Source organism: Nocardia sp. NPDC058705 (assembly GCF_042749305.1).
GTDB lineage: Bacteria > Actinomycetota > Actinomycetes > Mycobacteriales > Mycobacteriaceae > Nocardia.
Genome location: NZ_JBHYRN010000010.1, coordinates 55,331 through 113,001 on the forward strand (window position 1 = coordinate 55,331; position 57,671 = coordinate 113,001).

50 protein-coding genes (2 of these 50 running past the window's edge) are annotated in these 57,671 nt (G+C 68.2%); 33 read left to right on the top strand and 17 right to left on the bottom strand.

Annotation, left to right across the window (positions count from 1 at the left end; all coding sequences use genetic code 11):
• The 8 genes from ACFW6D_RS14605 to proB all read left to right on the top strand — a co-directional run.
• Window positions 1–652: the 3' end of a bifunctional folylpolyglutamate synthase/dihydrofolate synthase gene (locus ACFW6D_RS14605; protein ID WP_379328491.1), read on the top strand. The gene continues 719 nt to the left of window position 1, outside the view; 652 of the gene's 1,371 nt are visible here — the last part of the coding sequence; its start codon lies beyond the left edge, outside the window; it ends in the stop codon at window positions 650–652.
• A 71-nt stretch (window positions 653–723) separates the two neighbouring features.
• Window positions 724–1,119, top strand: coding sequence for a DUF4233 domain-containing protein (locus ACFW6D_RS14610; RefSeq protein WP_379239177.1), 396 nt, complete (start codon window positions 724–726; stop codon window positions 1,117–1,119).
• A 95-nt stretch (window positions 1,120–1,214) separates the two neighbouring features.
• Window positions 1,215–1,631, top strand: coding sequence for a nucleoside-diphosphate kinase (gene ndk, locus ACFW6D_RS14615; RefSeq protein WP_379239176.1), 417 nt, complete (start codon window positions 1,215–1,217; stop codon window positions 1,629–1,631).
• A gap of 537 nt (window positions 1,632–2,168) precedes the next feature.
• A complete protein-coding gene (locus ACFW6D_RS14620; RefSeq protein WP_379328295.1) occupies window positions 2,169–5,291 on the top strand; it encodes a translation initiation factor IF-2 N-terminal domain-containing protein in 3,123 nt (1,040 codons plus the stop codon).
• A gap of 233 nt (window positions 5,292–5,524) precedes the next feature.
• Complete coding sequence (rplU, locus tag ACFW6D_RS14625) at window positions 5,525–5,836, top strand: 50S ribosomal protein L21 (RefSeq protein ID WP_056821499.1); 312 nt, start codon at window positions 5,525–5,527, stop codon at window positions 5,834–5,836.
• A gap of 24 nt (window positions 5,837–5,860) precedes the next feature.
• Window positions 5,861–6,127 carry a 50S ribosomal protein L27 gene (rpmA, locus tag ACFW6D_RS14630; RefSeq protein ID WP_056821498.1) on the top strand — a complete coding sequence of 89 codons (267 nt, stop codon included), beginning with the start codon at window positions 5,861–5,863 and terminating at the stop codon, window positions 6,125–6,127.
• 119 nt (window positions 6,128–6,246) lie between these two features.
• Complete coding sequence (obgE, locus tag ACFW6D_RS14635; RefSeq protein ID WP_379328297.1) at window positions 6,247–7,710, top strand: GTPase ObgE; 1,464 nt, start codon at window positions 6,247–6,249, stop codon at window positions 7,708–7,710.
• 104 nt (window positions 7,711–7,814) lie between these two features.
• A complete protein-coding gene (proB, locus tag ACFW6D_RS14640) occupies window positions 7,815–8,945 on the top strand; it encodes a glutamate 5-kinase (RefSeq protein WP_379328299.1) in 1,131 nt (376 codons plus the stop codon).
• A gap of 490 nt (window positions 8,946–9,435) precedes the next feature.
• Here proB and ACFW6D_RS14645 read toward each other — a convergent pair whose 3' ends face one another.
• Genes ACFW6D_RS14645 through ACFW6D_RS14655 form a run of 3 tightly spaced genes read right to left on the bottom strand, consistent with a single transcriptional unit; the run spans window position 9,436 to window position 11,921 of the window.
• Window positions 9,436–10,782, bottom strand: a complete 1,347-nt coding sequence (locus tag ACFW6D_RS14645; protein ID WP_379328301.1) for a hypothetical protein — start codon at window positions 10,780–10,782, stop codon at window positions 9,436–9,438.
• A complete protein-coding gene (locus tag ACFW6D_RS14650) occupies window positions 10,779–11,153 on the bottom strand; it encodes a hypothetical protein (protein ID WP_379328303.1) in 375 nt (124 codons plus the stop codon). The genes ACFW6D_RS14645 and ACFW6D_RS14650 overlap by 4 nt, the downstream gene beginning before the upstream one ends.
• 36 nt (window positions 11,154–11,189) lie before the next feature.
• The gene (locus tag ACFW6D_RS14655) at window positions 11,190–11,921 is read right to left on the bottom strand and encodes an ESX secretion-associated protein EspG (RefSeq protein WP_379328304.1); all 732 of its coding nucleotides are present in this window, start codon (window positions 11,919–11,921) and stop codon (window positions 11,190–11,192) included.
• Between the two features lie 195 nt (window positions 11,922–12,116).
• On the opposite strand from ACFW6D_RS14655, the gene ACFW6D_RS14660 reads away from it, so the two are divergent.
• A complete protein-coding gene (locus ACFW6D_RS14660) occupies window positions 12,117–12,938 on the top strand; it encodes a DUF5602 domain-containing protein (RefSeq protein ID WP_379328306.1) in 822 nt (273 codons plus the stop codon).
• A gap of 52 nt (window positions 12,939–12,990) precedes the next feature.
• Window positions 12,991–15,921, top strand: coding sequence for an AAA family ATPase (locus ACFW6D_RS14665; RefSeq protein ID WP_379328308.1), 2,931 nt, complete (start codon window positions 12,991–12,993; stop codon window positions 15,919–15,921).
• Here the strand turns inward: ACFW6D_RS14665 and ACFW6D_RS14670 are convergent.
• The 6 genes from ACFW6D_RS14670 to ACFW6D_RS14695 form a co-directional block, all read right to left on the bottom strand.
• Window positions 15,915–16,865, bottom strand: a complete 951-nt coding sequence (locus ACFW6D_RS14670; protein WP_379328310.1) for a D-isomer specific 2-hydroxyacid dehydrogenase family protein — start codon at window positions 16,863–16,865, stop codon at window positions 15,915–15,917. The genes ACFW6D_RS14665 and ACFW6D_RS14670 overlap by 7 nt on opposite strands.
• 292 nt (window positions 16,866–17,157) lie before the next feature.
• The gene (gene ligD / locus ACFW6D_RS14675) at window positions 17,158–18,117 is read right to left on the bottom strand and encodes a non-homologous end-joining DNA ligase (protein WP_379328312.1); all 960 of its coding nucleotides are present in this window, start codon (window positions 18,115–18,117) and stop codon (window positions 17,158–17,160) included.
• A 67-nt stretch (window positions 18,118–18,184) separates the two neighbouring features.
• Window positions 18,185–18,574 (bottom strand): hypothetical protein, encoded by a 390-nt coding sequence (locus ACFW6D_RS14680; RefSeq protein ID WP_379328314.1) that lies wholly within the window; start codon window positions 18,572–18,574, stop codon window positions 18,185–18,187.
• Between the two features lie 127 nt (window positions 18,575–18,701).
• Complete coding sequence (locus ACFW6D_RS14685) at window positions 18,702–20,825, bottom strand: RecQ family ATP-dependent DNA helicase (protein WP_379328316.1); 2,124 nt, start codon at window positions 20,823–20,825, stop codon at window positions 18,702–18,704.
• A 58-nt stretch (window positions 20,826–20,883) separates the two neighbouring features.
• Window positions 20,884–22,032: an LAGLIDADG family homing endonuclease gene (locus tag ACFW6D_RS14690; RefSeq protein WP_379328318.1), complete on the bottom strand. Its 1,149-nt coding sequence runs from the start codon at window positions 22,030–22,032 to the stop codon at window positions 20,884–20,886.
• A 116-nt stretch (window positions 22,033–22,148) separates the two neighbouring features.
• Complete coding sequence (locus ACFW6D_RS14695; RefSeq protein ID WP_379328320.1) at window positions 22,149–23,027, bottom strand: ribokinase; 879 nt, start codon at window positions 23,025–23,027, stop codon at window positions 22,149–22,151.
• A gap of 129 nt (window positions 23,028–23,156) precedes the next feature.
• Between ACFW6D_RS14695 and ACFW6D_RS14700 the strand changes: the two genes are divergently transcribed.
• The 12 genes from ACFW6D_RS14700 (at window position 23,157) to lexA (ending at window position 33,796) form a co-directional block, all read left to right on the top strand.
• Entirely contained in the window at window positions 23,157–24,422 is a 1,266-nt protein-coding gene (locus ACFW6D_RS14700) for a glutamate-5-semialdehyde dehydrogenase (RefSeq protein WP_379328322.1), read from the top strand.
• A complete protein-coding gene (locus ACFW6D_RS14705) occupies window positions 24,419–25,297 on the top strand; it encodes an AAA family ATPase (protein ID WP_379237458.1) in 879 nt (292 codons plus the stop codon). The genes ACFW6D_RS14700 and ACFW6D_RS14705 overlap by 4 nt, the downstream gene beginning before the upstream one ends.
• Window positions 25,298–25,299: 2 nt before the next feature.
• Window positions 25,300–26,691, top strand: a complete 1,392-nt coding sequence (locus ACFW6D_RS14710; protein WP_379328324.1) for a VWA domain-containing protein — start codon at window positions 25,300–25,302, stop codon at window positions 26,689–26,691.
• Between the two features lie 6 nt (window positions 26,692–26,697).
• Window positions 26,698–27,039, top strand: a complete 342-nt coding sequence (locus ACFW6D_RS14715) for an MmcQ/YjbR family DNA-binding protein (protein ID WP_379328326.1) — start codon at window positions 26,698–26,700, stop codon at window positions 27,037–27,039.
• A gap of 160 nt (window positions 27,040–27,199) precedes the next feature.
• On the top strand, window positions 27,200–28,174 hold the full coding sequence (locus ACFW6D_RS14720; RefSeq protein ID WP_379328328.1) for a hypothetical protein: 975 nt from the start codon (window positions 27,200–27,202) through the stop codon (window positions 28,172–28,174).
• 44 nt (window positions 28,175–28,218) lie between these two features.
• On the top strand, window positions 28,219–28,860 hold the full coding sequence (nadD, locus tag ACFW6D_RS14725; RefSeq protein WP_084473077.1) for a nicotinate-nucleotide adenylyltransferase: 642 nt from the start codon (window positions 28,219–28,221) through the stop codon (window positions 28,858–28,860).
• Window positions 28,861–28,975: 115 nt separating this feature from the next.
• Window positions 28,976–29,392, top strand: coding sequence for a ribosome silencing factor (rsfS, locus tag ACFW6D_RS14730; protein WP_379328330.1), 417 nt, complete (start codon window positions 28,976–28,978; stop codon window positions 29,390–29,392).
• A complete protein-coding gene (locus ACFW6D_RS14735) occupies window positions 29,389–30,048 on the top strand; it encodes a histidine phosphatase family protein (protein ID WP_379237466.1) in 660 nt (219 codons plus the stop codon). The genes rsfS and ACFW6D_RS14735 overlap by 4 nt, the downstream gene beginning before the upstream one ends.
• 925 nt (window positions 30,049–30,973) lie before the next feature.
• Window positions 30,974–31,693, top strand: coding sequence for a diglucosylglycerate octanoyltransferase (octT, locus tag ACFW6D_RS14740; protein WP_379328493.1), 720 nt, complete (start codon window positions 30,974–30,976; stop codon window positions 31,691–31,693).
• A 3-nt stretch (window positions 31,694–31,696) separates the two neighbouring features.
• Entirely contained in the window at window positions 31,697–32,539 is an 843-nt protein-coding gene (locus tag ACFW6D_RS14745; protein WP_379328332.1) for a DegV family protein, read from the top strand.
• Window positions 32,540–32,611: 72 nt separating this feature from the next.
• Window positions 32,612–33,112, top strand: a complete 501-nt coding sequence (locus ACFW6D_RS14750) for a GNAT family N-acetyltransferase (RefSeq protein ID WP_379328334.1) — start codon at window positions 32,612–32,614, stop codon at window positions 33,110–33,112.
• Between the two features lie 33 nt (window positions 33,113–33,145).
• Complete coding sequence (gene lexA, locus ACFW6D_RS14755) at window positions 33,146–33,796, top strand: transcriptional repressor LexA (protein ID WP_379328336.1); 651 nt, start codon at window positions 33,146–33,148, stop codon at window positions 33,794–33,796.
• A gap of 5 nt (window positions 33,797–33,801) precedes the next feature.
• Here lexA and ACFW6D_RS14760 read toward each other — a convergent pair whose 3' ends face one another.
• A complete protein-coding gene (locus tag ACFW6D_RS14760; protein ID WP_379328338.1) occupies window positions 33,802–34,764 on the bottom strand; it encodes a DUF2332 domain-containing protein in 963 nt (320 codons plus the stop codon).
• Between the two features lie 179 nt (window positions 34,765–34,943).
• Here ACFW6D_RS14760 and ACFW6D_RS14765 point away from each other — a divergent pair, with 179 nt between their 5' ends.
• From ACFW6D_RS14765 to ACFW6D_RS14780, 4 genes are all read left to right on the top strand, one after another.
• Window positions 34,944–35,963, top strand: a complete 1,020-nt coding sequence (locus ACFW6D_RS14765; RefSeq protein WP_379328340.1) for a ComEA family DNA-binding protein — start codon at window positions 34,944–34,946, stop codon at window positions 35,961–35,963.
• Window positions 35,964–36,405: 442 nt separating this feature from the next.
• Complete coding sequence (locus ACFW6D_RS14770; RefSeq protein WP_379328342.1) at window positions 36,406–39,384, top strand: ComEC/Rec2 family competence protein; 2,979 nt, start codon at window positions 36,406–36,408, stop codon at window positions 39,382–39,384.
• A 9-nt stretch (window positions 39,385–39,393) separates the two neighbouring features.
• The gene (gene holA, locus ACFW6D_RS14775; protein ID WP_379328343.1) at window positions 39,394–40,365 is read left to right on the top strand and encodes a DNA polymerase III subunit delta; all 972 of its coding nucleotides are present in this window, start codon (window positions 39,394–39,396) and stop codon (window positions 40,363–40,365) included.
• A 221-nt stretch (window positions 40,366–40,586) separates the two neighbouring features.
• Entirely contained in the window at window positions 40,587–41,789 is a 1,203-nt protein-coding gene (locus tag ACFW6D_RS14780; RefSeq protein ID WP_379328345.1) for an LCP family protein, read from the top strand.
• Here the strand turns inward: ACFW6D_RS14780 and ACFW6D_RS14785 are convergent, their stop codons facing one another.
• Together ACFW6D_RS14785 and rpsT are read right to left on the bottom strand one after the other, a co-directional pair.
• Window positions 41,790–42,044 carry a hypothetical protein gene (locus ACFW6D_RS14785; RefSeq protein ID WP_379237484.1) on the bottom strand — a complete coding sequence of 85 codons (255 nt, stop codon included), beginning with the start codon at window positions 42,042–42,044 and terminating at the stop codon, window positions 41,790–41,792.
• Between the two features lie 111 nt (window positions 42,045–42,155).
• A complete protein-coding gene (gene rpsT, locus ACFW6D_RS14790) occupies window positions 42,156–42,416 on the bottom strand; it encodes a 30S ribosomal protein S20 (protein WP_379237486.1) in 261 nt (86 codons plus the stop codon).
• Window positions 42,417–42,726: 310 nt separating this feature from the next.
• On the opposite strand from rpsT, the gene ACFW6D_RS14795 reads away from it, so the two are divergent.
• From ACFW6D_RS14795 to ACFW6D_RS14810, 4 genes are all read left to right on the top strand, one after another.
• Window positions 42,727–44,352, top strand: coding sequence for a circularly permuted type 2 ATP-grasp protein (locus tag ACFW6D_RS14795; RefSeq protein WP_379328495.1), 1,626 nt, complete (start codon window positions 42,727–42,729; stop codon window positions 44,350–44,352).
• Between the two features lie 5 nt (window positions 44,353–44,357).
• A complete protein-coding gene (locus ACFW6D_RS14800; protein ID WP_379328347.1) occupies window positions 44,358–45,335 on the top strand; it encodes an alpha-E domain-containing protein in 978 nt (325 codons plus the stop codon).
• Entirely contained in the window at window positions 45,332–46,174 is an 843-nt protein-coding gene (locus ACFW6D_RS14805) for a transglutaminase domain-containing protein (protein WP_379328349.1), read from the top strand. Before ACFW6D_RS14800 ends, ACFW6D_RS14805 begins: the two co-directional genes overlap by 4 nt.
• Before the next feature lie 63 nt (window positions 46,175–46,237).
• A complete protein-coding gene (locus ACFW6D_RS14810) occupies window positions 46,238–47,014 on the top strand; it encodes an aquaporin (protein WP_379328351.1) in 777 nt (258 codons plus the stop codon).
• 48 nt (window positions 47,015–47,062) lie between these two features.
• Here the strand turns inward: ACFW6D_RS14810 and ACFW6D_RS14815 are convergent, their stop codons facing one another.
• Window positions 47,063–47,614 carry a type II toxin-antitoxin system PemK/MazF family toxin gene (locus tag ACFW6D_RS14815; protein ID WP_379237494.1) on the bottom strand — a complete coding sequence of 184 codons (552 nt, stop codon included), beginning with the start codon at window positions 47,612–47,614 and terminating at the stop codon, window positions 47,063–47,065.
• Window positions 47,615–47,730: 116 nt separating this feature from the next.
• On the opposite strand from ACFW6D_RS14815, the gene lepA reads away from it, so the two are divergent.
• A complete protein-coding gene (lepA, locus tag ACFW6D_RS14820) occupies window positions 47,731–49,605 on the top strand; it encodes a translation elongation factor 4 (RefSeq protein ID WP_379328353.1) in 1,875 nt (624 codons plus the stop codon).
• An 11-nt stretch (window positions 49,606–49,616) separates the two neighbouring features.
• On the opposite strand, the gene ACFW6D_RS14825 is transcribed toward lepA, so the two are convergent.
• The 3 genes from ACFW6D_RS14825 to ACFW6D_RS14835 are packed head-to-tail and all read right to left on the bottom strand — an operon-like array spanning window position 49,617 to window position 52,044.
• Window positions 49,617–50,897 carry a sensor histidine kinase gene (locus ACFW6D_RS14825; protein ID WP_379328355.1) on the bottom strand — a complete coding sequence of 427 codons (1,281 nt, stop codon included), beginning with the start codon at window positions 50,895–50,897 and terminating at the stop codon, window positions 49,617–49,619.
• Complete coding sequence (locus ACFW6D_RS14830; protein ID WP_379328357.1) at window positions 50,894–51,586, bottom strand: response regulator transcription factor; 693 nt, start codon at window positions 51,584–51,586, stop codon at window positions 50,894–50,896. Before ACFW6D_RS14830 ends, ACFW6D_RS14825 begins: the two co-directional genes overlap by 4 nt.
• Before the next feature lie 35 nt (window positions 51,587–51,621).
• Window positions 51,622–52,044, bottom strand: coding sequence for a hypothetical protein (locus ACFW6D_RS14835; RefSeq protein WP_379328359.1), 423 nt, complete (start codon window positions 52,042–52,044; stop codon window positions 51,622–51,624).
• Between the two features lie 279 nt (window positions 52,045–52,323).
• On the opposite strand from ACFW6D_RS14835, the gene ACFW6D_RS14840 reads away from it, so the two are divergent.
• Together ACFW6D_RS14840 and ACFW6D_RS14845 are read left to right on the top strand one after the other, a co-directional pair.
• Window positions 52,324–54,327: a hypothetical protein gene (locus ACFW6D_RS14840; protein WP_379328361.1), complete on the top strand. Its 2,004-nt coding sequence runs from the start codon at window positions 52,324–52,326 to the stop codon at window positions 54,325–54,327.
• Window positions 54,328–54,380: 53 nt separating this feature from the next.
• Entirely contained in the window at window positions 54,381–56,183 is a 1,803-nt protein-coding gene (locus tag ACFW6D_RS14845) for a hypothetical protein (RefSeq protein WP_379328363.1), read from the top strand.
• Between the two features lie 3 nt (window positions 56,184–56,186).
• Here the strand turns inward: ACFW6D_RS14845 and ACFW6D_RS14850 are convergent, their stop codons facing one another.
• A protein-coding gene (locus tag ACFW6D_RS14850; protein ID WP_379328364.1) for a glycoside hydrolase family 15 protein crosses the window boundary here: on the bottom strand, window positions 56,187–57,671 show its 3' portion. Its footprint extends 483 nt past the window's final position; 1,485 of the gene's 1,968 nt are visible here — the last part of the coding sequence; the start codon falls outside the window, past its right edge — the gene reads right to left on this strand; the stop codon is at window positions 56,187–56,189.

Sequence of the window (57,671 nt, forward strand, 5' to 3'; positions counted from 1 at the left end):
ACGCGCCGTCGCCGTCGGCGGACAGTTGCTGACGCTGCAGGGGCTCGGCGGGGTCTACGACGAGATCTTCCTGCCGCTGCACGGTGAGCACCAGGCCCGCAATGCCTCGCTCGCCTTGGCCGCGGTGGAGGCGTTCTTCGGTGCGGGCGCGGAACGTCAGCTCGATATCGACGCTGTGCGAACCGGTTTCGCGAGTGTGGCCAGCCCGGGGCGGATGGAACGGATGCGTAACGCGCCCACCATCTTCGTCGACGCCGCCCACAATCCGGCGGGTGCGCAGGCACTGGCCAAGACGCTCACCGGCGAGTTCGACTTCCGCAAGCTGGTCGGGGTGGTTGCGGTGCTCGCCGACAAGGACGCGGCCGGGATTCTCGACGCGCTCGAACCGGTCTTCGACGAAATCGTCGTCACCAGCAACGGTTCCCCGCGGGCCATGGATGTGGACGCACTGGCCGACCTGGCCGTGCAGCGGTTCGGCGACGAACGCGTGATCACCGCCGAGACGTTGCCCGACGCGCTGGAGTCGGCGATCGCGCTGGCCGAGCAGGCCGGTGACGAGGGCGATGTGATCTCGGGTGCGGGCGTGATCGTCACCGGATCGGTCGTCACCGCCGGTGCGGCGCGCGCACTGTTCGGAAAGGGTCCGGCGTGAGCGGTCAGCGACCGGAGGAGGAAGCGGAGCGTGACCACGGAGGTCGCCCGAGCACGCCGAATGGACACAGCATGAGTGAAGTGCCTCCTCCTGCGACCGATCCCTGGAAGGGGTTGCGCGGTGTCATGGCGGGGACCTTGGTCCTCGAGGCGATCGTGGTGCTGCTGGCGCTGCCGGTGGTCGCCGACGTCGGCGGCGGGGTCACGTGGTTCTCGGGGACCTACCTCGTGGTGCTCTCGCTGCTGATGATCTTGGGCGCGGGCGTGCAGCGGAAGTCGTGGGCGATCCCGTTCAACCTCGGTCTGCAGGTGCTGTTGCTGGCAGGCGCGTTGATCCACCTGTCGATCGGCGTGATCGCGGTGGTGTTCATCGCGGTGTGGGCATTCATCCTCCTCCTACGCGCAGATGTCCAGCGTCGGATGGATGCCGGTCTGCTCCCCAGCCAGCGAATGGGTACGAAGTCCTGACGGTTGCCGGGTACGCAGGCTTCAGCGAATGTGCGCGAGGCCTGCGCTCGAGGGCCCGATCGGCGTGCTGACACGGCCGACGCTAGGGTTACCCCGTGACTGAGCAGACGTTGGTACTCATCAAGCCGGACGGTGTCTCCCGGGGCCTCACCGGCGAGATCCTCGCGCGGATCGAGCGCAAGGGCCTCACCTTCCAGGCCCTCGAACTGAAGAACGTGTCCCCGGAGCTCGCGGCCGAGCACTACGCCGAACACGCCGAGCGGCCCTTCTTCGGCTCGCTCATCGAATTCATCACCTCCGGCCCGGTCGTCGCGGCCGTGCTCGAGGGCCCGCGCGCGATCGCGGCGTTCCGTCAGCTCGCCGGTGGCACCGACCCGGTGGAGAAGGCCGTGCCCGGCACCATCCGTGGCGACTTCGGCCTGGAGACCCAGTTCAACCTGGTCCACGGCTCCGACTCGCCCGAGTCCGCCAAGCGCGAGATCGCCCTCTGGTTCCCCGAATTTCCCGCCTGATCCGTCGCGGTCAGCAAGTAGGTAGAAGGTAGTAGGACACCCGGTCAGGCGGTATCGAACTCCGCTCGACCGGGTCGCCCTCGCTCGCTGGATCCGCCGGGTGAAACGGCGGCCGTGAGCGGGGCACAGTTCGCGTGAGTTGCGCCGATGGCGATCCCCGCGCGAACCGTATGGGATACTGATGACGGATGTGTTCGACGCCGACCTGTCGCGCAGGTACGCGACGCGGCGGCGAACATGACCGGATGACACCGCGGTTGATGCCGATCATCGCTGCCACGCACGGACACCCTGTTGCTGGGGTCGCCCGCACAGGCATGCTGGATGAGCGCTCGAAAGCGCGGTGCCACGCCGTACAGCCAGGCGCCGCGTGACCGGTTGGCCCGCCAGATGATCGATCGAGGTGCGACCGGACACGCGGGGCGAGACCAGATGACCCTCGTACCATCGGGTACGAGGTGCACGGACGATGCCCCCGCGTCGGCCGCGTCACTCCCGTACCGGGGAAGGACGCGCCCGGGGGCCCGAGGAGACTTCGTGGCCGAAAAAGAGCCGCTGGACACAACACAACAGGATGCCGATCAATTGCCGGAGCGAATTCGAGTTCATGCACTGGCCAAACGGTTGGGAGTGACCAGCAAACGCATCCTGGCCAAACTGGCCGAGCTGGGCGCCGAGGCGCGCAGTGTGCAATCGAATGTCGATCGCGCCGTCGCCGAGACGGTGCGCGACGCGATCGCCGCCGCTGACGCCGAACCCGGCGAACCTTCAGCACCCGCCCCCACTACGCGCGCGAAGAAGCGCGCCACCCCCGTCGCCGAGCAGCCGGCCGACACCACCGCATCGCTTTTCTCCGCACCCCACGTCGCGGGCACCAACGAGGTGTTCGCCGCGATGCGCGAGGACGCGCACACCGACCTGTTCACCCACCGCCCCTCGGACGCCCCCGTGCAGGCCGAGCCGGTGACCTTCGAGGCACCCGCCTCGGTGGGCATGCCGCTGTTCGTGGCGCCGGACGCCACCGCCGCCGAGGAGACCCGTAAGCGCCGTCGCGCCGAGCGGACCCCCAAGCGCGAAGAGCCCGTCGAGGCGCCGGTCGAGGAGATCGAGGCCGAGGTCGAGGTCGCCGAGGAATCGGCCGCCGACGCCGCCGATGACGACAACGACGCCGACGGCCAGCCCCGTCGCCGCCGCCGTGGCCGTCGTGGCCGTGGTCGCGGTCGTGGCGAGCAGTCCGCCGACGGCGAGGACAACGAGTCCGAAGACGACGAGTCCGACGAGGCCGAGCAGCAGGCCGAGCCGGTCGCCGCCGAGGCGGAGCAGGCCGACGACAGCGATTCCGACACCGACGACGAGGACGGCACCTCCGATGGCGCGAGCCGTCGTCGCCGTCGTCGTCGCCGTCGCAAGGTGGGCGGCGAGTCCGCCGATGCCGAGACCGCGACCGAAGACGATCCGCCGAACACCGTCGTGCACGAGCGCGAGCCCCGCAACAAGCGGCGCGAGCGTTCGAGCTCGAACAACAACCCCGACGAAGTGCAGGGCATCTCCGGCTCCACCCGCCTGGAGGCCAAGCGTCAGCGTCGCCGGGACGGTCGGGAGGCCGGGCGTCGTCGTCCGCCGATCCTGACCGAGTCGGAGTTCCTGGCTCGCCGCGAGGCGGTCGACCGGGTGATGGTCGTGCGCGAGAAGGCGTTCGATCCGGCCGAGCACGCGCCGGGTCACCAGACCACCACTCAGGTGGCGGTCCTGGAGGACAACATCCTGGTCGAGCACTTCGTGACCAGTTCCGGTCAGGCGTCGATGGTGGGCAATGTCTACCTCGGCAAGGTGCAGAACGTGCTGCCCAGCATGGAAGCCGCGTTCATCGACATCGGCCGCGGCCGCAACGGCGTGCTCTACGCCGGTGAGGTGAACTGGGAGGCCGCCGGTCTCGGTGGTCGTGAGCGCAAGATCGAACAGGCGCTCAAGCCCGGCGATCAGGTGCTGGTGCAGGTGTCCAAGGACCCGGTGGGTCACAAGGGCGCCCGTTTGACCACCCAGATCTCCCTCGCGGGTCGCTTCCTGGTGTACGTGCCGGGTGGGACCTCGACCGGGATCAGCCGCAAGCTGCCCGACACCGAGCGCAAGCGGCTCAAGGAGATCCTGCGCGACATCGTTCCGTCCGATGCCGGCGTGATCATCCGGACCGCGTCCGAGGGTGTCAGCGAGCCCGAACTGGCTCGCGACGTCGAACGGTTGCAGGCCGCCTGGCGCACCATCGAAGAGGCCGCCGCCAAGGAGACCAACGCACCCAAGGCCCTCTACGAAGAGCCCGACATGCTGGTCAAGGTCATCCGCGACCTGTTCAACGAGGACTTCGCCAAGCTGGTCATCGAAGGTGACCGCGCGTGGAGCACCGTCGAGAACTACGTGCGCACCGTCGCCCCCGACCTGCTGGTGCGGGTCGACCGGCACGAGAACAACGGTGTCGACGTGTTCGACGCCTACCGCATCGACGAACAGCTCGCCAAGGCCCTCGATCGCAAGGTGTGGTTGCCCTCGGGCGGCACCCTGGTGATCGACCGCACCGAGGCGATGACCGTCGTCGACGTCAACACCGGCAAGTTCACCGGCTCGGGTTCGTCGAACCTCGAGGAGACCGTCACCAAGAACAACTTGGAAGCGGCCGAGGAGATCGTGCGCCAGATGCGGCTGCGCGATATCGGCGGCATGATCGTCGTCGACTTCATCGACATGGTCCTCGAATCCAACCGTGACCTGGTGCTGCGTCGTCTCACCGAGGCGCTCGGGCGCGACCGCACCCGCCACCAGGTGTCGGAAGTCACCTCGCTGGGCCTGGTCCAGATGACCCGCAAGAAGCTGGGCACCGGGCTGGTCGAGGCGTTCTCCACCACCTGTGAGCACTGCCACGGTCGCGGCATCCTCGTGCACTCCTACCCGGTGGATTCCGGGTCGGGTGTGGAGGAACCGCGTTCGAAGGAGAGCGGTTCGCGTCGTCGTCGCGGCAAGGATCGCGACAAGCCCGCCGTCGCCGCACCGGCGACCAACGGCACCGCGCCGGCCGCCGAGCATCCCGAAGAGGAGATCGCGGTCAAGCGGGCCCACCCGGTGGTGCTGGCGATGGCCGGTCATCACGAGGACGACGAGCAGCCCACCGAGGTCGTCGAGGAGACGCCCGCCGAGCCGACCAGGTCGCGCTCACGGTCGCGTTCGCGCCGGTCGGGACGTGGTTCCGCGGCCGCGAACACCGAGCCGAACACCGAGGGTCCGCTCACCGGGGTCATCTCCGGCGAGGCAGAGCCCGAGGTCGAGGAGGAAGCGGTGATCGCGGCTCCGGCCGAAACCGCCGCTGTCGTCGAAGCCCCGGTTGTCGAGACTCAGGTCGTCGAAACGCCGGTCGTCGAGACCTCGCAGCCCGAACCGGCTCCGGTCGCCGCCGAACCCGCAGCGCGGGCGCCCCGTAGGCGTCGCGTAGCGCGTTCCACGGCGGCACCCGCACCGGACAGCACGGGAGCCGTGTTCGTCCTGTCGGCCAACGATCAGCCGCCCGCGGCGGCCGTCGTGGACTTCGCCGCCGAACCCGTCGTCGTCCCGGAACGTAAGCCGCGCCGTCGCGCGGTGGGTCGTCCCGCCGGCGCGCCTGCGGATTCGCAGTAGCTCGATGCTTGCCCCCGATTCGGCCCTTGACCGGCCGAATTGGGGGAGGGCATACCGCTCTGGTAACCTAGGTCGGTCGCTGCCCAGTGATTGAGCATCTGGCCGAACAGGCCGGGTGCGTACCGCAGGCAGCAAACGTTCTTCCCCCGCTCTGCGGGGATGAGCCCAGAAATACACGTCGCAGCTGCGGCGTGGACATGTGCAGCACCAATGTGAGTGGAGGAAGCCGACCGATGGCAGCGTACGCAATCGTCAAGACCGGCGGAAAGCAGTACAAGGTCGCGGTCGGTGACCTGGTGAAGGTCGAGAAGATCGAGGGTCCCGTCGGCACCGCCGTGGCGCTGACCCCGGTTCTCGTCGTCGACGGCGCCGATCTGACCACCGACGCCGACAAGCTGGCCAAGATCTCCGTGGCCGCTGAGGTCATCGACCAGACCAAGGGCCCGAAGATCCGGATCCACAAGTTCAAGAACAAGACCGGCTACCACAAGCGCCAGGGTCACCGTCAGCCGCTGACGGTCATCAAGGTCACCGGCATCAAGTAAGAATTTTCCCGAGGAGACGAAGCAATGGCACATAAGAAGGGCGCATCCAGCTCCCGGAACGGCCGCGATTCGAACGCCCAGCGCCTCGGCGTGAAGCGTTTCGGTGGCCAGAAGGTCAGCGCGGGCGAGATCCTGGTCCGTCAGCGTGGAACCCACTTCCACCCGGGCGTGAACGTCGGCCGTGGTGGCGACGACACGCTGTTCGCCCTCGAGGCGGGCGCGGTCGAGTTCGGCACCAAGCGTGGCCGCAAGACCGTGAACATCGTTGTACCGGAGCCGGTCCAGGCCTGACCGCCTGGAGCGTCAGCTCCCCACGGACACCAGAGCGGGTCAGGGTTTCCCTGACCCGCTCTGTCGTGTTCGCCCACCCTTACCGCAATCGACAAGTCAGAAGGAGGAGGATCAACCTCATGTCCAAATTCATCGACCGCGTCGTGCTGCATGTCAGTGCCGGTAGAGGTGGACACGGTTGCGCCTCGGTGCATCGTGAGAAGTTCAAGCCGCTCGGTGGCCCCGACGGTGGCAACGGCGGCAGTGGCGGCGATGTGATCCTCGAGGTCGACGCCAACGTCCACACGCTGCTCGATTTCCACTTCCACCCCAACGCCAAGGCGGGCAACGGCAAGCCGGGCGAGGGCAGCAACCGCGAGGGCAAGAACGGCGCCGATCTGGTGCTGCAGGTTCCCGACGGCACCGTCGTCGTCGATGACGACGGCAAGGTGGTCTGCGACCTCGTCGGCGCGGGCAACCGGTTCATCATCGCCCGTGGCGGCCGTGGTGGCCTCGGCAACGCCTCGCTGGCGTCCAAGGCCCGCAAGGCGCCCGGTTTCGCGCTGCTCGGTGAAGAGGGCGACGTGGTCGATGTCGTCCTCGAGCTGAAGTCGGTCGCCGACGTCGGGCTGGTCGGGTTCCCGTCCGCGGGCAAGTCGTCGCTGGTCTCGGTGCTGTCCGCGGCCAAGCCGAAGATCGCCGACTACCCGTTCACTACGCTGGTCCCGAACCTGGGCGTCGTGCTGTCGGGCGATACGACCTTCACCATCGCTGACGTTCCCGGCCTGATCCCCGGCGCCAGCGAAGGCCGTGGCCTCGGCCTCGACTTCCTGCGCCACATCGAACGCTGCGCGGTGCTCGCCCACGTCGTCGACTGCGCGACCCTGGAACCCGGCCGCGACCCGGTCTCCGACGTCGACGCGCTCGAAGCCGAGCTCGCCGCCTACAAGCCCGCGCTGTCGGGTGACGCCAGCCTCGGTGACCTGGCCGACCGCCCGCGCGTGGTCATCCTCAACAAGACCGACGTGCCCGACGCGGCCGAGCTGGCCGAGATGGTGTCGGCAGAGTTCGCCGAACGTGGCTGGCCGGTGTTCGAGATCTCCGCGGTGAGCCGGGCGGGCCTGCGCCCGTTGACCTTCGCGCTGGCCGACATGGTCCGTCAGTATCGCGAGGATCATCCCAAGGCCGCGCCCAAGCGCCCCATCATCCGCCCGATCGCGACCGACGAGACCGGTTTCAGTGTCATCGCCGATCCGGAGGAGGCGGGCGGTTTCATCGTGCGTGGTACTCGCCCCGAGCGCTGGATCAAGCAGACCGACTTCAACAACGACGAGGCCGTCGGCTACCTGGCCGACCGGTTGGCTCGCCTCGGTGTCGAAGCCGAGCTGGTCAAGCAGGGTGCGCAGCCGGGTTGTCCGGTGACCATCGCGGGCGTCACCTTCGAATGGGAGCCGATGATCTCGGCGGGTGTCGACATGCAGCCGACCGGCCGCGGTACCGACCTGCGGCTCGAGACCAACGACCGCATCGGTGCGGCCGAGCGCAAGCTCGCCTCGCAAGCGCGGCGTGGACTGCTCGACGAAAACGGCGAACGCAAAGAGTGAGGTGTGTCGCGCCCGGCGAAATTCGCTGTCGGGCGCGGCTGTTGGATCGGCATACTGCGAGAGTTCTGAGTTGACTCGGTGATCGTGGTGCAGGGAGTTGAACGATGCAGGTGGGTTCGGAGCTGGGTCATTCAGAGCTGAGTCAGGGACGCGCGGCGATCGTGTCGGCGCGGACCGTTGTGGTGAAGATCGGCTCGTCGGCATTGACCAGCCTCGAAGGGGGCCTCGACACCGCGCGGCTGGATCTGCTCGCCGACGCGGTCGAGGCTCGGATGCGCGCCGGTTCGGATGTGGTGGTCGTGTCGTCGGGTGCGATCGGCGCGGGACTCGCACCGCTCGGGCTGTCGAAGCGGCCCAAGGACCTGGCGACCAAGCAGGCCGCGGCCAGCGTCGGACAGCTGGCTCTCGCGCACGCCTGGGGCACCTCGTTCGCTCGCTACGACCGCACCGTCGGTCAGATCCTGCTCTCCGCAGACGATTTCGCCCGCCGCGAGCATCACCGCAACGCTCAGCGCACGCTCGATCGGTTGCGTTCGCTCGGCGCGGTGGCGGTGGTGAACGAGAACGATACGGTCGCCACCGAGGAGATCCGGTTCGGCGACAACGACCGGCTTGCCGCGCTGGTGGCGCATCTGGTGGGGGCCGATGCGTTGATTCTGCTGTCGGATGTGGCGGGGCTCTACGACGGTGATCCGCGTAAGGGTGCCGCCAATTTCATTCCCGAGGTGCGGGGGAGTGCGGATCTGGATGGTGTTATCGCCGGTAGTGGGGGTGCGCTTGGGACCGGGGGGATGGCGTCCAAGCTGTCTGCCGCGCGGCTTGCCGCCGATGCGGGGATTCCCGTGCTTTTGGCCTCGGCTGCCGATGCGTCGGCTGCTCTGACCGACGGGACTGTGGGTACGGCCTTCGCCGCTCGGCCGATTCGGTTGTCCGGGCGGAAGTTCTGGGTTCGGCATGCTGCTGATGCTCGGGGGGCGGTTGTGCTCGATGCGGGGGCGGTTAGTGCGGTCGCCGAACGTCATTCGCTGCTGGCCGCGGGCATCACCGCCATCCGTGGACGCTTCTTCGGCGGTGACGTGGTGGATCTCATCAGTCCCGACGGGGAGGTCGTCGCGCGTGGCGTCATCGAATACGACAGTGCTGAGCTTACGACGATGCTCGGGCGTTCTACCACCGAGCTTCCTGACACGATGCAGCGTCCGGTGATTCATGCGGACGATCTGGTCAAGGTTTGAGCTGAGGGTTTGGTAGTTCGGGGCGGGTGTGTGGTCTGCTGCCGGGGGTGCAGAGTTTGCCGGGGTTTGGGTTGTTGTGAGGTGGGTTGGGTGGGAGGGCTTTGGGGTTTGGGTTGTTGTGAGGTGGGTTGGGGTGGCAGAGCTTCGGGGTTTGGGTTGTCCCTGAGGTTTGACGCTGTGTTTATTGGAGCGCTGGCGCGCTCGAGTCGCGGCCCCAAGGGGCCGCCGGTTAGCGCTCGAGACTCGCGCCTGCGGCGCATGCGCTTCGAGCGCTAACCGGCGACCCGGCCGCGACCGGCCACTGCGTGGCCGTCCCTCCCTAGGGGTCGGGAGTGCGGTGGGTGGGTTTTGGGGGTTGTGGAAGACGGGGACAGCCTGGGGTGCGCGGTGGGGTTGGTGCGGGGACAGCCTGGGGTGCGCGGTGGGGTTGGGGTCTCTGGTGTGCTGTGGAGGCGGATCGGTGGTGATGATCTGCGGGGGCGGGGCTGTGCTAGCGCTGTTGCGGCACTACGCCTGGTTGGTCGGTGTCGGCTGGAGGGGCCTTTGGGGTTGCGGGTTGGGAGGGGGGTACTTCGGTGCCGGGGACGGGGCCGGTGACGCCGGGTTGGCCGCCGGGGTCGGACATGTCGGGCATGCCGGGTAGTGGAAGTGGTTGGGGGGCTTGGCGGCCCGGAGGGGCGGGGGAGGCCGGTTGCTCTGAGGTCGGTGCGGGAGCTTCCGTCGGCTGTGGTGACTCCACGGTCGGTGGCTTCGGGGGTAGTGGATTCGAATCCTGCTGTGTTGGTGGCTGCGCGGGTGGTGCGGTGGGCGTCTCGATGGGTGTGCTCGGCGGAGTCGTTGGTGCCTGGCTCTGCGGAGCGGGCGCCTCAGTCGACGGTGCCGGCGCTTCGGTGGACGGCGCGGGCGCTTGGGTGGTGGGCGCAGGTGGTTCAGTGGACGGGGCGGGCGCTTCGGTAGTGGGAGCAGGCGCTTCGGTAGTGGGAGCTGGCGCTTCGACGGGCGGTGCGGGGGCTTCGGAAGTCGGCGCGGGTGGCTCGGTGGTGGGCGCGGGGGTTTGCGATGTCGGAGGCTGTGGCGTCGGGCTCTGATCCTGGGGCGCGGGGCTTTCCGTTGGGGCGGGGGACTGGGGTGTGGGGGTTTCGCCTGGCGTCACAGTGGCGCCGGGTGACGGGGTATTGCCTGGTGTCGGGACGGATTCCGGGTTCTGGGGCGATTGTGTCGAATTGCCTTGTGGCGCGGACGGACTCGGGGTCGACCCATTGCTCTGCGGGGCGGAACCTCTTCGATCCGACGGCGATTCCGGCTCACCAGGTGCGATAGGCAACGCTGGAACATCTGTTCCGGCAAGCGAATACGCGGGCTTGTAGATCATGTTCATCGCCAGCACCGCTTCCTGGCGCAAAGCTTCGGCCGCCATCTGCGCGTCGATCACCTGTGCGCTTTCCAGGAGGCGGGCGATCGCGCCGATCGGCCCTGATCCGCCCGGCGCGACAACGGCCAGCTTCACGGCTTCGGCGGCCGCGGCGACACCACCGAGGCGGGCGCCGACGTCGGCCATCACCGTGGCGAGTTCGTCGATGGATTCGGCGAAGCTGCGGGTGCTGGCGGCGGCGGCGTCGGCGGCGACGCCGGTCCAGCCGGTTTCGTTGATCACCCGGTCGGCGCCGGATTTGGTCAGCGGCATCGAGGTGGTGAGGGTGGTGGCGGTTTCCAGCCAGGTCATCGACGCGCCGAGGATGGCACCGGCGTCGATCTGCTGGGTGCGCGCGTAGATCTGTTCGTGGGGCATGGACTCGAAATGTTCCATCGCGCTGATGTAGGTGGGGTCGGTGCTCATCCGCGCACCCGCGTATCGACGGCGCGCAGGGCGGCGGCCGCGGCGGCGTCGGCTTCCTCGTAGAGGCCCGCGCTGAGCAGGAACGCCTCTTTCATCCGGTAGGCCGCCTCGATGTAGCGGTCGAGCAGTTCGGCGGCGTCGCGTGCCTTGTGCGCGAAGCCTGCCTGTAACTGCTGGGCGGAGACGAATCCGCCGAATCCCGTTGCCTCGGCGGCGTTCTCGAGTCCCTGACGTAACAGGGCGAGGTGCTCGGCCTGCTGTTCGTAGAGGTCGGCGCACTGGCGCGCGGCTTCGGGGTCGAATGTCAGTGTCCCCGCCGCGGCGGCGCTGCGGAACCGGGAGATCTCGGCTCTGCTGCTCTCGATCGTCATCGCGTCTCCCCTCCAGATGATGCGGTGGAGTCCAGGTTAGCCGGACCTTCTGCTGTGCGAACTGTGCGCGGGCACCAACCTTCGCTGCAACTGTGCGGCAAGTTGACCAGTCGACGCGGGCACCACGTGCACGGTTTCACCCGCTCTCAGCAGGTAGCGGCCGTCATTGGCCACGTCGATCCAGCTGTAGTGCACCGGCGGGTTCGGTGTCGCGCGGTCGAGCCCGGTTTCGATCCGGATGTGGCCCTCGGCGGTGTGTGGCCTGCGCAAGAGCCGTTGGATCCGCGGCACCGCCGGGTGGGTGGCGAGCACGGTTTCCTCGTCGCGCACCGCCTCGGTCGCGGCCTCGCGTGCGGGTTCGCGTCCGGGCGGGGTATCGGGCAGACAGGCGGCGACACGAGCGCCGATGCCCGCGCTGTGCCCGATCGAAACACGCACGCTGCCACCGTAATCGGGCCGGTTGCTCGGCTCCTGCACCAGCAGCACGGCGTGGTCGTACACCGCGCAGGCGAGCAGCCGGATCTCGCTGCCGGGAGTATGGGCGCCACCGACGAGTACCACCCGCGCGTGCGGTTCGGCGAGGATCCGCAGGCACGCGGCCAGGTCGGGGTCGCCCCCGGGTAGTCGGTCGTCCAGGCCCGCGCGCAATCGGATCGCGTCGTGCTCGGTGCTCGGCGACTCGAGCAGGCGCAGCGGAAACGGCATGCGATCGCGACCGGATTCCCGCCAGACGTGCGCGAATTCGTCAGCGGTGAAGGTCCATCCCATTGCCGATCCCATCCTTACCGAACTCAGGACGGGGACAGCCTAACCCGCTATGTCTGATTCCGGCGCGGTGATCGGCAGTCATAGGTCCGAATGGAATCTTTTGCCGCTTATGAGTACCTGAGATGAGTATTTCGGCGGACGCTCAGCTCGGCGAATCCTTCTACGTTCATGACTGACCCATCGAAGGGAGCGGTCATGTCCGATTTCAGGCGGCGCGCCCGAATGCTCACCACGGCGCTGGCGGCCGCACTCGTCCTCGCCTCCGCGGCCGCGTGCAGTGACGATTCCGGCCCGAAAACCTATTACGGTGACGAACGATCCATGGGCAACGGCCAGGTCCGCACCTACGTGACCACCGACAAGGACGGTCACCCCACCGAACTCGGCCTGCGCATCCAGGAATCGGCGCTCGACGGGCTGCCGGTCCCCGCCACGATGCCGGAGGGCCCACCACCGGCGAGTCCCGGCATGGCGTTCCCCGAGGAAGCCGAGGGCACGGTGATCAACCACCTCACCTTCGACTGGGTGCCGCACGGCCACCCACCGGTCGGCGTCTTCGACGAACCGCACTTCGACACGCACTTCTTCTTCATCGACGATGCCGCGGTGCAGGCGATCGACCCGCAGGACCCGCAGTTCCTCGCCAAGGCCGCCGTCGAACCCGACCCGAAGTACATGCCGACCGGCTACACCACCCTGCCCGAGCCGATCGAGATGCAGGCGGTGCCCGCGATGGGCGTGCATTGGGTCGATGGCACCCAACCGGTGGTCCCCGGTCAGTTCGACTTCACCCAGACCCTGATCAACGGTGCGTGGGACGGCCAGTACATCTTCACCGAACCGATGTTCACCAAGGCCTGGCTGCTCACCAAGCCGTCGTTCACCGGCGACATCGCCCAACCCGAGGCCTACCAGCACGCCACCCGCTACCCGACGACCTATTCGATCCGATTCGACGATCAAGCGAAGGAGTATGTGGTCTCGGTCGGCGGGCTGACCGAGCGCACGGCCTCATAGCCCTGTTATAGCCCCTCACCTGCGAGTATGCTCTGATACTCGGAGGTGAGGTGTGACGACCGAGCTGATCGGACGTGATTCCGAACTGGCCGATCTGCTGGGTCGGCTCGACGACGCCGTCCACGGCGCCCCACAACTGGTGATCTGCTCCGGTGAGGCAGGGGTCGGCAAGACCAGGCTGGTCGCGGAGTTGGCCGGGCGCGCGCGGCGGGCGGGCGTACGCACCCTGTGGGCGCGCGCCCTCGAACTGCCCGATACCCCGCCGTTCTGGCTGTGGCACCAGGCTCTCGGCACCAGCGCGCCCGCTCCCGGCGCCGATCGTGTGGCCCTGTTCGACGGGTTCGCCGCCGGTCTCGACGGTGCGAAAAGCGGAGTTCTGCTGGTCGTCGACGATATCCACTGGGCCGACGAGCCGTCCCTGCAAGCGCTGCTGTACGTGGTGCGTGCGCTGCGTGAGCGTCGAATCATGGTGTGCGCCACCGAATGCGCAGGCACCGAGAGCTCCGGCTGGGCCACCATCAAACCCGAACTCCTGCGCGAATCGGTTGCGGGCTCGCTACTGTTGCGCGGCCTCTCACCCGCCGACTCCGCACACTGTCTGCGGATCGAAGCCGGGCGCGAGCTGCCCGATCGGCTGACCGGCGAGGCCTTCGACATGACCGCGGGCAACCCCTTCTACCTGCGCGAACTCGGCCGTTCGCTGCGGGGATCCACCGATGACGCGCTGCGCCTGCCCACCAGCCTGCGCGAGGTGGTGCGCGGCCGGATGACACCGCGCTCGACATCGGCGCAGGAGTTGCTGCGGGCCGCATCGATCCTGGGCGAGCGGTTCACGATCGCGGTCGCGGCACGTCTGGTCGAGCGGTCGATCCCGGACTGTCTGGCTGCCGTCGACGAGGCGATCGAGGCCGGACTGCTGGGGTTGGGCGAAGAGCCGGGCGCCGTGCGCTTCACCCATGCGCTCGTGCGGGCCACTCTGCTCGACGGGCTCTCGCTCCAGCAGCGCGTGGTGCTGCACCAACGGGCCGCTCTGGCTATCGAAGAGCTGTATCCCGATGCAGTGGAGTCGAATTCGGCCGCGCTGGCCTGGCACTGGGCCAATGCCGCAGTGGGCGGGACGCACGAACCGGCCGTTCGTTGGGCCCGCCGGGCTGCGGATGTCGCCGCGCGGGCGCTGGCGTTCGAGGAAGCCGTGCGGCTGTACGGTTTGGCGCTGACGCACGCTGCCGATATTGATCCGATCGACCGGGGTGGCCTGCTGCTGCAACGCGCGGCCGCATCTGTCCGGGCCGGAGATCTGACATCCGCGAGATCGGATTGCGTTGCCGCACAGGCGGTGGCGCGCGCGGTAGATTCCGCGCAGTGCCGCCGCGTTGCCGCCGTCCTGCTCGCTGAGGCCGCGCTGGTGCTCGAGCCGATCGGCGACCGCAGTTGGGATCGCGACATTGCCGACGCCTGTGCCGAAGCGCTGGCGGCCGACACCCGTCCCGAAGCGGTGGCGGACGATGTTCAGCCCGAGCCGCTGACGGACGATTACCGGCCCGACGACCTGCGTGCTGTTGGTCCGATCGGCTCGCCGACCTTTGATGCCATGCCAGAAGTCGTGGCCGCGAATCCGCTGCCCGGTACGTCGAGCGCCGCCTCGCTGCCTGTCGAGGTACAGCCAGAGTCGCTGCGGGCTCGGTTGCTCGCCCGCGCCACCGAGGCGGCGGTTTACCTCGGTCAGCTCGACGGCATCGATGTATCCAGCAGGGCGGCAATGGAATCCGCTGAGCGTTGCGATGATCCCGGTGTGCTGGCGGCCGCACTGCGGGCACGCCAACTCGCCTGCAGTGGCCCTGAGCATTGCGACGAACACCGGGTCCTCGCCGACCGGATGGTCGAAGCGGGCGAGCGTGCGCGCGATCCCGCCGTGGAGATGTGGGGCCGGTTGTGGCGCATCGACGCACTGTGGGAGCAGGGCGAGCTGGGCGAGATCACCGGCGAATTGTCCTGTCTGGGTTGGTGTTCGGAACGGACCGGCGGGCCGATGTCGAGGTGGCACCTGCTCGTCGCGCGGGCCGCGCTGGCACAGGCGCACGCGGAGTTCGACGATGCGCTCGACCTGGCCGGACAGGCGCACGCGCTCGCCGCGAAGCTGGGGCATCCGGCGGGGGAGGGTGCCTACCGAGCCTTGCTCGCCGTCGTCGGCCACCATCGCGGCCATCGACGCGAAGCGCTGACACCGCCCGGCGCGCCGGTGCGCGGGGAGGTGCGCAACCTGCTGTTCGCCGCGCTCGGCACCGCGTTCCCGATGGTGGACAGTGGGCTCAATGCTGAAGCCGAGCTTCTCTATCGCAGCCTCGGCCCACCCCAGAAGTGGTCGATACCACCGTATTTCCGGCTCAACGTGCTCGTGGTCGGTGGGGCGTGTGCCGCCGCGCTCGGCATCGTCGATGACGTCGACTACTTCCGCGAGCAGCTGAGCCCCTACTGCGACATGCACGTCACCGGCGGTGGTGGCAATGCGCACTACCTCGGCCCGGTCGCGCTCTGGCTGGGGAAATTCGCTGCGGCACTGAATGATCCGGATACTGCCCGCGCAGAACTGGACTCGGCCGCGCAGACCGCGCGGACCATCGGAGCCTCGGGTTTCGCCGTCGAAGCCGACTGCGAACTCGCCGAGTTCCTGCTCCTTCGCGGCGACGCTGTCGAAGCGGTCACGCTGGCGAAAAAGTCACTTCCGCAATCGATCTCACTCGGGATGCGGCCGTGGACCGAGCGCCTCCGAGTCATCGCAGCACACGAAATCGCTTGCGTCGCACTGACACCGCGCGAACGTGAGGTGGCCGAACTGGTCGCCCGTGGTCTCACCAATCATGAGATCGCCGACGCTCTCGTACTTTCCGACCGCACCGCGCAGAATCACGTCCAGCACATTCTCACCAAGCTCGGCTTCGCCAAACGCAGTCAGATCGCCGCCTGGGTGAGCAGCCCTCAGTAACCCCGCGCGGTCTCCACCATCGCCTGCAACGGCTCGCCCGCGACGAACCGCGCCACATTCGCGCCGACATGATCGGCGAACGCCGCCAACCGCAGCTGCGGCGGGTTCGAATCGTGCGGGGTGATGATCGCGTTCGGCAAAGTCCACAGTGGGTGCCCGTCGGGCAGCGGTTCCGGGTCGGTGACATCGAGTCCGGCGCCACCGATCAATCCGCCGGTCAGCGCGTCGACCAGCGCGTCGGTGTCGATCAGGCTGCCGCGGGCCACATTGATCACCCACGACGACGGCTTGAGCCGGGCGAGTTCGTCGGCGCCGATGAGGTGGCGGGTCTGTGCCGTCGCCGGTGCCGCGACCACCACGTGATCGGTGTGCGACCACACCCGTCCGAGCTGTTCGGCGGGCACCGTCTCCACATCGGCCGGAATGCCCGCACCCTCCACCCGTCGCCCGGACCGGTTCACGGCGATCACATGCGCACCCAGCGGCGCCAGCATCGGGATCAGCGCGCGCCCGATCCCGCCCGCGCCGACGATCGTCACGGTCTTGCCGCGCAACGACCCGATATGCGGGAAGAACTCGCGCTGCTGCCACGACGTCGCCCGCAACTGTTCCGGCAGATACCGCACCCCGGCCAGCAGCATCATCAGGGCGTGTTCGGCGACGCTGTGCGAGAACGCGCCTGCCGCGGAGGTGAACTGGATATCCGGGTGCGCGGTGAACACGCCCGCGTCGAAGAAGTCCTCGATCCCGGCGGCAGGCAACTGCACCCAACGCACCGATGACGGCAGGGTCGCCGGGAAGTCGCCGGGCTTGCCCAGCCAGATCAGCGCGTCGGCCTCCGCGAGCTCCCCGACCCGAGCGCCCGCTCCGACGACCGCTTTCTCGAGCAGGCGCGGCGCCGGCTGGTCCGGGGCGATCGCGATCGTGGTCGCGGATTCCTGCACAGAGACCTCCTGGGTCGATCGGTGAGTCTGCGCCGCTACGCGGCTGGAGCGCTGTTGTCGGGCACCGTGCGTGGCACCGGAACTCTGATTCTTCCTGGTCGCCTCCGATTGCGCCGCCGCGCCCTCCCCGTCCTGTCCCGGCGTGCGGCGGTCGAGCCCGGTCGCACGCGGCTTTCGCCCGGCTGTCCGCGGGCTGATGGGCCGGGCGCGCGGGTTGATCAGCTGGTTGCGGCGCTGATCGGCGACTGCCGGAGCGCGGGCGCCCGGGTCGAGGCATGGGGGTGTCGGCGGCTCAGGATTCGTCGAGGTCGACGGGTTCTTCGACGCCGTGGCGGTCGGCCATTTCCAGCAGCGGTGCGATGTCGAAGACAGCGTTGTCCATGTCGGCCTGCAGGTCGCCGAGCTCGGCGTAGCGGGCGGGCACGGTCTGGATGGTGAAGTCGCGCGGCACGATGTCGTCGATCTCGGTCCAGCGCACCGGGGTCGACACGGTGGCTTCCTGGACGCCGCGCACGGAGTAGGCGGCGGCGATGGTGTGGTCGCGCGCGTTCTGGTTGTAATCAATGAACAACTGCGCCGGATCACGGTCTTTGCGCCACCAGGCCGTCGTCACGTCCTCGGGCGCCCGCCGCTCCACTTCCTGCGCGAACGCGAGCGCGGCACGTCGGACCTGCGCGAACCCGTATTCCGGTGCGATCCGCACGTACACGTGCAGCCCGGACCCGCCGGAGGTCTTGGGCCAGCCGACCGCGCCGAGCTCGTCGAGTACCTCGTGCGCCACCCCGGCGACCCGCTGCACCCTCGACCACGGGCAGTCCGGCATCGGATCGAGGTCGATGCGCCACTCATCCGGCGACTCGGTGTCGGTGGCCCGCGAGTTCCAGGGATGGAACTCCACCGTGGACATCTGAACAGCCCAGATCACATCCGCGAGCTCGTGCACACAGAGTTCGTCGGCGTGCCTGCCGTAGCGCGGAAAGAACACGCGCACCGTCGGGATCCAGTCCGGCGCACCCGCGGGCACCCGCTTCTGATGCACCTTGCCTCCCGGCAGTCCCTTGGGGAATCGGTGCAGCATGCAGGGCCGATCCCGCAGCGCGTTGACGATCCCGTCCCCGACGCTCAGGTAGTACTCGACCAGGTCGAGCTTGGTCACGCCGAGCTCGGGAAAGTACACCCGGTCGGGATTGCTGACCCGCACCGTGTGCTCACCCACCGGCAGTTCGACCGCTGGCGCCGCAGACTTGGCCACCCGCTCAACGATAGACGAGCAGGCCCGCTCCCGGCCGGGAAGCGAGCCTGCGTCGGTTCGTGCGTTGTTACAGCTCGTAGACGCCGAACGCCCGGTTCTGGATGCACATCGGCATCACGTGGACCCGCTCGGTCCATTCGAATTTCGCTGCCGCCTCGACGGTTTCGCGCTCGGCGACGCACACGCTCGCGGTCCCCGGCATGGTCAGCGGGTTGAACACCGCCAGTGGGATGCCGGCGTGGATACCGCTGTAGAGGCCGCCGCTGAAGCACAGTGGCGTGATGGCGATGCCACGGGCGGCGCTCTCGCGGTCGGCGGCCGCCTGGGCGCCGGGGACGCCCGAGCAGTCGAGGGGGTTTTCGTTCGACGCCTGGGCGGGCGCGGTGAAAAGGGTGAATCCGGCCGCACAGCCCGCGGCAACGGCCATCAGGTTTCGAGCAAATGTGGTCCTGGTCATAGGCGCATTCAAGCACTGGTGATGGTGACGGCACACAATCTGGGCGGCGTGTTGGCTGGGTTTTCGGCGCGCCGGGGCGTCCGTGTCCGCCGCCTCGAGGTGCCGGGAGTGGTGGCAGGCCGGTTTGTCAGGTCGGAGTGGCCAGGGCGAAGGGGAGTACCGCATCGGCACCGCTGGTGCGCAGGGCGTGGGCGGCGACGGTCATGGTCCAGCCGGTGTCGGTGAGGGTGTCGACCAGCAGGATGGGGCCGTTGACCTCGGACAGGTCGGGGACCTCCCAGGAGTCGAACAGACCGGCTACGCGGTGGGCGGAGTTCGCCGCGGAGACCGGGGGGCGGTCGGGTCTGGTGCGGAGGGTGCCGAGATTGTCGAGTCGGCCGACCTCGGCCAGCCGTTGGGCGAGGCTGGTGGTGAGTTGGGGATAGCGCGGGGATTCGAGGGCGAGCACCGAGGTCGGGCGGGTGGCCCAGGTCCAGTCGCGCAAGACCGCGATGCAGGCGTCGAAGACCGCGTCGGGTACCGGCGCGTCGGGGGCGTCGAGCAGGGCGCGCAGGCGCATACCCCAGCCCAGGTCGGTGAGTCGGCCGAGTACGCGGCCCGTCTCGGCGCCGCCGGAGATCTTGCCCGACAACGGGATTCCCAACTTCGACATGCCGCTGGGCCACTGTTTGCGGGGGGCGAGATCGAGGCCGGGGCGGTCGAGGCGGGCTCGGGTGGCGGCGATCGCGGCGTCGTCGACGCTGGTGTCGGCGCGGGTGCCGGTGCAGTTGTCGCATCGGCCGCAATCGAGGTCTGACGTTGCGAGTCCGTCCAAGCCCGGGTCGTCGAGTTGGCGGCGCAGGAAGGTCATCCGGCAGGTGGCGGTCGACTGGTAGTCGATCATCGCCTGCTGTTCGGCGTCGCGGGCCGCGGCCAAGCCCTCGTAGCGTTCGGTGTCGTAGGTCCAGTCCTGCCCAGTCGAGAGCCAGCCACCGCGCACCCGCCGCACGGCACCGTCGACATCGAGCACCTTGAGCACCATCTCGAGGCGTGACCGGTTCAGCTCGACGAGAGGTTCGAGCGCCACCGTCGACATTGCACGGTCGGTGTCCAGGGCGGCCAGCACCGAGCGCACGATGTGCTCGCGCGGGAAGGCGACGGAGGCGAAGTAACTCCAGATCCGCGCGTCCTCGGGGCCCGGCAGCAGCACGACCTCGGCGCGCTCGGTGCCACGGCCCGCGCGACCGACCTGCTGGTAGTAGGCGATCGGCGAGGACGGCGCCCCGACGTGCACGACGAAGCCGAGATCCGGCTTGTCGAAGCCCATGCCGAGCGCCGATGTCGCGATCAACGCTTTTACCTCGTTGTTCAGCAGCGCGGCTTCGAGCATCTCGCGTTCGGCGGGGTCGGTTTGGCCGGTGTAGGCGGCGACGGTGTGGCCGTGCGAGTTGAGCAGGTCGGCCAGATCGTTGGCGGCGGCGACGGTGAGGCAGTAGATGATGCCCGAGCCCGGCATCCGATTCAGCTGCTCACCCAGCCATGCGGTGCGCTGGACCGCGTCGTCGAACCGCACCACCGACAGATGCAGCGATTCGCGATCCAGCGTGCCGCGCAGCACCAGGGTGTCGGTGCCGATCTGCCCGGCCACATCGGTGACCACCCGGTCGTTGGCGGTCGCGGTGGTCGCCAGCACCGGCACTTCGGACCCCAGATCGGCGATCAGGGTGCGAATGCGGCGGTAATCGGGCCGGAAGTCGTGACCCCAGTCCGACACGCAGTGCGCCTCATCGATCACGACGAGACCGGCGTCGGCGGCCAGTCGCGGCAGCACCTGATCGCGAAAGTCGGGGTTGTTCAATCGTTCCGGGCTCACCAGCAGCACGTCGACCTCGCCGTCGGCCACCCGCTGATGGATCTCGTCCCACTCGGTCACATTGCCCGAGTTGATGGTGGCCGCCACCACCCCGGCCCGCTCGGCGGCCGCCACCTGGTTACGCATCAACGCCAGCAACGGCGACACGATCACGGTCGGCCCCCGTCCCGCCCCCCGCAACAACTTGGCCGCGATGAAATACACCGCCGACTTACCCCACCCGGTCCGCTGCACCACCAGCGCCCGCCTGCGCTGCACCACCAGCGCCTCGATCGCGATCCACTGATCCTCCCGCAACCGCGCATCGGGACCGGCGAGCTCACGAAGCAGCTCCTCGGCTCGTTCACGCAGGTCAGGAGCCGTCAGGTCGAGCACATCGTTGCCTGCGGGTGAGGTCATGAGGCCATAGTGCCCTGCACCACCGACAAGTTTGATCGGCGGTACAGAGATCGGCGCTTCACACAGCACCTGATGTCGCGTCGACCAGATCGGCCCTTCTTTGGCTACAGCTGCCCGTCAGAATGTTTTCCGACAAGCAGAAGGAGTTCGTGTCCGCTACGACGGCACAGAAGACTTCCTCGACTTCCGTCGTCTGTCGGAAAGACCGAACGGTCCACCCTCGCCGCTCAACCGCCTGGTTGTTTGCGGCCCAACGCCGTCGGTGCTCAGCGTGGACAAAAAATTCGGGAGACAAATCGCTACGGGCAATGCCCATGACAAAAATCTCGGCCTCCGCGCCGTCAGCGGGAGTTTCTCGTTGAAACCCGGCGTGGACTTTTCGTCGTATTGGAAGGGTGTAGATGCCGAGTCTGGTACATGCGCTCTTGAAGAACTCGAGATTCTTACGGTCCGCGGACCAGATAGCCGGCCGCCCAGTTTTACCAACCTCACCGTCGGCCGCGAAGTAGCCTGCCAGCCAGCCGTACAAGTCAGCATCCGAAACTTGCCGTGCGGGAAATTTGCGCTTCCATTCACGCGGCAGCCCGCCGAGTCGACGCATGGCATGAACGGTTTCGCCCTGTTCTCGTACGGTTGGTACGTCCTCGGCCTTGACGTGTCGGCGAACCTTCGTCGCGGCGTCGTAGTGATAGTAGTAGGTGCGTAGTCGATCGATATTGTCGTAGTACGGCAGCATGGCGCGGTCTTTCGAGCCGAAGAAGTTTGCGTGAGCCAATGCATTACCCGAGATCGAGCCGTCACCGAAAACAAAGCCCTGAGCGACTCCTACCCGCGACGGGTGTAATTGCGCAATGCGCTCGGGGTATGAGTAGGCGAGACGGTCTCCGACTCTTAGGGACGACGTGGTCGCTTCAGTTCGGTTGTGCGCGACCTTCGGGCGCAGTAACCACCGATGGCCGGCAGTCGTACGAATCGTGCGTTCCTGGCCGTAACGTCCGACTGTTACATGCCACAGCTGCTGATACCCGAATGAATCCACCGGCGCCTTCACCCACTTCCCACCCTCGGTCAGAAGCGTGTGCACGCCACCGGCAAGTCGAATGATCGGGCGGTCTCCCTGCTCGGTCAACACCGAGGTCTCGCCCGCGAAACAGGCGATCGTCTCGTCACTCCCGGGGGACGCGTCGCGCGCCGCCAGCTTCCGCATCACCGCACCGCTCGGGTGCCACGCCACGCGATGGTCATTGAGAGCCCCTTCTCGTTTCGGTGAGGGACCAATGGTATTGGCGGGGACGGATTTCGCGCACCTGTTCTTTAGTTGCGTCAAGGATGTGAGCCGGTGGTGAGTGCCGCCGCGATCTGTGCGCTCGCCGGGATGGACGAGCTGGCGCCGAGTCTCGTGGTCGCCAGTGCGCCTGCGGTATTCGCCCAGTTCAGGGCGGTCGGTGCACCCTGATTCCAGGTTGCAGCCAATGCGCCGGTGAATGCGTCACCGGCGCCGGTCGTGTCGATCACATCGACTTCGAGTCCTGCGACGGATAGCTCGTTGTCGCCGAGATACGCCGCCCCGTCTGCGCCGAGTGTGCGCACCACGTGCGCGACCTGTGCCAGCTCGGCCGAATACTGTTCGGATTCCAGGGAATTCACGATCGCGAGGTCGACGGCGGCCCACAATTCGCCGGGCAACGGTGCGACCGGCGACGGATTCAGCGCGACGATGGTTCCCGAGGCACGGGCGTGTCGTGCTGCGGCGACCACCGTCTCGATCGGAATCTCCAACTGGGACAACAGAATGTCGGCATCCGCGATCGCCGCGAGTTCGGTGGTGGTCAGGTCGGTCACCCGGCCGTTGGCTCCTGCGACCACGATGATGCTGTTCTCGCCGGTGTCGTCGACGACGATCGTGGCGATCCCGCTGGGGCCGTCGACCCTGCGTACCAAGGTGGTGTCGATGCCCGCGTCCGACAGTGTGGCCAGCAGTTCCGTCCCGAACGCGTCATCGCCGATCGCGCCGAGAAACCGCACCCGCGCGCCCGACCGTGCCGCCGCGATCGCCTGATTCGCACCCTTACCGCCGGGCACAGTCGCGAACCCGGATCCGAGCACGGTCTCGCCCGGTGCGGGCCTGCGGGAGACGGTCGTGACCAGGTCCATGTTGACGCTGCCCAGTACGACGACGGTCGGCGGATCGGTGCGGTCCATAACACCGAATCTAGCCGGTCAACAGCATTGCCGAAACTGTGGATAACTCGGTCCCGCCGCCGGTCGGAGCCGTATTCCGGGCCCCGGGTGGCGTCGAGTGCGCGAGGCGGACTGCGTACGCTGATACCCATGACGGTAGAAGTGACCCCCGAGCTCGACATCCGCGCAGCGGTGCACGACGCCGCCCGCAGGGCTCGCGTCGCGTCCCGTGTGCTGGCTCAGCTGACCACGGCGCAGAAGAACGACGCACTGCACGCGGCGGCGGACGCCCTGCTCGCCGCCGCCGATCGTGTGCTCGCGGCCAATGCCGAGGACATCGCGACCGCGCAGGCCGCCGGCACCGAAGAGAACCTCCTGGACCGGCTGCGCCTGACCAAGTCCCGCGTCGACGGCATCGCCTCTGGCCTGCGTCAGGTCGCCACCCTGCCCGACCCGGTGGGTGTCATCGTGCGCGGTTCCACGCTGCCCAACGGCCTCGAGATCCGCCAGACCCGTGTCCCGCTCGGCGTGGTCGGCATGGTCTACGAGGCACGGCCCAATGTCACCGTCGACGCGTTCGGCCTCGCCCTCAAGTCGGGCAACGCGGCGCTGCTGCGTGGCTCCTCCTCGGCGGCGAACTCCAACGCCGCGCTGGTCGAGGTATTGCGCGAAGCCCTTGTCTCCCAGGGTGTTCCGGCCGACGCCGTGCAGTTGCTGCCCAGCCACGACCGCTCCAGCGTCACCCACCTCATCCAGGCCCGCGGCCTCGTCGACGTGGTGATCCCGCGTGGCGGGGCAGGTCTGATCAACGCTGTCGTGCGCGACGCGCAGGTGCCCACCATCGAAACCGGCACCGGCAACTGCCACGTCTACGTACACTCGGCCGCCGACCTGGCAATGGCCGAGGCAATCGTGCTCAATGCCAAGACCCGCCGCCCCAGCGTCTGCAATGCCGCCGAGACCGTGCTCATCGACGCCGCTGTCGCCGACACCGCGCTGCCGCGCCTGAGCAAGGCACTCGAGGACGCAGGCGTCACCATCCATGGCGACCTGCCCGGCCAGGTGCCCGCGACCGATGCCGACTGGGGTGAGGAGTACCTCACCATGGACATCGCGCTGAAGGTCGTCGACGACCTCGACGCTGCCGTCGACCACATCAATACCTGGGGCACCGGCCACACCGAGGCCATTGTCACCGCCGACCTGGCGGCTGCCCGCGAGTTCACCGCCCGGGTCGACGCCGCCGCGGTGATGGTGAACGCGTCCACCGCGTTCACCGACGGCGAGCAGTTCGGCTTCGGCGCCGAGATCGGCATCTCCACCCAGAAGCTGCACGCCCGCGGCCCGATGGCCCTGCCCGAACTCACCTCCACGAAGTGGATCGTGTGGGGCGACGGCCAGACTCGGCCGGTGTGATCGTGACGCTCGTACAGGAACCGATCTTCACCTCGGTCGACGATGTCATCGACCGGCTCGCCACCACCGGCTACCTGGCCGACAAGGCCACGGCCACTTCGGTTTTCCTCGCCGACCGGCTGGGTAAACCGCTGCTCATCGAAGGCCCGGCCGGCGTCGGCAAGACCGAGCTGTCGCGCGCGGTGGCCCAGGTCGCCGGTGCCGAACTGGTGCGCCTGCAGTGCTACGAGGGCGTCGACGAGGCGCGTGCGCTCTACGAGTGGAACCACGCCAAGCAGATCCTGCGCATCCAGGCGTCGAGTGAGAACGATTGGGCCGAAACCAAAGCCGACGTCTTCACCGAGGAATTCCTGCTCTCGCGCCCGCTGCTCACCGCCATCCGCCGCACCGAGCCGACGGTGCTGCTGATCGACGAGACCGACAAGGCCGACGTCGAGATCGAGGGCCTGCTGCTCGAGGTACTCAGCGATTTCGCGGTCACCGTGCCCGAGTTGGGCACGATCACCGCCACCCGCAAGCCGTTCGTGGTGCTCACCTCGAACGCCACCAGGGAACTGTCGGAGGCGCTCAAACGCCGCTGCCTGTACCTGCACCTGGACTTCCCCGACGAAGACCTCGAGCGCCGAATCCTGGCCAGCCGCGTACCGGAACTCCCGAGCACCGTCGCCGAGCAGCTGGTGCGGGTCGTACACGTGCTGCGCGGCATGCAACTCAAGAAGCTGCCCTCGGTGGCCGAAACGATCGACTGGGGCAACACGCTGCTCGCGCTCGGCGCCGCCGACCTCGACGACGCGACCGTGCGCGCCACGCTCGGCGTCGTGCTCAAGCACCGCAGCGATCACCAGCGCGCGCTGGCCGAGCTGAAACTGGTCTGATCATGACCGCGCCCGCGCCGCACGGAATCGGCGGCCACGTCGCCGGTTTCGTCGGTGCGCTCCGGGCCCGTGGTGTGCCGGTCGGACCGTCGGAGACCGTGGATGCGGGCCGGGTACTGACCGTGCTCGACCTGCTCGATCGAGAGGCGGTGCGCGAGGGCCTGGCGTGTGCGTTGCTGCGCAGACCCACTCATCGCGCCACCTTCGACGGACTGTTCGACCTGTGGTTTCCCGTCGCCGTTGGTGATCGGACCGGCGAGGCCGCGGACCTGCCACGCACCCCCGACGGCCAGGTGGACTTGGCTGCGCTCCGCGAGCAACTCGCGGAAATGCTCGCCGCCGACGACAGCGGCGACCGGTTGCAGATGCTGGCCGGTCAAGTGGTCGAGCAACTCGGCCAGTACCAGTCGGCGCGCGGACCGTCCTTTTCCGCATACCAGGCACTCAAAGATCTTGCGCCCCAGTCCTTGCTGGCCAAGATCCTCGCGGGTCTCGCCCTGCCACCGGATGCGAGTGAGCGCGACACCGAGGTGGCCCGCCGCGTCGCCAGGGAACGCATCGCCGGGTTCCGGGCGGCCGTGGAAGCCGAGACCAACCGGCGCGTAGCCGAACAGATCGGGCGCGAACGCGTCGCGACCTACGGTGTCGCCCGCCAGGCCGAGGACGCCGATTTCCTGCGCGCCTCCGAACGCGAACTCGCCGAATTGCGTCGCGGCACTCAGCGACTGGCCCGCATCCTGGCCGCCCGGCTTGCGGTGCGGCGCAAACGAGCGCGGCGCGGCGAGATCGACCTGCGCAAAACCCTGCGCGCGTCGATGTCCACCGGCGGCGTGCCGATCGATCTGGCGAACCGCAAACCTCGCCCCGGCCGCCCGGAACTGGTGCTGCTGTGCGATATCTCGGGCTCGGTGGCCGGATTCAGCAACTTCACCCTGCTGCTGGTGAGCGCACTGCGTGAGCAGTTCTCGCGGGTGCGGATCTTCGCGTTCGTCGACCGCACCGACGAGGTCACCAGCTTCTTCGAGCCGTACGCGGGCCTCGACGACGTGATGACCCGGATCTTCACCGAATCCCGGATCATCGACTCCGACGGGCACTCCGACTACGGCTATGCGCTGACCAGCTTCGCCGACAACTTCGGCGAAGCCGTCACCAGCCGCAGCTCGCTGCTGATACTCGGCGACGGCCGCACCAACTACCGCAACCCACAACTGGACACCCTGCGCGAACTGGTCGGCACCGCCCGGCACGCGCACTGGCTGAATCCGGAACCCGAAAAGCTGTGGGGGACAGGCGATTCGGCAGCCCATGACTACGCCTCGGTGATCGAGATGCACGAATGCCGAACAGCCCGACAGCTCACCGAGGTCGTCTCCCGACTGTTGCCCGTCTGAAGGAGCATGAGTGTGGACGTGCTGGCGTATTGCCTGGCCAAGCCGGGCGCGTGGGAAGACGAGCCGTGGGAGGGCGACGTCGTCGCCAAGGTCGGTGACAAGATCTTCGCCTTTCTCGGCGCAGGTACGTCGATCGGCCTCAAATGTGGCCGCGACCGCACCGAAGCCGACGAACTGGTCACCGTCTATTCCGGCGACGTCACCGTGTCGGCCTACATCGGCCGCTACGGCTGGAACAGCATCCGCCTCGGCGGCGCCGTCCCCGACGACGAACTGCGCGAACTGATCGACGCCTCCTACGACGCGGTCGTCGCCAAACTGCCGAAGTCCAAACGTCCCACCGTCTGACGACTTCAGCCGACGTTAAGCGCCTCACATGGCCCGGCAACCAAGATCACGCCATGCTGGCAGGGGCGTCGCACGACGATGAGCGATCCGATCGACGGATATTCGACGTAGGGGTTGTGCGGGCGAGCCGTGTGCTCGTGCGCTGGATGTGGTCCACTCGGTGACCGACCCCCTCGCGAACGAGCAGACTTGCCCCCGAGTCGAACCTGTGATCGTCGGCCCCGACGCAGCGGGGGCGGGAGGTCAGCCGGTCGCCGTGGTGGCCGACCGACCGGACATCGAGGCCCGGCATCTCGCACCGGGTGCGGGGGCACGGGCCGCGCGGCGGTTGGCCGGGATCGCCGCGGCCCGACTCGCGGATGCTCCGGCCGCGGCGGAGGAACAGTTGCGTCGGGCACTCGTCGTCGGTGCGGGTGAACTGGGTGGTCGAGAACTCGCCACGATGCGCACCCAACTGGTCACCGCTGTCGCCGCCCAGGGGGGTCGTGACCGCGATGTGGCCCGGGCCGCCGCGTCGGCCGCGGCCTGTTGGCAGCCGATCTCGCAGGCCGACTCGGCCCACCTGTGGCTGGTCGCGGGGCGCGCCTGGCATCGAGCGGGCAAGCACGCCGAGGCGGTGTCGGCTTTCGACCGTCCGCTGCTGACCGCGACGGTCGACTACCCACCCGCCGAGCTCGCGCTGGTCCGCGCCCAGTTCGCCGAATCGCTGAACCACCTCGGCCGCTACCGACAGGCCGCCTGGCAGTTCGCCGAGGCGGCTCGGCTGATCGCGAGCTCGCCCGCGCAGCGCCGCGACCATGCCGACCTGGTGTGGTCGGCCGCAGTCGCCCGCGAGTGCTGCGGGCAGGAATCCGAGGCGCTGGGCGGCTACCTGCGCGCCGCGGGGCTGTGGGGCGAACAGGACAAGATCGTGCCGCGGGCCCGCTGCCTGCGTGCCGCCGCTTGGCTGCAGCTGCGCGGACCGAACGGGCGCGCGCGCGGGCCGTGGTGGGTGACGATCGATGTGTTGATGGCCGAACTCCACCGCCGGGTCGCCGCCGAACCGGCCGCGCACCTCATCGAAGAGCTGAAGCGCACCCGGGCCCAGTTCGCCCAGATGTGCGCGCAGGCGTCGTCGTCGCGCGAGCGCGAGTAGTCCGGTCCGCCCCGATCGCGGCGGCCGGATTAAGCTCAGACCTCATGCACGAGACAGCTCGGCCACGCCGCAAACTAGGCGTCATGGGCGGCACCTTCGACCCGATCCACCACGGCCACCTGGTCGCGGCGAGCGAGGTCGCGAACCGGTTCGAGCTCGATGAAGTGATCTTCGTGCCCACCGGACAGCCGTGGCAGAAGGTCAACAAGCAGGTCAGTCCCGCCGAGGACCGCTACCTGATGACGGTCATCGCCACCGCGTCCAACCCGAGGTTCTCGGTCAGCCGGGCCGACATCGAACGCAACAAGGTCACCTACACCGTCGACACCCTGCGGGAGATGCAGAACACCCACCCCGACGCGGAGCTGTACTTCATCACCGGTGCGGACGCGCTGGCCAACATCCTGACATGGCAGGATTGGACCGAACTGTTCGAACTGGCGAAGTTCGTCGGGGTGAGCCGACCGGGTTACGAACTCAACACCGATCATCTCGAGGAGCATCTGCGGGACCTTCCCGCCGACGCCGTGACGATGGTCGAGATCCCCGCGCTGGCCATCTCGTCGAGCGAATGCCGCCGCCGCGCCGCGGAGGGTCGGCCGGTCTGGTACCTCGTCCCCGATGGCGTGGTGCAGTACATATCGAAGCGGCACCTCTATGTGCCCGCAGGAACGGAAGGTAGTTGAGCCACATGGTTGCGATCACGCAGGAGGAAACCGTTATGAGCGAGCGCAGCGAGCGGCAAATCAATACAGCTGCCATGGCAGTCATGCCGGAGCCGAGCGCCAGCGAGGTGCAGGCATGAGTGCCTCTACCGAAGCCATCGAGATGGCCACGGTCGCCGCGCTCGCGGCCGACGACAAGCTCGCCACCGATGTCGTCGTTCTCGACGTCTCCGAGCAGCTGGTGATCACCGACTGCTTCGTGATCGCATCGGCGCCCAACGAGCGCCAGGTCAACGCGATCGTCGACAACATCGAGGACAAGCTGCGCGAAGCAGGCCACAAGCCGGTCCGTCGCGAAGGCACCCGCGAGGGTCGCTGGGCGCTGCTCGACTACGTCGACATCGTCGTGCACGTCCAGCACAACGACGAGCGCAACTTCTACGCGCTCGAGCGTCTGTGGCGTGACTGCCCGGCGGTTCCCGTCGAGGGCATCGCCGCTGTGCCGACTCCGGCCGCCGACGACGACGCGCAGGCAGAGGCAGACAGCGAGTGAGCAAGTACGCCCATGTGCGCAACCTGATCCTGTTGCGGCACGGGCAGACCGAATGGAACGCCGCCGACCGGATGCAGGGCCAGATCGACACCGATCTCACCGAACTCGGTCGCCAGCAGGCCAAAGAGGCTGCGCGCGAACTGGGTTCACGCAACGCCATCGCGATCCACGCCTCCGATCTGCGGCGCGCCAAGGAAACCGCGCAGGCGCTCGGTGACATCAGCGATCTGCCTGTCATCACCGATCCGCGGCTGCGTGAGACCAACCTGGGCGACTGGGAAGGCCTGACCCACCTCGAAGTCGACGCCGACTACCCCGGCGCGCGGGTGCAGTGGCGGCTCGACGCCACCTACACACCGCCCGGCGGCGAGAGCAAGCTCGAGGTCGGTGCGCGGGCGCTGCCCGTAGTGCGCGAACTGTACAACGAGCGACAGGATTGGCCCGGTCGGACTATCATCCTGGTTGCGCACGGCGGGCTGATCGCTGCTCTGACGGCCGCGTTACTGGAACTGCCACCAGAGAATTGGCCGATCCTCGGTGGGCTGGCCAACACCAGCTGGGTGCAGCTTTCCAGTCACGGCCCGGATGTCGACCGACCCGGCTGGCGCCTCGATGTTTGGAACGCAGCGGCGAAGGTAGCTCCCGATGTCCAATGAAGAGCCCGTCCGATCGGTACCCGATGAGATGTTCCAGCAGGTGACGGCCAAAGCCGGACGGCAATTGCCGGACGCGCTTTTCGGCCCGCCACCCGCTCGGCCCCCTCGCGCAGAGCGCGAGGAGCCGATCCGTTCGGTACCGGACGAACTCTTCCAGCAGGTGACCGCGCGCAGCACTCGATCGCTGCCCGATGCCCTGTTCGGCCCGGTTCCACCGCCGGCCGTTCCTGAACCCGAGCCGGTCGACTCGGCGGCAGAGGCCGTCGAGTCGGGCTCGGGGGCAGCGGATTCCGCATCGTCGTCCGATGCTGATTCCTCGGCCGACAGCGTCGACGCCGACAGCGTGGTGACCTCGGATCGTGACGAGACAGCGGGCGAACCCGACGTGGTCGACATCGCCTCCAGTTCCGCCGTGCAGGAAGCTGAGAGCGCGGCTTCCGGTGTAGCGGAGTCTGCCGATGAACCCGCCGACGCGAACGCCGTTGTTGTGCGGGCAGATACCGCCCGGCCCGAAGCGGATGTCGCCGAAGTCGAGGCGGTCTCGGTCACCGAGAACGGCATCTCCGTCGAGGATCCGAAGGCGGTCGCGGATGCGACCGGAGCGATCGATCCGGCTGAGCCGCAACCACTCCGACCGGAAACGGCTGGTCCGGCATCCTCGGGTGTCGTTGTCGCACCCGTGGCCGAAGATTCCGAAAACCTTTCGGCCGACGAAGCTGCCGCCGCCGATGTGCAGGTTGAGTCCGGCGCTGTCGGCCTGGATGCGGGCTCGGATTCTGCTGACAGCTTGCTGACTTCTCCGGCTGCCGTAGAAGCGGACCGCGTAGCCGCGGCATCCGCCAACACTGTTGCACTGCAAGGCGAATCGGTCGTCGAGGCACCTGCCGGTTCGCTGCTCGTCGAGGAAGCCGAGGCGCCGAGGCCGGTGGAGTCGGCCGCGCCGCGCCCCGTGCTGCTGGTGATCGCCGATTCCCTCGCCTACTACGGGCCGAAGGGTGGACTGCCCGCCGACGATCCGCGGATCTGGCCGAACATGGTTGCCGCGGAACTGGACTGGGACGTCGAGCTGATCGCCCGGATCGGCTGGACCTGCCGCGACGCCTACTGGGCGCTGATCGGAGATCCTCGGGTCTGGGCCTCGGTGCCGCGTGCGGGGGCGGTGGTGTTCGCCGTCGGCGGCATGGACACGCTGCCCTCTCCGCTGCCGACCGCGCTGCGGGAAATGATCCGCTACATCCGCCCGCCGCGTCTGCGTCGTGGCGTGCGTTCGTCGTACAACTGGTTGCAGCCGAAGTTGTCGAAAATCGGTCGCCGCGTTGCTCTTCCGCCGAAGGTGAGCGTGAACTACCTGGAGCAGTCGCGAGAGGCGCTGAACCATCTGCGTCCGGAACTCCCCGTCGTCGCGGTGCTCCCGTCGGTGCACACCTGCGATGCCTACGGTCGGGTGCACCGGGGCAGGGCACGGGCAGTCAAGGCACTGCAGGCGTGGTCGGGTCGCACCTCGGTGCCGCTCGTCGACCTCGGTGAGGCCGTGCGTGACGACATCGAGTCGGGGTCGGCGAACCCGGATGGCATCCACTGGGGCTGGGCCGGGCACGCGGCGGTCGCGACCGCGATGACCAAGGCGCTGCAGGAGGTCCGGTAGTCCGTGGCCGTTGTGGTGGTCACCGATTCGGCGGCGGGATTGTCCGCGGATATCGTCGCCGAGCTCGGTATCGAAGTGGTGCCGTTGCATGTGCTCGTCGGCGACCGGACGATCCGCGAAGGCCTCGATCCCGTCGAGATCGACTACACGGCGGGCCCGGTCACCACCTCGGCGGCCTCGCCCGGTGAGCTGCGCGAAGCCTACGAACGCGCGCTGAGCCACAGCGACGGTGACGGCGTGGTCGCTGTGCATCTGTCGCGCCTGTTGTCGTCGACCTGGGAGTCGGGCCGCCAGGCGGTGCGCGATATGGGCGCCGAAGACCGTGTGCGCCTTGTCGATTCGCTCGGTGCCGGCCTGGCAACCGGTCTGCCGGTGCTGGCTGCCGCGCGGCGAGCGGTGGCGGGCGATGCGCTGGATGTGGTCTACGAGCGCGCGGTGACGGCCGCGGCCCGTGCGCGCACGTTCATCCTGGTCAACCGCACCGAACAACTTCGCAAGGGCGGTCGGCTGAGCAGTGCCGCCGCGTTCTTCGGCAGCGAACTGGTGACGAAGCCACTGCTGCAGCTGGTGGAGGGCAAGCTCGAACTGCGGGAGAAGGTGCGCACCAGATCGCGCGCGTACGCGAAGTTGGTGGCGGCTGCAGTTGATGCGGCCGCTTCCGACGGTGCTGCCCTCGGTATCCAGCATCTCGGTGCGCCCGAGGCCGCCGAGACCATCGCGGCACAACTGCGCGAACAGCTTCCCGACGTGCGGGAGGTCTACGTGGCCGAGTTCGGTCCCACGCTCGGTGTGCACCTCGGCGTCGGGGCGCTCGGCGTCGCGGTGTTGCCCGGCGGATGTTCCTGACACCGGCCGGTTCAGAGTCCCGGTGCGGCCGAACCCTTCGCTGACGCCGCCGCGTTGCCTACCGTAGATGCCATGGCAGCCCACACTTCTCCCCACACCGACCTCCCCGTCCGAGTGCTCACCGTCGACTGGGACCATTCGGACGCCGAGACGCTGCGCGCGGAGATGTCGGACGAGATCCGCCCGCGCTACGCCTACCTCGAGGACGAGCTCGCCGCACGCGGGCTCGCGCCGCATGTGGTCGACAGCGAGAGCGTGCATCGAACCTTTGTCGCGTACGTGGCCGACGAACCTGTCGGCCACGCCGCGGTGCGTTGGAACGCCGGCGACCTCGAACTCAAGCGGATGTTCATTCGACCCGCCTACCGCGGCACCGGCACCGCGACGGCACTGCTGCACGCCGCCGAAGCGGCCGTCCGCGAGGCCGGCCAGCCCCGGATGATTCTGCAGACCGGGCACCTGCAGCCCGACGCGGTGCGCTTCTACGAGCGCAGCGGCTACCACCGGATTCCGCTGTTCGCGCCGTATCACGCCCTCCCGCAATCGAACTGTTTCGCGAGGAACCTGCACTGAAGCGCCGATCGGGTGGGGCTCTACGATTTCCCGATGACCGGATACGACGACTTCGACCACCTCGACGCCGCGAACCTGCCCGCACGCAGGCAGCACATCCTCGCCGTGATCAGGGATTCGGTGCACGCCAACGGCTACGCGCCGAGCACGCGCGAGATCGCCGACGCGGTGGGCCTTCGCTCCACCTCCACGGTCTCCCAACATCTGAAAGCGTTGGAGGACGACGGTTTCCTGCGCCGCTCCGCCTCCATGGGCCGCCCCATCGACGTGCGTCTGTTCCTGCGCGGCGCGCCCGCCGCCGATTCCGACGCCTCGGTGTCGGTGCCTGTCGTCGGCGACATCGCCGCGGGCACCCCGATCCTGGCCGAGCACAATCCCGACGAGGTGATGACGCTGCCGCGTGAACTGGTCGGCCGCGGTGAGGTTTTCGGCCTGCGGGTCCGCGGTGACTCGATGATCGACGCCGCGATCTGCGACGGCGATCTCGTTGTCGTCCGTAGTCAGCGCGAAGCCAACTCCGGCGATATCGTCGCCGCCATGATCGGCGACGAAGCCACGGTCAAGGTGTACCGCCGCCGCAACGGCCACGTCCAACTCGAACCGCGCAACCCCGCCTACGCCGTGATCGACGGCGACGAAGCGGTCATCCTCGGCCGCGTCGTGTCCGTGATGCGCCGAATCTGAGGCCGCTACGCCGGGCCGAACCAGTCCAGCGACTGGCCGTGCGGCCCGGCGAACGCCAACGGCTCGTCGTCGAGGGCCAGCACCAACCGGGCCGCCGTGCTCTCGCGTGGGGGCAGCCGGTCGGCCAGCGAGGTGAGCACTCCTGAGCCCTCCTGTGAAACCCAGTGGCAGGGCAGGTTTCGCACCGTCGCCCGGAAGTCCGCCCGTGCCTGTGGTGAGAGGTAGCTGAGCACAGCACTGTGGAACACCACCACCGTGCTGTCGCGAAGTGCCGCGTGGACGAGCTCGGTGATCTGCTCGTTCAGGTCGCCCGTGACGAGATTCGGTGGATCCGCGGCGGTGATCTCGCAGGCTGCACGCAGCCGTGCCAGCCGCTCGTCCTGCCCTGGCCACACGAGTGCCGACAACCACTGCCGGTCCTCGCTGTCGGCGGCATCGAGCGGGTTCAGGTCCACTCCTGCCCGATGGACAACTCGGGGGAGCCGGTCCGGGATCGGCACCGGCCCGGTTGTCTTGCAGGTCAACACAACCGGTGACGGACCGTCGGACGGATCCAGCGCGGCGGTGTCGTAGCGATAGCTGAAACGGTCCGGGTACAGGCAGAGTCCGGCCGAGGCACCGACCTCGATGAGTGACAGGGGCCCGGGCAGGCGTGCGAGCACCGGCAGGAGGGTGGCCGCACGGCCCGCCTCGTTGGTCTGTGTCCGCCGGCACAGCGCGGTCGCCGAGATCGCCGGCCAGTTCTCGCGCAGCTGGTCGCGGAACTCGCTGTAGGGAACCGCGATCGCACCGTTGACTCGCGCGGCAGCCAGGATCAGGTTGGGTTGCTGCTTGTCCGTGGGCAATCGGTCGATCAGCGCCAACACTTCGTGGTCCGTGCTGATATCCAGTGCCCGCCGGCGGTACAGCGGGGAGTTGTCGCCTGCTTCGCGAAGTGCGAAGTCGCGGAATCGTTGTGCGAGTTCCATGGGTCCATGAGTACTTCGATTCGGTCATGAGCGCACGGTATCCACCCGGGCCGAACGGATCTCGGGCTCGAGGGCCGCTGAAGGGTGAGTTATCCACAGGCGCGGAGTTATCCACAGGTTTCTTTCAGGCCCAGGTCGGCGAGGGTTTGCCAGGTTGCCGTTGGCCTACCGTCGCTGCCATGTCACGACACGAAGAGCACGAGCGAGTACGGCAGCGGCTGGGCGGTCTGGAGGTCCGCGAGCGAGCACGACCGAGCAGTCCGCCACTGCGCGAACCCGGGAACGACGATTCGCGCGCCGACGACGGCGACGGACACTGGGACGAGGACGAACTCGCACCGTCGTCCGGCCCCTCGGGTGCGGTCGGAACGCCCGGATGGCTCGATGACGGCGCGTCGGGCAGGCGAAACCGGCTGGTGCCCCAGCGCTTTCGGGATGCGCGGTTGGATCCGGGTCGTCGCGGTGCGCTGGTACTCGGCCTGGTCGGGGTCATCGCCGTGGTGCTGACCGGGGTGATGGTGCTGCGCGATCAGCCGGTGGCGAGGTCGGTGCCCCCGGTGCCGGTACTGCGGGCGGAAAGTGCTGCGACACAACCTGGACCGACTGCGGTGACGGCTTCGATGTCCGCGCAGAGCTCGACTCCGAGCGCCGATGTCGTTGTCAGTGTGGTCGGCTTGGTCGAACGAGCCGGGCTGCACCGAATGCCGGACGGCTCGCGGATCGCCGACGCCTTGGAGAAGGCAGGCGGTATCCGCGAGGGTGCCGACCTTGCAGGCCTGAACCTGGCTCAACGACTCGCGGACGGTGACCAGGTCATCGTCGGCGCTACCGACCCCCAACAAGGCCAACCACGCCTCGGAAGCATCATGATCGGCGCGGGTCGTCCACCGGCGAACCCGTCGGCCAGCGCAGGCTCGACCGCCGCTAGTTCGAAGCCTGCAGGTCCGAACACAGCGGGATCGAGCACAGCGGGTTCGAGCACCGGCGCCGGTACTTCGACCGGCAATTCCCGCGTCGACCTGAACACCGCGACCGAAGCCGAGCTGGACGCGCTACCCGGCGTAGGCCCGGTCACCGCCGCAGCGATCCTCGCGTGGCGCACAACCAACGGACGCTTCACCGATGTCGCCCAACTCGGCGAGGTAGACGGCATCGGCCCAGCCCGCCTGGCCAAACTGCGTGACCTGGTGACGACGTGATTCCTCCGCAATGGCATAGCAACCGGTACGAGATCCCCGCAGCTGATGACGACCGGGAGGCCGCTGTCGTCGACTGCAACTCCGAGAACTCCGGAGTTCGCGGAGGTGACCACATGACCTGTCCGGTGTGGCCGTGCGCGAGGAAGGAAAGTCGGCGTACCACAGACCGATCCGAGGGAGCACTGGCCGACTGCGCGCCGGTACCGGGCGACACCCACCCTGCGTGTGCGAACGGGCTCGGCGAAATGCACTGTGCCGCAGACGCGCCCGCGGGTACTGACACGCGCAGACGAGACGACCAGGCCGGCGGATGAGAACTGCGCCGGTCGGGGGAGCAGTACGGGAGGAATCGGAGCCGCGCCTGGGAAGGACCGGGGGAGGTCGATGGGCGGCGGCTGAGCGGTTCGGGCTGGAAGCCCGGAGGTCGGATGCCGGCCTGCGGGTGGATGGCGGGCAGGATCCGGCGGAGTCGGAGCCGCAGGTGCTCGACATGCGGCTGGTGCCTGCGGCGCTGGGGTGTTGGGGGGCGACGATCGTCGCGGTGACCGTGGGATGGGTTGCGGGGGTGGTGCTGGCGGTCGGTGCCGTGGTGGTGGCGATCGGGTTGTGGGTGGTGTTGTTGTGGGCGATGGCGCATCGGCGGGAGCGGTGGCGGGTTGTCGCGGTGACCGGGTTGGCGACCATGCTGCTCGGGGCGGGGTTCGGGGCGGCGGGTGCTTGGCAGGAGCATCACGTTCAGTCGCACCCGCTGCGGGAGTCGTTCGGTCGATCGGTGAATGTGGTCGCGGTCGTCACCGATGATGCGAAACCCATGCGCGCCGGTGGATTCGGTGGCGAGCGGCGGTGGATCGTTCGCGCGGGTCTGCACGAGTTCGGTCAGGGTCAGGCGTGGACCGAAGCAGGCGGATCGCTGGTGGTGTTGGCGCAAGGTGGTGAATGGGCCGAACTGTCGCCCGGACAGGTGGTGCGATTCCGCGCCGAGGTGAGCGAACCGAACCGTGCGGACCTGACCGTTGCCACCCTGCACGCCACGGAAGCTCCGAAGCGGATCGGCGATCCGCCGTGGTGGCAGCGGCTCGCGGCGAGTGTGCGATCGGATCTGGTCGACGCTTCGGCGCGGGCACTACCCCCGGACGCTGCGGGGCTGCTGCCCGCGCTCGTCGTCGGCGACACCGCCGCATTGCCCGACGGTGTGCGAGACGCATTCGAAATCGCTGGACTGCAACACCTTTGCGTGGTCAGCGGCGCGAACTTCACCATCATTCTGACCGCTCTGCTCGCGCTCGCCCGACTGCTCACCGCGGGTCCAAGGACCAGTGCCGCGGCGGCCGCTGTGGTGGTCGGGTTGTTCGTCGTCATCGCGCGCCCCGACCCGAGTGTGCTGCGCGCGGCGGCCATGGGGTCGGTAACAGTTCTGGCCCTGCTCACCGGAAGGCGAAAACAGGCGCTACCCGCACTGTGCGCGGCGGTGATCGGATTGCTGGCTGTCGCACCGCAATTGGCGGTGAGCGCGGGGTTCGCACTGTCGGTGCTTGCCACGGCGGGCCTCATCCTGCTCGCGCCGAGCTGGGCGGACTGGTTGCGGGCGCGCGGCTGGTGGCGCGCACCCGCGGAGATCGTCGCGGTGTCGGCGGCCGCGTTCGTCGTCACCGTGCCGCTGATGGTCGCGCTGTCGGGGCGGGTGAGCCTGGTGGCGATCGTGGCGAATGCGCTCGTCGCGCCGGTGGTCGGGGTGATCACGGTCATCGGAGCGGTGGGCGCGGTCGTGGCCTGCGTGTGGGGCGATGCGGCGGTGTGGGTGCTGTGGTGTGCGCGGCCACCGATGTGGTGGTTGCTCGGCGTCGCCGATCGAGCCGCCGCCGTGCCCGGCGCCACGATGACGGTGCCGGGCGGTGCCGTCGGCGGAGCGGTGGCGACAGTGATCGTCGTCGCGGTCGTGGCGGCATTGCGCTGGTCCCACACCCGCAGGCTCCTCGCGGCGGTCGCGCTGGGGGTGGCGATCGTGCTGTTCCCCGTGCGCTTCTTGCAACCGGGGTGGCCGCCATCGGGCTGGGTGCTCGCCATGTGCGACGTCGGGCAGGGAGACGGCTTGGCCCTGTCGGTCGGCCCTGGTGCCGCTGTCGTCATCGATGTCGGCCCCGACCCGCGCCCGATCCGGGCCTGCCTGGACCGCCTGGAAATCACCCACATCCCACTCCTCGTCCTCACCCACCCCCACGCCGACCACATCAACGGAGTCGCCGGCGCCCTCCGCGGCCGAACCGTCGACGCGATAGCCACCGCCCCCGGCGAACTCCGCGCAGCGATCGCCGACGCATGCGCCGCGGCGAACCGAACCCATGCACATCCATCCACCCAGGTTCCGGCCCGCCAGACCCAGGACGCCGGCCGCGGGCCGGATCGCATGAACGCGGTGGAGGCATCGCCACACCTCACGGACGTCGCTGGATTCCCCGAGTCTCAGGCGGAAGTCGCGGGATCGCTTCCGTATCCCGCCGACCTCGAAGGACCGCCGTCGCCTTCCATCGAGATCGCAGGATCGCCGTCTCATCCGGCGGTGGTTGCCGACGCGCCATCGAGTCCCCCGGACAAGTCCGGTGAGCCTTCGCCGCTGGGAGTGGCTGCAGGAACATCGAACTCGGCGGGTGCAGATCGCCCCGGTCCTGTGATTCCCAGGCCCGCACAGTCGGCGCAGGAACTGCCGCCTGTGGATGGGGTGCGATCGCTACCGTCGAACACGAGCATCGAGGTCACATCGACGGGCGAGAGTTCGGTGTGTCCGAGTGGAACACCGGGGGAGCGGGTTGCGAGGGCTGAAGCGAAGTCATCGGAACATGATGTAGCGCAAGGGGAATCGCACGGCCATAGCGACGACACCGGTGGAGTCGAACGAGTGGCACGGCTGGCTGGGGCGTCGGGAATTCCACTCACAGAACTCCATGCCGGGCACGAAATGACGTTCGGGACAGTCGGATTGCGCGTGCTGGCGCCGAGCAAGGAGGTGCCGACATCCTTGGCGGCCGATCAAGCCAACGATCGGTCGCTGGTGCTGCGTGCTCGCACGCAGGCGGGAACGATCCTGTTCACCGGTGACATCGAGGCCGAGGTGCAGGGGCGGATTCTGCGGGCAGGAGAGGCGCGTGCCGACATCCTCAAGGTGCCGCATCACGGATCACGGACCACCACACCGGAATTCCTGCGCGCCGTCGGCCCACGCCTGGCACTGGTCAGCGCCGGGTCGGACAACACCTTCGGCCACCCGCACCCCACGGTGACCACCACCCTCGCCGCGCTCGGCACCACCGTGGCCCGGACCGACCTCGACGGCGATGTCGTGATCGTGGGCACCACCGCCGACCTGCGAACCGTCACCTCCCGTCGGCGCGTACCGCCCGGCCGGGTTGTCGGTGGGCGTACGTAGGATCGCAGGGTGAGCGAACGCCCTGCCTCGGTGCATCTGGTCCTCGGCGACGAGGAACTGCTGGTCGAACGTGCGGTTGCGAAAGTGACCGCGCAGGTACGGGCCTGTGCGCCCGACCCGGACTCGGTGCCGGTCGACCGATTGCGCGCCGGTGATGCCAGCACGGCCGAGCTGGCGGAGTTGCTCAGTCCGTCGCTGTTCGCCGAGGACCGGGTGATCGTGCTCGAGTCGGCTGCGGAAGCGGGCAAGGACGCGGTCGCGGTGATCACCGAGGCTGCGGCCGATCCGCCCGACGGTGTGGTGCTGATGGTGCTGCACTCGGGCGGCGGACGAGCCAAGGCGCTGGCACCCGCGCTGCAGAAGAAGGGCGCGACCGTCCACGAGTGCGCGAAACTCGGCAAGGGTGGCGAGCGGGCGGAATTCGTGCGGGGCGAGTTCCGTGCGCTCGGGGTGAAGGTGCCGACCGAGGTGGTCCAGGTGCTGCTGGAATCGGTCGGCTCGGAGCTGCGCGAATTGGCCGCCGCCTGTTCGCAATTGGTGTCCGACACCGGCGGCAAGGTCGACGCGAACGCGGTCCGCCGCTACTACTCGGGCCGCGCCGAGGTCACCGGTTTCGACGTCGCCGACCTCGCCGTCGCAGGCGACCGCTCCGGCGCGATGGAAGCCCTGCGCTGGGCCACCGACCGCGGTGTCCCACACGTCCTGCTGGCCGACGCACTCGCCGACTCCGTCCACACCATCGCCAAAGTCGGCTCGGCGGGCCGCGGCGACCCGTTCGCCCTCGCCCAGAAACTCGGCATGCCCCCCTGGAAGGTCAAGAAGGCACAGGGGCAAGCGCGCGGCTGGAACCCCACCACCATCGGCACCGCCCTCCAGGTGGTCGCCACCCTCAACGCCGACGTCAAAGGCGGCGCCGCCGACGCCACCTACGCCGTAGAACACGCGCTGGCCCGCATCCTCGACCTCCGCGCCGCAGGCTGATCCAGGTCCTCCGGCCAGTCCTGGACCGGCGAGCCTGTACCTGTTCCCCCTGACGAGGCGCGCCGCACCTCCATCCAATCGGGATCGAATCGCGATGCTGGATCGCTGTCACGGCTGGCACAGTTGATCATGAGATGGTTGAGCCGAGTGGTAGCCGGGATGGAAAAGGCGGGCGCGGTCGACGCGGTCGGGGCTCAGCGGGGCGAGTAACGCGGCAGGTTGTGAAGGGTTTCGTCGCGCTGCTGTCCGCCGCGGTGGTGGTGGTGACGGCATATGGATGGTCGACGGCGGGGAGTTTCGATGCGGGGTTCCTGCGGTCGGGGGCGATCGGCGACGACGCACCGCACTCCCTCGGCGGCGATCTCAACATCCTGCTGATCGGACTCGACACCCGACGCGATCAGCACGGCAACGAACTACCCGCCGAAGTCCTCGATCAACTCCACGCCGGCGACGGTGACGAAGGCGGCTACAACGCCAATACTTTGATCCTGGTGCACATTCCGGCCGCGATGGACAAGATCGTCGCGGTATCGATCCCCCGCGACGACTACGTGCCGGTCACCGGCATCCCCGGCTACACCCACGCCAAGATCAAGGAGGCGTACGGGTTGCGCAAGGCCGCCGTGCAGGACCAGCTGATCGCGCGCGGCGTCACTGATCAGCGCGAGCTGGAACAGGCGGGCCGGGAGGCGGGACGGGCTGCGACCGTGACCGCGGTCCGGGATCTGACGGGAGTGCCGATCGACAGATTCGCCGAGGTCACCCTGGCCGGGTTCTACGATCTGGCCGCCGCGCTGGGCGGCGTGGAGGTCTGCTTGAACGCCCCGGTGCGCGACACCGAGTTCTCCGGCGCCGACTTCCCCGCGGGCCGCCAGCATCTGAATCCGGCACAGGCGCTGGCCTTCGTCCGGCAACGGCACGGACTGGAGAACGGCGACCTGGATCGAACCCACCGTCAGCAGGCATTCCTGACCTCGGTCGCGAGGCAACTCCGCAGCACGGGCACCCTCACCGATCCGGGCAGACTCTCGGCGCTGATGGCGGTGGCGCACCGCAATATCGTGCTGTCGGACGGCTGGAACATGACCGAATTCGTCCGCACCCTCGGCAACGCCGACGATCCTCAGGTCGAATTCCGCACCCTGCCGGTGCTGCGCTATGACGTGATCAACGGGCAGGACGTGAACATCGTGGACCGGTCGGCGATCCGCCGCGAGATCGCCGCGGCCTTCGGTACGCCGATGCCCACCTCGACCACCAAGCGCACCGGACAACGCACACAGCCGCCGGCCGCCTGGTCGTCGCAGACCGCAGAGGGGGCGTGGCAGACCGACACAACCGAATCGGAGCTTGAGACTCCCGACTCGGGCAAGCCGGTCCGCAGCGACATCACCTCGGGGCAGGTGCCCTGCGTGAACTGACTATTCGCCGGCGACGACGAGCGAGACGTCGGAGTCCTCGTCCTCATCGATGTCGTCGTAGCGACCCTCCCACTCGTCGTAGAGGGGGACCTCGTCCTCACGGGTGACGATCCAGGCGGCGCCGTAGCCACCGTCCTCGTCGGGCACCATCACATTTTCGACCTTGAGACCGATACCCAGGATCTCCGCCGCGCGGATCACCTCGGCCAGGTCATCGCCTCGTACCACCGTCTGATTCGCGTACACCGTCAACATGGCGCGAATGGTAACCCCTCCGTGGGAACGACAAAAGCCGCCGTGGTCATCGAGGCCACGGCGGCTGCGTCTTGGGTATGTACTACCAGCGAGCACCAGGCTCGCCGACGATCAGATCTTGTTCAGAGCCAGCGCGAGCGCGGACTTCTTGTTGGCCGCCTGGTTGGCGTGGATGACGCCCTTGGACGCGGCCTTGTCGAGCTTGCGGCTCGCGAACTGCAGCTGCTCGGCAGCCTTTTCCTTGTCGCCGCTGGCGGCAGCCGCACGGAAATTGCGGATCGCGGTGCGCAGCGCGGACTTGACCGACTGGTTGCGCTGACGCGCTTCCTCGTTGGTACGGATCCGCTTCATCTGAGACTTGATGTTGGCCACGCCTGTATCCTCTGGTTTCCTGTTCGCTGGGTGGTATTCCTTGAAAGCTCGTCGGGCGCGCGCCCACGATGCAGCAGATGGTGCTGAACTACGGGTAACACCGCGCCGAAGATCGAGGTTACCAGCTCGGCACGTCCCGGCGAAATCGGCCCTCATCCGCCCGACCGGGAAGACTCCGCCCGATTTCACCCGTTTCAGGTGATGCAAAGAATTTACCTGTCTCACACACGACGCTGCTGCCGGGTGGGGCACAGTTTTTGTCATGACCTCCACCACTGCGCCGGGTACGGCTCGATCTGCATCACCGGCGATGGTGAGAACGAACGGGCAGTCGGCTTCCACACACACCGGATTGTTCGAGGGATATGGGCCGGGCCGCTTCGCTGACGCGTTCGACGAGATGTTCGACGGGTCAGGGAAAGTAAGGGCGCCGTACAAGGGTATCCATGCCGCGATGGCGGCCAATGATGTCGATGACCTGGCCAAACGCTCGGATGCGTTGGACCGCGCGTTCATCGACCAGGGCATCACCTTCTCCCTGTCGGGGCAGGAGCGACCGTTCCCGCTGGACCTGGTGCCCCGGGTGATCGCCGCCGCGGAGTGGGCCAAACTCGAACGCGGCATCAAACAGCGGGTCACCGCGATGGAGTTGTTCCTGGCCGACGTCTACGGCGAACAGAACATCCTGCGCGATCAGGTGATCCCCAAGCGCCTTGTTACCTCGTGTGAACACTTCCACCGCGAGGCCGCCGGGCTGGTCCCGCCCAACGGCGTGCGCATCCACGTCTCCGGGATCGACCTGGTTCGCGACGAGAAGGGCGACTTCCGGGTACTGGAGGACAACCTGCGCTCGCCGTCGGGCGTCTCCTATGTGATGGAGAACCGGCGCACGATGGCCAGGGTCTTCCCCGATCTGTTCTCCTCGCACCGGGTGCGCGCGGTGGGCGACTATCCCGGCCACCTGCTGCGCGCGCTGCGGGCCTCGGCCGCGCCCAACGAGGTCGATCCGACCGTGGTGGTGCTCACGCCGGGTGTGCACAACGCGGCCTACTTCGAGCATTCGCTGCTGGCTCGGCAGATGGGTGTGGAGTTGGTCGAGGGGCGCGACCTGTTCTGCCGTGACAATGTCGTCTACATGCGCACGACCGCGGGTGAGCGTCAGGTCGACGTGATCTACCGGCGCATCGACGACACCTTCCTCGACCCGATGCACTTCCGCCCCGACTCCGTGCTCGGCGTCGCGGGCGTGCTCAATGCCGCCCGCGCGGGCAATGTGGTGATCTCGAGCGCGGTCGGCAACGGCGTCGGCGACGACAAGCTCATCTACACCTACGTGCCCAAGATCATCGAGTACTACCTCGGCGAGAAGCCGATCCTGCCCAATGTCGACACCTTCCGCTGCTGGCTCGACGACGAACGCGAGGAAGTCCTGGATCGCGTCGGTGAACTGGTGGTCAAGCCCGTCGAGGGGTCAGGCGGCTACGGCATCGTGATCGGGCCCGACGCCTCACCGCGCGAGCTCGAGGCGATCAAGCGCAAGATCAAGGCGGACCCGCGCGGCTGGATCGCCCAGCCGGTGGTGCAGCTCTCGACGGTGCCGACCAAGATCGGCGACGATCTCGCGCCGCGCCACGTGGACCTGCGTCCGTTCGCGGTCAACGACGGCGACGACATCTGGGTGCTGCCCGGCGGGCTCACCCGGGTGGCGCTGCCGGAGGGCTCGCTGGTCGTGAACTCCAGCCAGGGCGGTGGCAGCAAGGACACCTGGGTGCTGGCCGGGCGCGCGGGGACCGAGGACCGGGAACTGGCCGGACCCGAGCTCGTCAGCGAACCGCCGCAAGCGGATTCGTTCGAGCTGGGCCGGGAACTCAGTACGCCGCAGGCCAATCAGCAACAGCAGCAACAACAGCAGACCCAGCGGCTGATCGGGGAATAACAGACATGCTTGCTCGAAACGCCGAATCCCTGTATTGGATCGGCCGATACGTCGAGCGCGCCGACGACACAGCGCGCATCCTTGACGTGGCGGTGCACCAACTGCTCGAAGACGCCACCGTCGACGCGGACCGCACGTCGCGCGTATTGCTCAAGGTGCTCGGGATCGAACCGCCCGAGGGTTTGCGGCTGGACGTGTGGTCGGTCACCGATCTCGTCGCCTACAGCCACGACCACGGCGTCTCGATCAGTGACTCCATCACCAAGGCGCGCGAGAACGCCCGCGGCGCCCGCGAAGTCACCTCGAGTGAGATGTGGGAGTGCCTCAATGCCACCTACAACGGCATGGCCACCGCCGAGCGGGCCGCGCGTGGGCTCGGCCCGCACGAGTTCTTCTCCTACATCAAGGGCAGGGCGGCGATGTTCACCGGACTGACCGACTCGACCCTGAGTCGCGACGACGGTTACCGCTTCCTGCTGCTCGGCCGCTCGATCGAACGCGTCGACATGATGGTGCGCCTGCTGCTCTCGCGCGCCGGGGACAAGACGTCCTCGCCCGCCTGGGTGACGGTGTTGCGTTCGGCGGGCGCCCACGACACCTATCTACGCACCCACCGCGGTGCGTTGGACGCCGCCAGGGTCGCCGAGTTCATCCTGATCGACCGCTTGTTCCCGCGTTCGGTGTTCCACACCCTGCGCGTGGCGGAGGCCTGCCTGACCGAGCTCGATCAGCGCCCGGGCAGCCGCGTCGGCGCGCGGCACGAGGCGCAGCGCGTGCTCGGACGGGCCCGAAGTGAACTCGAATTCCTGCCGCCGGGTGTGCTTTTGGAAGACCTGCAGGCCCGGCTGCTCGCTTTGCAGAAATCGTGCCGTGAGCTCAGTGAAGCCGTGTCACGCCAGTACTTCCACGCCGCCCCGTGGGTGGCGTGGACCGATGTGCGCAGCAGCCAGGACGGCCGCGTGCAGGTTGAGGGAGAGCTATGAGTTGGCGGATCAGGGTGGTGCACACCACCGGTTATGTCTACGACGCGCCCGTGACGCGCTCGTTCAACGAGGCCAGGCTCACTCCGCGCGCCGACAGCAGACAGAACGTGATCCTCAATCGCGTCGAAACCGTGCCCGCGACAAGGTCTTACCGCTACACCGACTACTGGGGCACCGCGGTCACCGCCTTCGACCTGCACGCCCCGCACACCGAACTCGAGGTGATGGGGTCGTCGGTGGTCGAGACCGAGCCGTTCGCGGAACCGACCGAGGAACTGAGCTGGGACGACCTGCAGGGCGGCCGGGTCATCGACCGGTTCGACGAAATGCTCAGTCCCACTGCCTATGTGCCGCGTGACAGAAAACTGTCGACCGTGGCTCGGCAGCTCGCTCGCGGTGAGGAACCGGCCAAGGCCGTGGTGCGCGCGGCCGAGTGGGTGCACAAGGAGATGGACTACATCGCGGGCACGACCTCGGTGCACACCTCGGCGCTCGAGGCCTTCGCCGAGCGGCGTGGCGTGTGCCAGGACTACGCCCATCTGACGCTGGTGTTGTTGCGCAGCATGGGGATTCCGAGCCGCTATGTCTCGGGCTATCTGCACCCCAAGGCGGGCGCGGAGATCGGCGAGACGGTGGCGGGGCAGTCGCACGCGTGGATCGAGGCGTGGACCGGGCAGTGGTGGGGTTACGACCCGACCAACAACCTCGCCGTCAACGAGCAGCACGTATCTGTCGGTGTCGGACGGGATTACGCGGATGTGCCGCCGTTGAAAGGCGTGTTCTCCGGCGGCGGCTCGACCGACCTCGAGGTCGTTGTGGAGGTCACCCGCCTCGCGTAATGTCCGGGTGGATCGTGCGGACCCCGCTCGTCGCGGGGTGAGTCCTCCCAGAGGTGGTTGCCGATGTCTCTTTCTGCGCAAGAATCCGTCGATCCGAATGCCGTCGCCGATACCAAGAAGTGGGCGGCCGAAGGACTCGGCACTTTCGTGTTGGTGATCGGTGGCGTCGGCACGGCGGTCCTGGCGGGTGACCGGGTGGGTCCGCTGGGTGTGGCGATGGCCTTCGGTCTCACGCTGATGTTCCTGGTGTACGCCCTCGGGCCGATCTCGGGCTGCCACGTGAATCCGGCGGTGACGCTGGGGCAGTTGCTGCTGGGCCGGATCACGTCCAAGAACGCGGCCTTCTACGTGCTGGCCCAGGTCATCGGCGGTTTGCTGGCGGGCCTGGTGTTGTTCGCGGTCGCCAACAACCTGCCCGCCTACGACCGCCCGGTCGACGGGCTCGGCGCCAACGGCTGGGGAGCGCACAGCCCCTCGGCGCTGACCGGGCCGCTGGGAGAGGTCGTCGTCCAGAACGGGTACGGGCTGGCGGCGACGATCATCATGGAGGTCATGCTCACCGGCGTGCTGGTGTTCGTGGTGCTCGCCTCCACCGATCAGATCTCCGACGCGCCGCTGGCCGGGTTGTCGATCGGCGCCGCGTTCGCGATCCTCAATATCGTCGCGATCCCGGTGGACAACGGGTCGGGCAATCCCGCGCGCAGCATCGCAACGGCGCCGTTCCAGGACGGGGCGATGGGTCAGTTGTGGGCGTTCGTTCTGTTCCCGCTGATCGGTGGCGCACTGGGTGCCCTGGTGTACGGCATGATCTTCGGGCGTTCCAAGGAAATCAAGGCCTGACCGACGATTACCGAACCCCGACCCGGCGAATCGGGTCGGGGTTCGTTGTCAGCTCCAGCTGTATTCGGCGACCAACCGGTGCGCGACCAGGTCGAAGGTCTTGCGCTCGACGATCGCGCCTTCGCGCCGGATGCCGTCCTCCGGGACGTCGATGACCCGATCGAGGCGAACCCAGCTCGGCCTGCCGTCGTGATCCCACGGTCCGGTGCCGATCCCGACCCAGTTGCGGTCGTGCGCGCGATCGGTCTTCGACGACAGCATCAGCCCGAGCAGCGTCTTGCGGTCGCGTCCGACCACCAGCACCGGCCGGTCCTTGCCGTTGGTCGGGTCCTCTTCGAAGGGCACCCAGGTCCACACGATCTCGCCGGGATCTGCCCGCCCGTCCAATTGCGGGCAGTAGACGATCTGGCGGGCGCGATGGGCGGTCGGCACGGGGGTCGAGGCCGTCGGGCGTACCGCGACGGCGGGTCCGGGCTTGTTCGCCAGTGCGTCCACCAGCTTCTCGAGCAGTCGTGGCCCCTGCTTGCGCACGATTTTGGGCCCCTGCTCCTTGGCGATGACGCCGAGCTGCTTGCCGAGACTGTTCCAACTGCTGGCCATGAAGTGAAATATAACGCCGACTCACCTGTGGAGCGCAGCCGTGACGTCGGTACGGGTTCGGCGAAATCGAGCCTCGGGCGCACCGGTGGCGAGGGCGGGGTCCCGTGCATGGGACGATGGGGCCAGTTCGCCTATACCCCGCGAGGAGTGGAGTGGCTTCCAGTTTTGTCGATACGACGTTCACCGATCCGTCCCGGATCCGGAACTTCTGCATCATCGCCCACATCGACCACGGCAAGTCGACCCTGGCCGATCGGATGTTGCAGCTGACCGGTGTGGTCGAGGCGCGTGCGATGCGCGCCCAGTACCTGGACCGGATGGATATCGAGCGTGAGCGTGGCATCACGATCAAGGCGCAGAACGTGCGGTTGCCGTGGCAGGTCGACGGCACCGAGTACGTCCTGCACATGATCGATACCCCGGGCCACGTCGACTTCACCTACGAGGTCTCCCGCGCGCTCGAGGCCTGTGAGGGCGCGATCCTGCTGGTCGACGCCGCACAGGGCATCGAGGCGCAGACCCTTGCCAACCTGTATCTGGCGCTGGAGAAGGATCTCACGATCATTCCCGTGCTGAACAAGATCGACCTGCCCGCCGCCGATCCCGACCGCTACGCGGCCGAGATCGCCCACATCGTCGGCTGCGAACCGGACGACGTGCTGCGGGTCTCGGGCAAGACCGGCGTCGGCGTGCAAGAACTGCTCGACAAGGTGATCGAGGCCGTCCCCCCGCCGGTCGGTGATGCCGACGCGCCCGCCCGCGCGATGATCTTCGACTCGGTCTACGACACCTACCGCGGCGTGGTCACCTACATCCGCGTGGTCGACGGCAAGATCTCCCCGCGCGAGAAGATCAAGATGATGTCCACCGGTGCCACCCACGAGCTCCTCGAGGTCGGCATCGTCTCACCCGAACCCAAGCCCACCCAGGGTCTGGGCGTCGGCGAGGTCGGCTACTTGATCACCGGTGTGAAGGACGTTCGCCAGTCGAAGGTCGGCGATACCGTCACCAGCGCGCGCAACGGCGCCGCCGAAGCCCTGACCGGCTACCGCGAACCGCGCCCGATGGTCTACTCGGGTCTGTACCCGGTCGACGGTTCGGACTACCCGGACCTGCGCGACGCGCTCGACAAACTGCAGCTCAACGATGCCGCGCTCACCTACGAGCCGGAGACCTCGGTGGCGCTCGGTTTCGGGTTCCGCTGCGGCTTCCTCGGTCTGCTGCACATGGAGATCACCCGCGAACGGTTGCAGCGCGAGTTCGACCTCGAGCTCATCTCCACCGCGCCCAACGTGGTGTACCGGGTGGAGATGGAGGACGGCACCGAACACGTCGTCACCAACCCGTCGTACTGGCCCGAGGGCAAGGTGCGCCACATTTACGAGCCCATCGTGAAGTGCACCGTCATCTCGCCGAGCGAGTTCATCGGCTCGATCATGGAGCTGTGTCAGCAGCGGCGCGGCGAGCTGGGCGGCATGGACTACCTGTCCGAGACCCGCGTCGAGCTGCGCTACACCATGCCGATGGCCGAGATCATCTTCGACTTCTTCGACCTGCTCAAGTCGCGCACGCGTGGTTACGCCAGCCTCGACTACGAAGAGGCAGGCGAGCAGGAAGCCGATCTGGTGAAGGTCGACATCCTGCTGCAGGGCGAGGCGGTCGACGCGTTCAGTGCGATCGTGCACAAGGACGCCGCGCAGGCCTACGGCCACAAGATGACCACCAAGCTGCGCGAACTGATCCCGCGCCAGCAGTTCGAGGTGCCCATCCAGGCCGCGATCGGCGCGAAGATCATTGCCCGCGAGAACATTCGGGCGATCCGCAAGGACGTTCTCGCCAAGTGCTACGGCGGCGATATCAGCCGTAAGCGCAAGCTCCTCGAGAAGCAGAAGGAGGGCAAGAAGCGCATGAAGACCATCGGTCGCGTGGAGGTCCCTCAGGAAGCCTTCGTGGCGGCGCTGTCCTCGGATTCGGACAAGCCCAAGAAGTAAGTCGAAATAGCTCAGGCGCCGGCCACTACCGGCGCCTGAGCTATTTCCACCCGCAGGCGGACACCACCGAGCGGGCTGTGGTCGAGTTCGGCGGTGCCGGAATGCAATTCGGCCTGCTGGCGAACCAGCGCGAGGCCCAGGCCGGAGCCGGGGGAGCCGGGACGTTTGGCGAAACGGTCGAAAGCGGTGGGGGACAGGGCTTCCGGGATGCCGGTGCCGTTGTCGTCGACGGTGATCTCGACGCCGTTGCCGGTGGTCCGCGTGGCGACAGTGACCTCGGTGGCCTTCCCGTGCAGGACCGCGTTGGCGACGGCATTGGTCACGATCAGCATGATCCCGCCGGGCAAGCCGTGCACCGGAACCGGATCGCAAGCGGTGAGCGTGATGTCGACGCCGGGGTTGGCGCGACGGGCGTTCTGCACCGCGCGATCGAGGGTTTCGCACAGTTCGAACGGTTCGAACGCGTCCTGATCGGTGAGTTCGCCGACGGCGAGGCGTTCGAGATCGGTGAGGGTCCGCTCGATCTGGCTCTCGGCGGCCAGGACATCGGCGAGGACGGCGCCGCGCTGGTCGTCGGGCAATTCGGTGCCCGCGAGCACCTGCAGATCGGTGCGCATGGCGGTGAGCGGGGTGCGCAGTTCGTGGGCGCAGACAGCGGCGAAATCGCGGGCACTGGCCAGGGCCTGATGGGTCTCGCCGTGCGCGGTCTCGAGGCGGGCCAGCATCCGGTTGATCGCGTCGGAGAGTTCCTCCGCTTCGCGTGCGCCGCGTCCCGACAGCGGCGGCAACTCGTCGAGGGTGTCGATTTCATGGGTCGCGTTGGCGAGTCGGCGTAGCGGTCGGGCGGCGAAACCAGCCAGCAGCCAACCCAATCCGGCGGCGAGAATCACCCCGGCCACGCCGATACCGAGCCCGATCAGCTGACTGCGGGTGATGGCGGCGTCGACGAGTTCACGATCGGGGTCGAGCCGGACCACCAGCCCCGGCGCGCCCTGGACCTGCGCTAGTGCCTCGTCCGGCGGGGTGCCGGGGGACACGATCGTGTGCTCGCGGGGCACCGGTGCCGAGACCGGGGGCTCGGGTGCGGCTGGTCCGAACGGTGGATTCGCGGGATCACCGTCGAACCGCTGCGCGACCTGTACCCGCATGCTGGACACGGTCTGATCGAGCTGGCTGGTACCCGTCACTTTCAGCAGCGCCCCATAGGTGAGGCCCAACGTGACAGCCACCAGCGCGGCCACCACGGCCGACACCAGCGCCACCCGGAAACGCAACGACCGCGACGCCTTCACGGCTGATCCCGCAGCACGAACCCGACCCCGCGCACGGTGTGCACCACCCGCGCGACGCCGTCGGCCTCCAGCTTGCGCCGCAGATACGAGACGAACACGTCCACCACATTGGTGTCGGTACTGAAGTCGTAACCCCACACGGTCGACAGGATCTGCTCGCGCCCGAGCACGATCCCCGCATTGCGCGCCAGCATCGCCAGCAGCTCGAACTCGCGTTTGGTGAGATCGACCGGTGACGACCCCGCGTGCACCCGATGCCCGGCCAGATCGATCACCACCTCGCCGACCTGGATCGTGTCGTTCGAAGAAGTCGCCGTGACCGGTCTGCGCCGCAACAGCGCGTGCAGCCGCGCGACCAGCTCGCCCAGATCGAACGGCTTGGTCAGATAGTCGTCGGCGCCACGTTCGAGCGCGGCGATCCGGTCGGTGACGGCACTGCGCGCGCTGAGCACGCAGATGGGGATGTCGTTGCCCATCGCGCGCAGTGCGGTGACCACGCCGACGCCGTCGAGTTCGGGCATGTTCACATCCAGCACCATGGCGTCGGGAGCGGCCGACCCCACCAGGGTGAGTGCTTTGGCGCCGTCGGGTGCGGTGATCACCTCGAAGCCGGAGAGCTCGAGGCCGCGCCGCAGCGACGCGAGCACGCGGACCTCGTCGTCGACGACCAAGATCTGCTGTCCCGTCATGCACTCACCCTAGTGTTTTCCATAGTTTTAGCTGGTCAGAACGGTCGTGCGGGCACAGTGTCGGCGGAGGCGGTGTCCGGTGCCGGGACGACCTCGCCGAAACCACCGGGCGCGGGAACCAGGACGTTCTCACCGTCGGGGTTGATCCGGCGGCATTCCACCGGGCCGTCCAGCGGCGGTGCGGGCTGCCCCGGCGCCGTGCGTTCGATATGGATCCGACGGGGCTCCCGGCCCGGTTGCGCGGGAACGGCGTGCTCGAAGTGCACGCCGGGCTCGGCGGCCAGCGGAGGCTGTCCCGGCACGTCGGCGCCACCCGGTGCGGTGCAGATGACCGTGGTCGCCCGGCCGTCGTCGGGCGGGGTGCCGGGGTCGGCGGTGGCGACGCCGGTGACCGTGGCGGTGAGCACGGCGGCGCCACCGAGCAGTGCGGCGGCCTTGGTGCGGTGAAGAGCGATCATGAGCGGCTCCTTACTGGTGCGGGGGCCGACCTCTTCGGTCGGTGTGCCCGACGCTATGGCGCCGATCTTCACGCTCTGTTGAGCAATCGTTAGAGTTTTCTTCGAACTGTGGAGCCCCCGGTTCCCCGGGCTCGCCGAAAGATGTTGTTCGCCATAAGGTGAGTACCAACCGCCCTGCACGAAATGACAGGTCGGTGTTCGGAAAATAGTGTTGGATGAGCCTGGACTTCGCCGCTGGATGTGGTGGAGGACCACAGCGATGCGAGTGTTGGAGCTTTGATGACGCGTGATCTGCCTTTCGATGACGGTGCCTCGCGCGCAACAGAGGACCCGCAGGGTTCCGACATCGCCTACCGGGTCGCCAACGGCGTAGCCCGGGTGGCGCGGGCAGGCGCCTACGTCACCGGTGGCGCGCTGGTCGCGGCCAACGGGACCGCGCGCGAAGAGGGCACCAGCAACGCCGACAGTCGCTATGCCGGCTGGTCGCAGCAGACCGTCCCCACCGATCCGAGCCCGGACGCACCCAACCCGATCGTGACCTTCCCCGATCTGGCCGCCGAACCCGCTCCGGGCGAGCCGAACACGCCGTTCGCCGCGGTGCCGCCGCCCGACGTCCGGCTGGTTGCCCAGTCCGGCGAATCCGCCTGGCGCCCAGCGGTTCCCGGCTCCGACGGTGAACGGGATATCCGGATCCCCGGTCGCGACGACACCTCGGGTGACGTCGACGTTCCCGGCTACGGGCACATCCCGACCGCACCGGGTTACAACGACATCCCCCACCCGCTGCCGGGCGCCACGCCCGACCCCGGCTTCGACCTGCCCGGTTTCGAGGGCCTGCCCGGCCACGGTGACCGCCCCGGCTTCGACATCCCTGGCATCGGCGGTGACCTGCCCGGTTTCGACCTGCCGGGCACCGGCGGCAACCTGCCCGGTTTCGACGGTATGCCGGGCGGTGGCATCGGCATACCGGGTTACGACGGTCTGCCCGGGCACGGCATCGGCGTTCCCGGCTACGACAGCGTCGGATTGCCGGGCGCCGGTGGTTCCTACCCGGGCCTCGACGGGGTATTCGACGGTGTCGGTGGCATGTTCGACGGTTTCGACGGTGCCGGCGCGATGGTGACCACCGACTGGCAGGTCGACGTGCACGTGGGGCTCGACGGTGTGTGGGCCACCTCGCAGATGAAGGTCGACGTGCAGGTCGGCGAGGTCGGCGATCAGCTCGACGACTACAGCGAGTGGCTCGCCGGCGGCATGATTCCGGGCGACCCGGCGGGCACGGCTCCGACCGGGACAGCCCCCGGCAGCACCGGTCTCGGTAACTCGTCGACAGGTGCTCCCGGCGTGCCCGGATCGTCCCCGTCGGGCGTCGGTCTGCCGGGTACGCCGGCCCCCACCGCCTCGGCACCCGCGGCGCCTGCGCCCGTCGCCGCGACGCCGTTCGCCCCGGGGCCCGCACCCGCCCCGGCCCCGATCACCCCCGTTCCCGCGCCGATCGCCCCGGCAACCCCCGCGCCGGTCGCGGTGAACCCCGTGGTCAGCACCCCGCTGCAGACCACCATCCAGCCCGACGCCGCCTCCACCCCGATCGCGAATGTGTTCGGCCAGCACGCCGTGTCGCCGCTGACGGCGCCCGCCGCCTCGGTGCCCGCGCTGTTCACCCCGCCCACGCCGACGAAACCCGTTGTGCTGCCCGAGGTCACCGGCGGTGGCCACACCCCGACAACCGCGCCGGTGACCGTCCCGTCCAAGTCCCCGACCGTCGACATCGACACCCCGACCACCGTCAAGGTGCCCACGGTCACGGCCCCGACCTCGCCCGACATCACCAAGGTGCCGACCACGGTCGCGCCGACCAACCCGGGCACGCCGACCACCCCCGACGACGACATCACCACCAAGCCGGGCACCGGCGGCGCGACGACACCCTCGACCGGCGCGGGCACCCCGACCGTCGATGTGCCGAGCCCGACCGCGCCCGGTACGACCGCGCCGACAGTCAGTCAGCAGCCGACCGCGCCGACCAAGCAGCCGACCATCGATCCGCCGACCAAGCAGCCGACGGTCGACATCGATCCGCCGACGGTCCCCACCCCGCCGCCCACCGTCGCGCCGGTGAAACCCCCCGTCATCGAGACGAAGCCGATCGCGGCCGAGTTCGACCAGCACCATGGCGGCTACCATGGCGTTTCGGCTGGTTTGTTCGATTCGGGTCTCGGCGGTGGCGATCTGCTCACCGGCGCGTTTCCCGTCGAACACCATGGGTATGACTTCGTGGTCTGAACACGACTGGAACAACGGGTCGGCCGTGTTGATGCAACGAGAGTGAGGAACAGTTGTCTGCCGCAGCCGGACTGCAGACCGCGACGGTGAAGCATCCGGATGTGATGGCTCCAGTGATCGCGCTGGTCGACGAACTGCGCGAACTGGTCCGTTCGGGCGGCCGCAACGACCTCGATGCCCGCCTCGGGATGGTGCGAGCCAGACTCAGCGATCCTCGGGTGCGGATCGTCGTCGTCGGTGAACCGCAGGCGGGGATGAGCACGCTGGTCAACAGCATGGTCGGCTCGCCCGTCAGTGCCACCGACGGCAGCCCCAGCGTCCCGGTGATCGTCGAATACGGCCAGGCGCCGAAGGCGACGCTGGTGAAGTCGGCGCCGGGCGGCCGGGTCGAACGGGTGCCCGTCGACCCGCTGAACCCGCTGCAGGCGCTGACCACGCTCGGGGTGCTGCGCGCCGAATTCGCCGAGCCGAGCCGACTGCTCGCCGACGGTCTCGTCGTGATGGACGCCCCTGGCGCGAGCGCCCACGAGGCCGCGGCGTGGTCGATGATCGCCGCCGCCGACGTCGTCCTCTACGCTGCCGATTCCGCCGCCGAACTCACCGAGGCGCAATTGGATTACCTGCGCCGGGTGGAGCGGGTGTGCCCGTCGGTGGTCTGCGTGCTCACCAAGATCGACCGCAACCCGCAGTGGTCGCTCACCCAGCGGCGCAATCGCGCGCTGCTCGACGGGGCCGGGCTGAACTTCGCGGTGGCGCCCGTGTCCGGGCTGCTGCACCGGGAGGCCGCCGAGCGCGGTGACCAGCAGCGCGACGCCGAGTCGGGCGTGCCCCAGTTGCTCGATCATTTGCGTGAATATGTTGTCGCCCAGGCTGATTCGGTGGCCGTGGGGGCCGCGGTGCGCGATATCGCGCTGATCACCGATCAGCTCACCGTCACCCTGCGGGCCGAGTCCGACACCCTGCGCGATCCGCGTCGGCGCGCCGACATCACCCAGCGCCTTGCCGCCGCGCGCACCACCGCCGATCAGCTGCGTCAGCGCACCGCCACCTGGCAGGTCACTCTCGTCGACGGCAGTTCCGAACTCAGTGCCGATATCGAACACGATCTGCGGCACCGGTTACGCAGCCTGGTGCGCGAGGCCGAGGCCGAGATCACCCGCACCGATCCGGCTCGCAAGTGGGCCGATTTCGCCACCGAACTCGACGCGCGGATCTGCGAGGCGGTCGAGGAGAACTTCGTGATGGCGCACTATCGCGCCGTCGAGCTCACCGAGCAGGTGGCCTCGAAGTTCCCGCCCGACAACCGAACTCCGCCGCTGCCCGAACTGCGCCTGACCAACCCCGGCGACGTCCTCGAACCGGTCCAGCCGCTCGAACCCCTCGAAAGCGCCAAAGCCGGTGTGGGACAACAGCTGCTCACCGCGCTGCGCGGTTCCTACGGCGGCATCCTGATGGTCGGTCTTGCCACCAGCCTGCTCGGTATGTCGCTGGTCAACTGGTATTCCGCGGGCGCGGGCGTGCTGCTGGGTGTGAACGCGCTCTGGGACGACCGCAAGAACCGCAAACAGCGCAGGCAGGCCGAAGCCAAGGTAGCGGTCGCCCGGCTGGCCGATGACGTGATCTTCCAGGTGGGCAAGGAATCCCGCAACCGCCTGCGCTCGCTGCAACGCGTGCTGCGCGACCACTACACCGAGATCGCCGCCGAAGTGGGCCGCACCGCCGACGAAGCCTTGCGCGCCGCCGAGGAAACCGGCCTGCGCTACGGCGACCACCGCGAACTGCGCATCACCGAGATCGACGCGGGCCTGCGCACGGTGGCGAGCCTGCGCGAACGCGCCGAGCGCCTGACCTATTGAGCGCTAGGCCCGGTTGGCCGGTGTGTGCGCGGGCTGGAACTGGCCCGCGTTGCGCTGATCCTCGGCCCTGATCACGTGGGTGACCGCGTTGATCAAGGCCAGGTGGGTGAAGGCCTGCGGGAAGTTGCCCAGGTGGCGGCCGGTGCGTGAGTCGATCTCCTCGGCGTAGAGGCGCAGCGGACTAGCCAGTCCGAGCAGACGCTCGCACAGGTTGGTGGCGCGTTCGAGTTCGCCGATCTCCACCAGCGCCGAGACCAGCCAGAACGAGCAGATCGTGAAGGTGCCCTCCTCGCCTTCGAGGCCGTCGTCGGTGGTGTCGGTGTGATAGCGCAGCACGAGGCCGTTGACGGTGAGATGGTCGGCGATTGCGAGCACCGTGGCCCGGATGCGCGGGTCCTCCGGCGGCAGGAAACGGGTCAGCACCACCAGCAGCAGGGAGGCATCGAGGGTGTCGCCGCCGTAGGTCTGGGTGAAGATGCCTGCTTCGCTGACGCCGAATTCCAGGACGTCTTCCCGGATCTCCTCGGCGATCTCGAACCACTCGGCCGCGCGTTCGTGCTGACCGTGCAACTCGGCCAGGCGGGCGCCACGGTCGAGGGCCACCCAGCACATGACCTTCGACGAGGTGAAGTTCTGCGGTTCGCCGCGCACCTCCCAGATGCCGCGATCGGGCTTGCGCCAGTTGGCAATCGCCGCGTGCACGGTGCGTTCGAGCAAGGGCCACAGCGATTCCGGGACCTGACCGCGCGATTTCACGTGCAGGTACACCGCGTCGAGCATGGTGCCCCAGATGTCGTGCTGGTCCTGGTCGTAGGCGGCGTTACCGATGCGGACCGGTTTCGCGCCGTCGTAGCCGGACAGATTCGGCAGCTCGTATTCGGTGATCTGGCGTTCGCCGCCGATCCCGTAGAGCACCTGCAGTGGCACCGCGTCGCCGTTCTCGCCGGTGGTGACGTCGTCGAGGAAGGCGAAGAAGTCGTTGGCCTCACGGTCCAGGCCCAGAGTGTAGAGGCCCCACAGAGCGAAGCTGGCATCGCGCACCCAGGTATAGCGGTAGTCCCAGTTCCGTTCTCCGCCAGGGGTTTCCGGTAGGGAAGTGGTGGAAGCGGCGAGCAGCGCGCCCGTCGGCGCGTAGGTGAGGCCCTTGAGGGTGAGCGCGCTGCGCTGCAGGTAGCTGCGCCACGGATGGTCGGGGAAATCGCCCTGGGTGATCCACTGCCGCCAGCACTCGGTGGTGGCCCACATCTTCTGCGCGGCCTCGTCGTAGGTGGCGGGCGCGGGCAGTTCCGACCAGGTGAGCGCGACGAACACCTGATCGCCCTCGGACATTCTCGTGCGCGCCCGCGCCTCCCTGCCCTCCAGTCCGAGCCGCAGATCGGTGGTGAGCACCAGCGACGGCCCGGCGTCGGGATCACTCGATGCCCGTGCGGTCGCCTGCTCGTAGACCTTGCCGGTGTACTCCCACTTGGCCCCGCCCTGGTGGTAGTC

Coding starts and splice junctions, on each gene's coding strand:
- ACFW6D_RS14610 (WP_379239177.1), top strand. CDS start 724: ATGAGTGAAGTGCCTCCTCCTGCGACCGATCCCTGGAAGGGGTTGCGC.
- rplU (WP_056821499.1), top strand. CDS start 5,525: ATGGCAGCGTACGCAATCGTCAAGACCGGCGGAAAGCAGTACAAGGTC.
- rpmA (WP_056821498.1), top strand. CDS start 5,861: ATGGCACATAAGAAGGGCGCATCCAGCTCCCGGAACGGCCGCGATTCG.
- obgE (WP_379328297.1), top strand. CDS start 6,247: ATGTCCAAATTCATCGACCGCGTCGTGCTGCATGTCAGTGCCGGTAGA.
- proB (WP_379328299.1), top strand. CDS start 7,815: ATGCAGGTGGGTTCGGAGCTGGGTCATTCAGAGCTGAGTCAGGGACGC.
- ACFW6D_RS14645 (WP_379328301.1), bottom strand. CDS start 10,782: ATGAGCACCGACCCCACCTACATCAGCGCGATGGAACATTTCGAGTCC.
- ACFW6D_RS14650 (WP_379328303.1), bottom strand. CDS start 11,153: ATGACGATCGAGAGCAGCAGAGCCGAGATCTCCCGGTTCCGCAGCGCC.
- ACFW6D_RS14655 (WP_379328304.1), bottom strand. CDS start 11,921: ATGGGATGGACCTTCACCGCTGACGAATTCGCGCACGTCTGGCGGGAA.
- ACFW6D_RS14660 (WP_379328306.1), top strand. CDS start 12,117: ATGTCCGATTTCAGGCGGCGCGCCCGAATGCTCACCACGGCGCTGGCG.
- ACFW6D_RS14680 (WP_379328314.1), bottom strand. CDS start 18,574: ATGACCAGGACCACATTTGCTCGAAACCTGATGGCCGTTGCCGCGGGC.
- ACFW6D_RS14685 (WP_379328316.1), bottom strand. CDS start 20,825: ATGACCTCACCCGCAGGCAACGATGTGCTCGACCTGACGGCTCCTGAC.
- ACFW6D_RS14690 (WP_379328318.1), bottom strand. CDS start 22,032: ATGCGGAAGCTGGCGGCGCGCGACGCGTCCCCCGGGAGTGACGAGACG.
- ACFW6D_RS14695 (WP_379328320.1), bottom strand. CDS start 23,027: ATGGACCGCACCGATCCGCCGACCGTCGTCGTACTGGGCAGCGTCAAC.
- ACFW6D_RS14700 (WP_379328322.1), top strand. CDS start 23,157: ATGACGGTAGAAGTGACCCCCGAGCTCGACATCCGCGCAGCGGTGCAC.
- ACFW6D_RS14710 (WP_379328324.1), top strand. CDS start 25,300: ATGACCGCGCCCGCGCCGCACGGAATCGGCGGCCACGTCGCCGGTTTC.
- ACFW6D_RS14715 (WP_379328326.1), top strand. CDS start 26,698: ATGAGTGTGGACGTGCTGGCGTATTGCCTGGCCAAGCCGGGCGCGTGG.
- nadD (WP_084473077.1), top strand. CDS start 28,219: ATGCACGAGACAGCTCGGCCACGCCGCAAACTAGGCGTCATGGGCGGC.
- rsfS (WP_379328330.1), top strand. CDS start 28,976: ATGAGTGCCTCTACCGAAGCCATCGAGATGGCCACGGTCGCCGCGCTC.
- ACFW6D_RS14750 (WP_379328334.1), top strand. CDS start 32,612: ATGGCAGCCCACACTTCTCCCCACACCGACCTCCCCGTCCGAGTGCTC.
- lexA (WP_379328336.1), top strand. CDS start 33,146: ATGACCGGATACGACGACTTCGACCACCTCGACGCCGCGAACCTGCCC.
- ACFW6D_RS14760 (WP_379328338.1), bottom strand. CDS start 34,764: ATGGAACTCGCACAACGATTCCGCGACTTCGCACTTCGCGAAGCAGGC.
- ACFW6D_RS14765 (WP_379328340.1), top strand. CDS start 34,944: ATGTCACGACACGAAGAGCACGAGCGAGTACGGCAGCGGCTGGGCGGT.
- ACFW6D_RS14785 (WP_379237484.1), bottom strand. CDS start 42,044: ATGTTGACGGTGTACGCGAATCAGACGGTGGTACGAGGCGATGACCTG.
- ACFW6D_RS14795 (WP_379328495.1), top strand. CDS start 42,727: ATGGTGAGAACGAACGGGCAGTCGGCTTCCACACACACCGGATTGTTC.
- ACFW6D_RS14800 (WP_379328347.1), top strand. CDS start 44,358: ATGCTTGCTCGAAACGCCGAATCCCTGTATTGGATCGGCCGATACGTC.
- ACFW6D_RS14805 (WP_379328349.1), top strand. CDS start 45,332: ATGAGTTGGCGGATCAGGGTGGTGCACACCACCGGTTATGTCTACGAC.
- ACFW6D_RS14810 (WP_379328351.1), top strand. CDS start 46,238: ATGTCTCTTTCTGCGCAAGAATCCGTCGATCCGAATGCCGTCGCCGAT.
- ACFW6D_RS14815 (WP_379237494.1), bottom strand. CDS start 47,614: ATGGCCAGCAGTTGGAACAGTCTCGGCAAGCAGCTCGGCGTCATCGCC.
- lepA (WP_379328353.1), top strand. CDS start 47,731: ATGGGGCCAGTTCGCCTATACCCCGCGAGGAGTGGAGTGGCTTCCAGT.
- ACFW6D_RS14830 (WP_379328357.1), bottom strand. CDS start 51,586: ATGACGGGACAGCAGATCTTGGTCGTCGACGACGAGGTCCGCGTGCTC.
- ACFW6D_RS14835 (WP_379328359.1), bottom strand. CDS start 52,044: ATGATCGCTCTTCACCGCACCAAGGCCGCCGCACTGCTCGGTGGCGCC.
- ACFW6D_RS14840 (WP_379328361.1), top strand. CDS start 52,324: ATGACGCGTGATCTGCCTTTCGATGACGGTGCCTCGCGCGCAACAGAG.